Raw genomic sequence first — 56,397 nt, 5'->3', positions numbered from 1 at the left:
CGTCGAACTCCTCGCCAAGGTGCGCGACAGCGAGATGCAGCCCACCGAGGGCTCGGCCGGCGAACTGCGCGCCCTCAACCGCTCGGCCCGCGGCGGCGGCCTCGTCGAGCGGCTCGAGGAACTCGGCATCAACGCCACCCGGTTCGCCTGGGCCGCCGCCATCCTCGGCGCCGGCATCTCCGTCGACCTGGTCGCCCGGCTCGCCACCATGGGCCGCGAGGAGGCCGTCGGCTGCGCCGAACTCCTGCGCCGCGCCCGCATCCTGACCACGCCCGACCCGGCGACCTCCCGCCGCGGCGACGGCGACCTGGAGTTCGTCCACCCGCTGATCGCCACCGCCGTCTACAACTCCATCCCCGAGGCGCTGCGCACCGCCATGCACGGCATCGCCGCCCAGATCGTCGCCGACTCCGGATTCGGCGCGGCGGCGGCCTCCCGCCATCTGCTCAAGGTCCACCCCGACGACGACGCCGACGTCGTCGACCAACTGCGCGAGGCCGCCCGCGAACACCTCGCCGTCGGCGCGCCGGACGCCGCCCGGCGCTGCCTGGAGCGCGCCCTGGAGGAGCCGCCGCGTGCGGAGGTCCGCGCGCGTGTGCTCTACGAACTGGGCTGCGCCACCCTGCTGACCGCGCCCGCCACGACCATCGAGCACCTGCGCAGCGCGCTCGCCGTGCCGGGCCTCGACGGCCACGCCCGCGTCGACGCCGTCTTCCGCCTGTCCCAGGCCCTGGTCCACAACAACCAGCTGGACCAGGCCGTGCGCACGGTCGAGGCCGAGGCCGCGCGGCTGGAGGAGGGGCCCGACCGGCTGCGGCTGCGGGCCGTTCAGTACATGTGGGAGGGGATCCACGCCGGCGAGTGCGCCACCCCGGCCCGCTCCGAGCGGCTCGCCGCGCTCGCCGCCACCTGCACCGGCCGGGACAACTCCGAGCGCGCCCTGCTCATCCTGCGCGGCTTCGACGCCATGACCCACGGCGAGAACGCGGAAGAGGTCGCCCAGGTCTGCGACCGCGCCCTGGTCAACGGCCGGCTGGCGCCCGGGCTCGGCTGGACCGACACCGAGTGGGGCGTGGAACTGCTGATGATGCTCGGCAGTTGCTATGCCTACGCCGACCGGCTCGACCGCGCCGAGAACCTCTTCGCCGAGGCCCTGCGCGTCTACACCACCGCCGGCTGGAGCGGCGGCCACCTCGCGCTGGCCAACGCCTTCCTCGGCCTCGCCTTCCGCCGCCAGGGCCGGCTGAAGGACGCGGAGAGCGTGCTGCGCGAGTCGGTGCGGCTCGCCGAACGCGTCGGGCGGGGACTGCCGTTGTACTGGTCGGCGACGTGCGGGCTGGTCGACGTGCTGCTGGCCCGCGGGCGCGTCCAGGAGGCGTGGGAGACCGCCGAGACCTACGGTTTCGCCCCGCCCTACCCGTCCACGATCGTGCTGCCCGACACCCACTGCGTGCGCGGCAGGCTGCTGCTCGCCGTGGGCCGCACCGAGGACGGGATCAACGAACTGGAGGCGGCGGAGAAGGCGGCGACGGCCCGCGGCGGCCACAATCCGGTCCTGGCGCCCTGGGCCGTCGACCTCGCGCTCGCCCTCGCCGGGCAGGACCCGGCCCGCGCGGCCGGCCTCGCGGCCGACGCCCGCCGCCAGGCCGAGCGGTTCGGCACCGACACCGCGATAGGCGAGGCCCTGCGCTGCGCCGCCGCCCTGGAGACCGGCCCGCGCAAGGTGCGCCTGGCCGCCCAGGCGGTCACCTACCTGGAGGCCTCGCCCTGCCAGTACGAGCACGCCGCCGCCCGCATCGAGTACGGCCTGGCCGCCCGCTCCGGCGCCGAACTCAACCGCGGCCTCACCCTGGCCCGTTCGTGCGGGGCGGACGGCCTGGTCACCCGGGCCCGCGAGGGACTGGCCGAGCTGGAGGGCGTCCCCGGCCTCGTCTGACCGCGCTCACGGCCGGCCGTCGTCCTCCTGGGCCAGCACCCGCTGGGCCGCCGCGAACGCCGAGTTGGCCGCGGGCACCCCGCAGTACACGGCCGTCTGCAGCAGCACCGCGCCGATCTCCTCGGGGGTCAGCCCATTGCGGCGCGCCGCCCTGACGTGCATGGCCAGCTCCTCGTCGTGGCCGTGCGCCACCAGCGCGGTCAGCGTGATCATGCTGCGCTCGCGGCGGCTGAGCGTCGGGTCGGTCCAGATCTCGCCCCAGGCGTAGCGGGAGACGAAGTCCTGGAAACGGGCGGTGAAGGGCGTCTGCCGCGCCTGGACCCGATCCACGTGGGCGTCGCCGAGCACCTGCCGCCGTACCTCCATGCCCCGCCCCGCGGCCGGGCCGAAGTGGGCCCGCAGCGCGGCCAGCACGGCCTCCGGGCACTCTTCCTCGCCCCGCTCTCGGTGCCGGAGCAGGCCCAGTTCCTCCAGCTGCTGCGCCGGGTCGCGGACGCGGCCGAGGGGCTCCGCAACCCGGCCGAGCCCTTCGCCGTGCGGGGCTGACCGGCCCGGGGCGGACCGATCGGGGTGGCCGGCCACGGCGAACCCGCCCGAGGACGACCGTCCGGGGCCGTCCCGGCCGCCTCACCCGGCGTCGGCGAACACCACCCACACCTGCCCGTGGGCGAAGTCCAGCGGCGAGCCGTCCGGCGCCGTGAACCGCGTGCCGCCGTCCGCATCCGGTCGCTGCCAGCGGGCCTCGTACGTCCGCCCGTCCCGCAGCACCTCGGCCCTGCCCTCGCCCACCGTCTCCAGATACGGCGTGCGGTTGCCGAGCGAGTCGTGGTACTCCGACTCCCGCATCCGCACGTACTGCACGACGACCGTCCCCGCCGCCACCGGACCGGCGTCGGTGGTCTCCGCGTCCGTGCCGTCCATCGCGACCCGGTAGCGCCCGTGGTCCGGCGACCAGGTGAAGGTGAAGCGGGCCGCCGGATAGCGCACCGTCCGCTCCGGCTCGGGCCTGCCGCCCGCGGGCGGGGGACCGAAGGTGAAGCCGGTGGTCAGCGCGGCCGGTCCGGGCACGGCGGGCAGCAGCCGGTCGGGGCGCACGTAGAGGTTGTGCGGCGAGGGCCGTTCGGCGGACCGCTCGAAGGCGCCGGACGTGCGGCCGGGCGGCTCGGCGCGCAGCGGCGCCCCGTCGATCAGCGGCAGCAGCTTGCGCTGCGCGCCCGAGAAGGCGAGGGTCGGCCGGTGGAACTGGCGCAGCAGCTCCAGGTCGGTCTCCCGGGCGCTGCGCACCGGTCCGACCGCGCCCGGCAGCCGGGTGCCGTACACCGCCATGAGCCGGCTCAGCCCGCCCTCGACCTGCTCGACGTAGACGAGGTCCGCTGCGTTCAGGCCGGTGTGCGGGCGGGCCCGGCGGACGTTGTCCAGCTTCACGGCGAGCACGGAGTGCGCGGTCCGCGCGGTCTCCCGCCGCTGGGCGTCGGGGGCCCGGCCGTCGTCGGCGGAGCCGCCGCCCGGGGTGCAGCCCGCCGTCAGGACGGCCGTCGTCGCGACGGCCAGCAGCGCCGCCGTCCTGGCGGCGCGCCGCACGCGCGCTCCTCGTCCCATGCCCACCGTCGCCACCCGTCCCGTCCGTGTCATCGATTGTGCGCTGATCACTTCATCGGTGGCCATACCCGAACAAAAAGGATTTCTCGCTTCGGGTGGGCCGATCGGCTCATCGGCGGTTCACGGAAAGCGGCCCGGGTACCCGGGCCGCACCGCCGACACGACCGGTACCCGACGGAGGGAGCACGGGACGATGAGGGCAGTGACGTGGCAGGGCAAGCGGGACGTGCGGGTGGAGAACGTGCCCGATCCACGGATCGAGGAACCCACCGACGCCGTCATCCGCGTCACCTCGACCGGGCTGTGCGGCTCCGACCTGCATCTGTACGAGGTGCTCACCCCGTTCATGACGCCGGGCGACATCCTCGGCCACGAACCCATGGGCATCGTCGAGGAGGTCGGCGCGGGCGTGCCCGACCTCCAGGCCGGCGACCGGGTCGTGGTGCCGTTCCAGATCGCGTGCGGCAACTGCTGGATGTGCCTCAACTCGCTGCCGACGCAGTGCGAGACGACGCAGGTCACCGGCGAGGGCATGGGGGCCGCCCTGTTCGGCTACACCCGGCTGTACGGCGCGGTGCCCGGCGGCCAGGCCGAGTACCTGCGGGTGCCGCAGGCCCAGTACGGGCCGATCAAGCTCCCCGAGGGCCCGCCGGACGACCGCTTCCTCTACCTCTCCGACGTGCTGCCGACCGCCTGGCAGGCGGTCGCCTACGCCGACGTCCCGCAGGGCGGCAGCGTCGCCGTGCTCGGCCTCGGCCCGATCGGCGACATGGCCTGCCGGGTCGCCCAGGTGCGCGGCGCCGGCCGGGTGTTCGGCGTCGACCTGGTGCCGGAGCGGCTGCAGCGGGCGCGGGCGCGCGGAGTGGAGACCTTCGACCTGCGGTCCTTCGACAGCGAGAAGGAGCTGATCGCCGCCATCCGCGACCAGACCGACGGGCGCGGCCCCGACGCCGTGATCGACGCGGTGGGCACCGAGGCGCACGGCAGCGTCGCCGCCAAGTTCACCCAGCAGGCCGCCTCGATGCTGCCCCGCAAGCTGAGCGGCCCGCTCGCCGAGCGCTTCAGCGTCGACCGGCTCGCCGCCCTCTACACGGCCATCGAGCTGGTGCGGCGCGGCGGCACACTGTCCCTCGTCGGGGTGTACGGCGGCATGGCCGACCCGCTGCCGATGCTCACCATGTTCGACAAGCAGCTGCAGATCCGCATGGGCCAGGCCAACGTCCGCCGCTGGAGCGACGAGATCATCCCCTACCTCACCGACGAGGACCCGCTCGGCGTCGACGACTTCGCCACCCACCGGGTGCCGCTCGACGAGGCCCCGCGCGCGTACGAGATGTTCCAGCGCAAGCAGGACGGCGCGGTCAAGGTGATCATGCGGCCGTGAGCCGGGCGGACCCCGAGCCGGCCGGCCACGGGACGATACGGGGCCGGGTGCGCGGTCGGGGCCGGGCGTCCGGCCGGACGCGCCGAGGCGCCCCGCGGACCAGGGCCTGCCTTGGGAACGGGGGCGTCACCGCGGCGGGGCGAGGATCTCCGCCAGGTCGTAGCGCACCGGCTCCTGCAGCTGGGCGTACGTGCAGCTCTCCGGCGCACGGTCCGGCCGCCAGCGGCGGAAGCGGGCCGTGTGCCGGAACCGCGCCCCGTTCTCCATGTGGTCGTACGCCACCTCCGCGACCCGCTCCGGCCGCAGCGGCACCCACGACAGGTCCTTCTTGCCCGACCAGCGGCTCGGCGCGCCCGGCAGCCGCGCCGACTCGTGCGCCGCCTCCTCGGCCCACGCCGCCCACGGATGCCCCGCCACGTCCTCCATCCGCAGCGGCTCCAGTTCCTCCACCAGCTCCGCCCGCCGCTTCATCGGGAACGCGGCGGACACCCCGACGTGCTGCAGCCTGCCGCCCTCGTCGAACAGCCCGAGCAGCAGCGAGCCGACGACGGGGCCGCTCTTGTGCAGCCGGTACCCGGCGACCACGACGTCCGCCGTCCGCTCGTGCTTGACTTTGAACATGGCCCGTTCGTCCTGCCGGTAGCGCAGGTCGAGCGGCTTGGCGACCACCCCGTCGAGGCCGGCCCCCTCGTACTGCTCGAACCACCGCCGCGCCACCTCGACGTCGGTCGTCGCGGGCGCCACGTGCACCGGCGCCGTCACCCCCGCCAGCGCCCGCTCCAGCAGCGCCCGCCGGTCGGTGAGCGGCACGTCCAGCAGCGGCTCGTCGTACAGCGCCAGCAGGTCGAAGGCGACGAAGGACGACGGCGTCCGCCCGGCCAGCGTCCGCACCCGGGACTCGGCCGGGTGGATCCGCTCGGTCAGCGCGTCGAAGTCCAGCCGTCCCTCCCGGGCGATCACGATCTCCCCGTCCAGCACGCACCGCTCGGGCACCCGCTCCTTCAGCGCCGTCACCAGCTCGGGAAAATACCTGGTCAGCGGCTTCGTGGTGCGGCTGCCCAGCTCGACCTCGTCCCCGTCCCGGAACACGATCGCCCGGAACCCGTCCCACTTGGCCTCGTAGTGCATGCCCGGCGGGATCTTCGCCACGGACTTGGCGAGCATCGGCTTGACGGGCGGCATCACCGGCAGATCCATGGCTCGATTCTGCGCCCGGTCCGTCCGCTTCGCCCGGTGTGCGAGGTGTGCTCGCCGCGCCTACCGTGGCTCGCATGGGTGACGCGGTGGAACTCGACGTGGGCGGGCGGACGGTACGGCTGTCCAGCCCGGACAAGGTGTTCTTCCCGGAACGCGGATTCACCAAGCTGGACCTCGCGCTCTACTACCGGGCCGTCGGCCCCGGCATCCTGCGCTCCCTGCGCGACCGGCCCACGACGCTGGAGCGCTACCCGGACGGCGTCACCGGCGAGTCCTTCTTCCAGAAGCGCGCCCCGAAGAACATGCCCGACTGGATCCCCACGGCGCACATCACCTTCCCCAGCGGACGCACCGCCGACGAGATGTGCCCGACCGAGGAGGGCGCCGTGGTGTGGGCCGCCCAGTACGGCACGCTGACCTTCCATCCGTGGCCGGTCCGCCGCGGCGACGTCGACAGCCCCGACGAACTGCGCATCGACCTCGACCCGCAGCCCGGCACCGATTACGACGACGCCGCCCGTGCCGCGCACGAACTGCGCGCCGTGCTGGAGGAGTTCGGCGGACTGCGCGGCTGGCCCAAGACCTCCGGCGGGCGCGGACTGCACGTCTTCGTGCCCATCGAGCCGCGCTGGACCTTCACCCAGGTCCGGCGCGCCGCCATCGCCGTGGGCCGCGAGATGGAGCGCCGGATGCCGGACATGGTCACCATCAAGTGGTGGAAGGAGGAACGCGGTCGGAAGATCTTCCTGGACTACAACCAGACGGCCCGCGACCGGACCATCGCCTCCGCCTACTCCGTACGGCCCCGCCCGCACGCCCCCGTCTCCGCGCCGCTGCGCTGGGACGAGGTCGGCGTCGCCCACCCGCAGGACTTCGACCTGGCGACGATGCCGGGGCGCTTCGCCGAACTCGGCGACGTGCACGCCGACATGGACGACCACGCCTTCTCCCTCGACGCCCTGCTGGAGCTGGCCCGGCGCGACGAGCACGACCACGGCCTCGGGGATCTGCCGTATCCGCCCGAGTACCCGAAGATGCCGGGCGAGCCGACCCGGGTCCAGCCGAGCCGGGCCCGCAAGGGCGGGGCGCCCACCGAGGGGTCCTGAACGCCGGCTCCCCCCACCGCTCCTCCCGCCCGCGGCTATCCTGATCCGCAGCCGCCGATGAGGAGTCCCGAAGTGACCGAGGCAGTGTCGCGTCCCACGCTGGAGGCCGTGGCCGAGCGCGCGGGAGTGTCCCGGGCCACCGCGTCCCGGGTCGTCAACGGCGGGGACGGGGTGCGCGAGCCGCTGGCCCAGCGGGTGCGGCGCGCGGTCGAGGAACTCGGGTACGTCCCCAACCAGGCGGCGCGCAGTCTGGTCACCAGGCGGCACGACGCGGTCGCCGTGGTCATCGCCGAACCGGAGTCCAGGGTCTTCGCCGACCCGTTCTTCGGGCTCCAGCTGCGCGGCATCAGCAAGGAACTGACCGCCCACGACAACCAGTTGGTGCTGCTGCTGACCGAGGGCCGCGACGACCACGCCCGCGTCGGCCGCTACCTGGCCGGCGGGCACGTCGACGGGGTGCTGGTGTTCTCCCTGCACCTGGACGACGCACTGCCTGGACTGATCCGGGGCGCGGGACTGCCGACCGTGTTCGGCGGGCGGCCTGGCTGGGGCGACGGCCCCGGCGACGCGGTGTACGTCGACAGCGACAACCGGGGCGGGGCGCGCGCGGCGGTGCGCCATCTGGCGGGCCTCGGCCGCACCCGGATCGCGCACATCGCCGGGACCCTCGACCAGACCTCGGCGGTGGACCGGCTCGACGGCTACCGCGACGTCGTGGGCGACGCCGACCCGCAGCTGGTCGCCGAGGGCGACTTCACGCCCGCCGGCGGCGAGCGGGCGATGCGCGAACTGCTGCGGCGCCGCCCCGATCTCGACGCCGTCTTCGCGGCCAACGACCTGATGGCCTCGGGCGCGCTGCGGGTGCTGCGCGAGCACGGCCGCCGGGTGCCCGGCGACGTCGCCGTGATCGGCTTCGACGACATGGTCACCGTCGCCGAGCAGACCGACCCCCCGCTCACCACGGTCCGCCAGGACATCGAGGAGATGGGCCGGCTGATGGCCCGCCTGCTCCTGCGCCGCCTGGCCCGCCAGAGCCCCGCCGAGCCTCCTGAGCCCGCCGGGACGGGCGTGGTCCTGCCCACCACCCTGGTGCAGCGCTCCTCGGCGTAGGCCTGCCGGCGTCCCTCAGCCCTGCCCGGGTTCGCTGCGGATCACCGCGAAGCGGGCGCCGGACGGGTCGGCGAGGCGGGCGATGCGGCCCACGTCCGGGATGTCGGTCGGGGGCAGGTGGACCGTGCCGTGCAGCTCCCGTGCCAGAGCAACCGTCGCGTCCGGGTTCAGCACCTCGAAGTACGGCAGCCAGTGCGGTCCGGCCTCGGCCCCGGCGGGGTCGTCCGCGAACGGGACCAGGCCGCCGAACATGGCGTCCTCGCCGGCGCCGGCCGGATTGACGGTGGTGTAGGTGCCGCCGGGGAACGTCACGGCCGCCGTCTCCAGGCCCAGCGCCGCCTGGTAGAAGGCGGCCGCCGCCGCGACGTCCGGCGTGTACAGCTCGACCCAGCACAGCGCGCCCGGCTCCCGCAGCACGTCCAGGCCCTCCAGCCGGCCCGGCTGCCAGACCCCGAAGGCCGCACCGGCCGGGTCGGCCAGGACCGCCATACGGCCCCGGTCCAGCACGTCCACCGGCTCGACCGGGACACTGCCGTGCGCCCGCCGCACCGCCTCGGCCGTCCCCTGCGCGTCGGGGCTGCGGAAGTACACCGTCCAGGACGGCGAGCCCTGGTCCGGCGGCAGCCCCATGCCGCCCGCGGCCGTCCTGCCGTCCAGGTCGAAGAAGCCGTACCCGCCCGCCTGCGGCCCCGCCGACCGGAACCGCCAGCCGAACAGGGCGCCGTAGAAGGCGGTGGCGGCGTCGAGGTCGGAGGTGCCCAGGTCGATCCAGTTCGGGGCGCCGTCGGCGAAACGGGTGGTGAGCATCGTCGCCCTCCTCGGAAGCGGGCCGGTCTGCCTGCACTGCCGAGTCTCGCACCGCCCGCGGTCCCGCACACTTCCGCGCGCCGCCGTGCGCCGCACCGCACCGCCCGGGCATGATCGAGCGGCCGGGGGTCATCGACGGGCGTTGATCCCGCGTTGAGCGAACGTTTTTCGCCGCCCGGCACGATGTCGGACATGCACTTCGACACCCTCACCCCGGCCGACGCCGCCTGGCGGGCCCAGGCCCTGTGCGCCCAGACGGGGGCCGACTTCTTCTTCCCCGAGCCGGGCAGCTCCGTACGCGAGGCGAAGCGCATCTGCGCCCTGTGCGAGATGCGCCCCGCCTGCCTGGAGTACGCCCTGGAGAACGACGAGCGCTTCGGTGTCTGGGGCGGCCTGTCCGAGAAGGAACGCCTCCAGCTGCGCCGCGCCTCCCGCTGAGGTCACCGGGCCGCGGCCCCGCGACCCGGGGTCACAGCGCGGCGCGCGCCGCCATCCGCGCCTTGCGCGCGGCGAGCTTCTCGTCGAACTTCCGGGCCTCCGCGTCCAGGCCGCCCATGTACAGCCCCAGCTCCTCCTGGGCCTGCAGGCCCTCCGGGCCGAGACCGTCGATCTCCAGGACCTTCAGGTGGCGCAGGACCGGCTGGAGCACGTCGTCGTGGTGGATGCGCAGGTTGTAGACCTCGCCGATGGCCATCTGCGCGGCGGCCCGCTCGAAGCCGGGAATGCCGTGGCCGGGCATCCGGAAGTTGACCACCACGTCCCGCACCGCCTGCATCGTCAGGTCCGGCGCCAGCTCGAACGCCGCCTTGAGCAGGTTGCGGTAGAACACCATGTGCAGGTTCTCGTCGGTGGCGATGCGCGCCAGCATCCGGTCGCATACCGGGTCGCCCGACTGGTGGCCGGTGTTGCGGTGCGAGATGCGGGTGGCGAGCTCCTGGAAGGCGACGTAGGCGACCGAGTGCAGCATCGAGTGGCGGTTGTCCGACTCGAAGCCCTCGCTCATGTGGGACATCCGGAACTGCTCCAGCTTGTCCGGGTCCACCGCGCGCGAGGTGAGCAGGTAGTCGCGCATCACGATGCCGTGCCGGCCCTCCTCCGCGGTCCAGCGGTGCACCCAGGTGCCCCAGGCGCCGTCGCGGCCGAAGAGGCTGGCGATCTCGTGGTGGTAGCTGGGCAGGTTGTCCTCGGTGAGGAGATTGACCACGAGCGCGATGCGGCCGATCTCGGTGACCTTGGACTGCTCCTTCTCCCAGGCCTCGCCGTCCTCGAAGAAACCGGGGAAGTTGCGGCCGTCGGTCCAGGGAACGTACTCGTGCGGCATCCAGTCCTTGGCGACCTTCAGATGCCGGTTGAGTTCGTTCTCGACCACTTCCTCCAGGGCGTACAGCAGCCGCGCGTCGGTCCAGGCGGAAGAGCTGCCGAGGTGAGGAGAGGTGATCGTCACAGATACTCCAGTGGGACGTGGGACTACGTCGAACAGTCCGGCGGGAGGCGCCGGGAACCTACGGGATCGTAGGCTACGAACCCGTAGGTTACGTTGCCGTAGGTTAAGTGCGCTGTAAAGGACCTTGCCCGAGTCGCCGACCGGGTTTCCCCCACGCGCGCGGGTATGCCGAAAATCCCCGGGGCACGCAGGTCCCGGGGCTTCGACGCATCGGTTTCACCCGGTCAGGCGTACAGCTCCCGCAGCCGCACCGAGAGACATGTCACACAGCCTTCCAGCTTCTCGAACTCGCTGATGTCGACGACGACCGGCTCGTAGCCGAGGTCGGCGAACAGTTCCGCCGTCTTCGGCGCGCTCGCCGCCATCAGCAGCTTGTCGCCGCCGAGCAGCACCACATGGGCCCCGGACTCCTCCGGCACCGGCAGGAAACGACCGAAGAGCGACGGCGTGTCCGTCAGCGGGACGTGCCCGATCACCGTCCCGTCGGGCAGCGCCGTGACCGCCGACTTCAGATGCAGCACCCTGCTCACCGGCACGGCCACCACCCGCGCCCCGAGCGGTTCGAAGGCCGCCCGCACCTGCTGCACGCCGGCCGCGTTGGTGCGCCCGCCGCGGCCGACGTACACCGTGTCGCCGACCTTCAGCACGTCGCCGCCGTCGAGGGTGCCCGGCTCCCAGATCCAGTTGACCGAGCAGCCGAGGGACGCCACCGCCTCCTCCACGCCCGCCGTCTCCGCGCGCCGCGCCTCGGCGCCCGGGCGGGCGATCAGCGCGACGTTGCGGTACACGACCACCGTGTCCTCCACGAACACGGCGTCCGGGCAGTCGTCGGCCGGCTCGACCTCGACGGTCTGCCAGCCGTGGTCGGCCAGGGCCCCGACGTACGCCTCCCACTGCTCCCGCGCGAGGCCGGCGTCCACCTCCGTCCGCTCGACGTGGGTGACGAGTCCTTCGGCCAGTCGGGGGCCGGGACGGCGGACCAGGGCCTTCTTGCTGGGCACGAGTGGGTCTCCGTATCGCATCGGTCGTCGGGCGGGTCCTACGCGGGACCATTCTCGGACAGAATCGCTCCTTCCGCTTCGGTCAGGCGCCCGTCCTCCAGCAGCAGCCACCGGGTGATGCCGATCGACTCCAGGAACGGCAGGTCGTGGCCGGCCACGATCAGCGCCCCCTCGTACGACTCCAGGGCCGTGGTGAGCTGCCGGACGCTCGCCATGTCGAGATTGTTCGTCGGCTCGTCCAGCATCAGCAGCTGCGGGGCGGGCTCGGCCAGCATCAGCGCGGCCAGCGCCGCCCGGAACCGCTCGCCGCCCGACAGCGTCGCCGCCCTCTGGTCGGCCCGCGCGCCCCGGAACAGGAAGCGGGCCAGCCGCGCCCGGATCCGGTTGTCGGTGGCTCCCGGCGCGAACCGGGCGACGTTCTCGGCGACCGTGAGCCCGTCGTCCAGCACGTCGAGGCGCTGCGGCAGGAACCGCAGCGGCACATGCGCCGTCGCCTCGCCCGCCACCGGCGCCAGCTCACCGGCCACGGTGCGCAGCAGCGTCGTCTTGCCGGCGCCGTTGCGCCCGATCAGCGCGATCCGCTCGGGCCCGTGCACATCGAGACCGCCCTCCACGCGTGCCCCGTGGGCCAGTTCGAGGTCGCGCAGGGTGAGCACGGTCCGGCCCGCGGGGACGGCGGTGTGCGGCAGGTCGACGCGGATCTCGTCGTCGTCCCGTACGGCCTGCGCCGCCTCGTCGAGCCGCTCGCGGGCCTCGGCGAGCTTCTCCTCGTGCAGGATGCGGTGCTTGCCCGCGGACTCCTGGGCCGCGCGTTTGCGGGCGCCCATGACGATCTTCGGCTCCCGTTTCTGGTCCCACATCTTCTGGCCGTACCGCCTGCGGCGGGCCAGTTTGACCTGGGCCTCGGTCAACTCGCGCTTCTGCTTGCGCAGATCGCCCTCGGCGGCGCGCACCATGCGTTCCGCCGCCTCCTGTTCGACGGCCAGGGCCTCCTCGTACGCCGAGAAGTTGCCGCCGTACCAGGCGATCGAGCCGGAGCGCAGTTCGGCGATCTGGTCGACCCGCTCCAGGAGTTCACGGTCGTGGCTGACCACGATCAGCACGCCGGGCCAGGACTCCACGGCCGCGTACAGCCGCCGGCGGGCGTACAGGTCGAGGTTGTTGGTGGGCTCGTCCAGCAGCAGCACGTCCGGGCGGGCGAGCAGCAGCGCCGCGAGCCGCAGCAGCACCGACTCGCCGCCCGACACCTCGCCGACCGTGCGGTCCAGCGTGACGTGGCCGAGGCCGAGTTCGCCGAGGGTGGCCAGGGCGCGCTCCTCCACGTCCCAGTCGTCGCCGACGGTCTCGAAGTGCTCCACGGACGCGTCGCCCGCCTCGATGGCGTGCAGCGCCGCCCGCCGGCCCGCGATGCCGAGCGCCTCGTCGACCCGCAGGGCGGTGTCCTGGGTGACGTTCTGCGGGAGGTAACCGATCTCGCCGGTGACGCGCACGGCGCCGTCGGCCGGGACGAGTTCCCCGGCGATCAGCTTCAACAGGGTCGACTTCCCGCTGCCGTTGACGCCGACGAGGCCCGTCCGGCCGGGGCCGAACGAGGTGTCGAGGTCCTCGAAGACGGGGGTGCCGTCGGACCAAGCGAAGGAGAGGGAGGTGCAGGTGACAAAGGTATGCATACGGGCCTCGCGGTTGCGTGATGCGGTCAGGGGCAACGCGTGTCGAGACACCGAGGGGCGGCGACCGGGCGGGGGAGGCGTCGTCCGCTCACGGGAGGCGGCTGCTCACCGGGGACAGCCGGTCATCACGGAGGACGGCTGCTCACGGAGGACGGCGAACGCCGAGGTCGCACGCGACGTCCGCACCGGGGCCCGGACGAGGGCGGTGGCGGTGGGACGCGGTGTCTCAGGACCTCAGACGAGCAACGTCCTTCTCCAATCGACGGCAGCAGAAGCCCTTACACCGTAGGAGGACGCGTTCGCGGGCGTCAAAGCATTTACGAGCCCCGGGGGCGCTGGCCGGATCTACGCGTCCCGCATCAGTTCGGCCAGGTCGCGGTCCAGGTCGAGGTGGGCGTGCTCCAGGCCGTCCGGCACCAGGTCCCGGGTCGCCGCGAGGAACCGGCGCAGCTCGCCCGAGCGGACGTGCACGACGGCGGTGCCCTCGGGGGCGTGGAACTCCAGGACGGTGCGGTCGTAGCCGTACGGCCGCACCCGGACGTCGCCGTGCCCCTCGGCCTCGTGCAGGCCGGCCGCGAGCAGCTCGCGGGAGAAGGTCCAGCAGACCTCCTCGTCCTCCAGCGTCGCCTGGGCGGGGAAGGTCATGCGGATGGCGAAGGGGTCGCTCAGGTCGTAGCGCAGGGTGGCCGGGATGGTCTGCATCCGCGGTGCGGCGGCGACGAGTCGTGCCTCGACGGGCTGCTCGATGACGGTGGACAACCTTGGCTCCCTCGTTGACGGCTGGGACGGACTTCGTACGGGACGCGGCCGGGCACTGGGAGAGACGACGGAACCGGCCCCTTCGTGCACCTCCGCAGCGGGTGACCTACGTCACCGCGCCTCACACACCCCGGCAGCGGATCCCCGCGCGGCCCGACGGACCGGCCGGCCGCGCCCGGTGTGCCGTGACGGCGCACGATGGGGGTACCCGTTCACGGAACGTGAGAGGAAGTGACCGGAGATGCCACGCGGTTCCAGCCCCAAGCGGGAACGCCAGTACGAGCACATCAAGGAGAGCGCCGAGGACCGGGGCGAGAGCCCGGGGCGCGCCAAGGAGATCGCGGCGCGCACGGTGAACAAGGAACGCGCCCGGTCGGGTGAGGCGAAGACCTCGAGCCGCACCTCGACCAAGGACGAGTCGTCCGGCGAGCGGGGCGGCCGGCGCTCGGGCCGGGGCTCCCAGGGGCCCACCTACGACCAGCTCTACGAAGAGGCCAAACGGCGTGGCGTCCACGGCCGTTCGGACATGAACAAGGCACAGCTGCAGCGCGCGCTGGACAAGTGACCGCAGGGCCGGGCGCGGGCGGCCGTTCCGCACCCGGCCGAGCGGCGGCCCGGGGGCGCGTCCTACGCTCGTCCCCACCATGACGACCGAACGCACTACCGCGGGCCCGCCGCCCGCGACCGAGGAACAGGCCCGCGCCGTGCAGGACGAGCTGCGCAAGCGGGTGGTGCTCGACGAACCCGGCCCGCCGCCCGGCAGCGGCCGGGTGACCGGCGTCGACGTCGCCTATGACGACGAACGGGACGTGGTGGCCGCCGCGGCCGTGGTCCTGGACGCGACGACCCTCGACGTCGTCGCCGAGGCCACCGCCGTCGGGCGGGTCGCCTTCCCCTACGTCCCCGGCCTGCTGGCGTTCCGCGAGATCCCCACGGTGCTCGACGCCCTCGACGCCCTGCCGGTCCCGCCCGGCCTGGTCGTCTGCGACGGCTACGGCCTCGCCCACCCGCGCCGCTTCGGCCTCGCCAGCCACCTCGGCGTCCTCACCGGCCTGCCCACCATCGGCGTCGCCAAGAACCCCTTCGTCTTCTCGTACGACGACCCGGACGTCCCGCGCGGCTCGTGCTCCCCCCTGCTGGACGGCACGGAGGAGGTCGGCCGCGCCCTGCGCACCCGAGAGGGCGTCAAACCGGTGTTCGTCTCCGTCGGCCACCGCATCACGCTCGACACGGCGTGCGCCCACGTCCTGCGCCTCACCCCGCGCTTCCGCCTCCCGGAGACGACCCGCCGCGCCGACGCCCTGTGCCGCGGCGCGCTGCGGGAGCACACGGGGCGATGAGCGGGCGGGCCGGGCACGCGCGTCGTCGCCGGAGGTCCTGGTCCGGGCGGCGCCGCACAGCCGGCCACCGGCCCGTGCCGCGGTCGCCCGGGGCGAGCCGCTGCCGCGGCCGCGCGGGGCGGGTGCGCCGGCCGCGCGCAGCCGAGGGCGTCGTCGGTCGCGCGGTGCGGCCATCGCCCGGGGCGGCGAGCCCGTACCCCGTTCGCCCCGGCCCGGTCCGACGGCCGGCCGTCGGGGAAGCGCCCCCCGGGCACGCGCGCCCCGGCGTTCTGAGTACGTCACCTGAGTAGCCGCACGGATGCCGGCGCCCCGCCCCGGTCGGCAGGCTGGGCGCATGACGACGCGCCGCGCACCCGAGTCCCTCGCCCCGCCGAACCGGCCCGTGGAGCGCGCCGTCGTCCTGGGGCTGGCGCTGGCCGCCCTGGCGGCGCTGGGCTGGATCGGCGGGATGGTCTACACACTGGCCGACTGGTCGATGTGAGCCTCCTGGCGGGCCCGTGCGCTCAGCGGGTGGCCGCCACCCGGAACACGATGCCCGCCCGGCGCAGCCGCCCGGTGAGCGCGTCGCCCATGGCCTGCGCCGTGGTGACCTGGCCGGCGATCGGCGGGAGGTCGTCGAAGGCCAGCGACAGCGCCGACTCGGCGAACATCTTCGCCGTCTCGCCGTACCCCGGATCGCCGCCCGCCACCTCCGTGTACACCCGGCGCCCGCCGCCCTCGCCGACGAACCGCACCCGGAACCAGCTGCGCGCCCGCTTCTCCTCGCCCGGGCCCTCGCCTGGCTTCAGCCGCGCCGACAACCAGCCGCGCACCGGCGGCAGTTGCGCCGCCGCGATCAGCGCGCCGACGCCCGCGGCCCCGCCGATCGCCACCGGCAGCCGGCGTACGGCCGCGTAGTGCCGGTAGCGGAAGTCGGGGCCGTAGCGCTGCAGCGCCCGCGCCGAGCGGCGCACGATCTGCGGGTCGACGGTCGGCAGCGGCAGCGCCCACGCGCCGACCTCCGGGGCGAACCGCGGCGTCCCGGCCGGCGTCGTCGCCCGGCGCCCCACCAGCCGCGGTTCGTGCCGCCGCCGCTCGCGCGCGGCGGACGCCAGGTGCGGCACGCGCGCGAACTGGTTGAGCGCGGAGGCGAGCGTCCCGCCCGACAGCGCCCCCTCGGCCGTCACGAACCCGTCCACCCGCAGCGGCACCCCCTCCGGCAGCTGCCGCACCGTGAAGTGCACGCCCAGGTCGTGCGGCACCGAGTCGAAGCCGCAGGCGTGCACCAGCCGGGCGCCGGTCTCCCGCGCGCGGGCGTCGTGACGCACGTACGTCAGGTCCACGAACTCCGGCTCGCCCGTCAGGTCGAGATAGTCCGTCCCCGCGTCCGCGCAGGCGGCCACCAGTTCCTCGCCGTACGTCACATAGGGGCCGACCGTCGTCGCCACCACGCGCGCCCGCTCGGCGAGCCGGCGCAGTGAGGCCGGGTCGCCGACGTCGGCGCGCAGCACGCCGATCTCCGTGCCGCCGGGCGTCCCCTCCCGCAGCCGCTCGCGCAGCCGCGCCAGTTTCAGCTCGCTGCGGCCGGCCAGCGCCCAGCGCAGGTCCCTCGGCGCGTGGGCGGCGAGATACTCCGCGGTCAGTGTGCCGACGAAGCCCGTGGCCCCGAAGAGCACGATGTCGTACGGACGCTCCGCCCGTTTCAGCCTGCTCATGACATTCCTCGCTCCCGCAGCCCGCGCGGCTGTCGGTGGCCGAGGCTAGCGTGAGGAGGGCGGAGCCCGAAGACGAGCCCGGAGGTGAACGGTGGCGGCACCGAGGAACGCCCTGCGGAAATGGGAGAGGGTGAGGGCCTTCGCCCTGGGGCTGCCGGGCACGCGGGAGGAGTTCCCCTGGGGCGAGTCGGTCGCCAAGGTGAACGGGAAGGTCTTCGTGTTCCTCGGAGCGACCGACGGCAGCCATCCCCTCGGCGTCACCGTCAAGCTCACGGACGGCGACAGCCACGCCCACGCGCTCACCGCACCGGGCGCCGAGCCCGCCGGGTACGGGCTGGGCCGGGCCGGCTGGGTGGCCGTCCCGCTGGAGGGGAAGGGCGCGCCCCCGGCGGAGCTGTTCTGCGACTGGGTCGAGGACAGCTACCGCACGATCGCGCCGAAACGGCTGACGGCGGAACTGGACGCGCGAGTGGCACACTGAAACCGGCTAAGCGCTTGCTCGTCCGGGCCTTGTGCCGACTGGAACGTGTTCTTACCATCACTGGTGTTACATCGGTTGTGTCACAGCAAGGGGGCTGCGATGACCACGGCGACTTCGCCGCCGCACGGACCGCTCACCGGCGTGCGCGTGGTGGAGCTGGCCGGCATCGGACCGGGCCCCTTCGCCGCCATGCTCCTGGCCGACCTCGGCGCCGACGTCGTCCGCGTGGACCGCCCCGGCGGCCCCGGCCTCGGCATCGACCCGGCCGTCGACGTGACCAACCGCAACAAGCGCTCGGTCCTCGTCGACCTCAAGGCGCCCGACGGCCCCGCCCGCGTCCTCGACCTGGCAGCCCGCGCCGACATCCTGATCGAGGGCTACCGCCCCGGCGTCGCCGAACGCCTCGGCGTCGGCCCCGGCGCCTGCCACGCCCGCAACCCGCGCCTCGTCTACGGCCGGATGACCGGCTGGGGCCAGGACGGCCCCCTCGCCCCGCGCGCCGGCCACGACATCGGCTACCTCGCCGTCACCGGCGCCCTCGGCATGATCGGCCGCGACGGCGAGCCCCCGGCCGTCCCCGCCAACCTCCTCGGCGACTACGCGGGCGGCTCCCTCTACCTGGTCACCGGCGTTCTCGCCGCCCTGCACCACGTCCGCGCGACCGGCGCCGGGCAGGTCGTGGACGCGGCCATCGTGGACGGCGCCGCCCACCTGTCGGCGATGATCCACGGCATGCTCGCCGCCGGCGCCTGGCAGGACCGGCGCGGCGCCAACCTGCTCGACGGCGGTTGCCCGTTCTACGGGACCTACGAGACGGCGGACGGTCGGTACATGGCGGTGGGCGCGCTGGAGGAGCGGTTCTACGACGAGTTCGTCCGGCTGCTCGGCGTCGCGGACCAGGTCCCGGACCGGGCCGACGTCACGCGCTGGCCGGAGCTGCGGGAGACGGTCGCCGCCCGTTTCCGGACCCGTACCCGCGACGAGTGGACGGCCCTGTTCGAGGACTCCGACGCCTGCGTGGCCCCCGTCCTGTCACTGCGCGAGGCCCCCCACCACCCCCACCTCGCCGCCCGCGGCACCTTCGCCGACCACGCCGGCGTCACCCAGCCGGTCCCGGCCCCCCGCTTCTCCGCCACGCCCACCGCCGTCCGGCGCGGCCCCGCCCGGCCGGGCGCCGACACCTCCGACGTCGCCCGCGACTGGGACGTGCCGGCGCTCACGCGCCCTGCCCCCGCATGAGCCCTCGAAACCGCCCTCGTCGAAAGGCCTCCCCGTGACCACCGAAGCGTATGTGTACGACGCGATCCGCACCCCGCGCGGACGCGGCAAGGCGAACGGCGCCCTGCACGGCACCAAGCCCGTCGACCTCGTCGTCGGACTCATCCACGAGATCCGCGCCCGCTTCCCCGGCCTCGACCCGGCCGCCGTCGACGACATCGTGCTCGGCGTCGTCGGCCCCGTCGGCGACCAGGGCTCCGACATCGCCCGGATCGCCGCCGTCGCCGCCGGGCTGCCGGACACGGTCGCCGGCGTACAGGAGAACCGCTTCTGCGCCTCCGGTCTGGAGGCCGTCAACATGGCCGCCGCCAAGGTCCGTTCCGGCTGGGAGGACCTCGTCCTCGCGGGCGGCGTCGAGTCGATGTCCCGGGTGCCGATGGCCTCCGACGGCGGCGCCTGGTTCAACGACCCGATGACCAACCTCGCCACCAACTTCGTCCCCCAGGGCATCGGCGCCGACCTGATCGCCACCATCGAGGGCTTCTCCCGCCGGGACGTGGACGAATACGCCGCGCTCTCCCAGGAACGCGCCGCCACCGCCTGGAAGGACGGCCGCTTCGACCGCTCCGTCGTCCCCGTGCGGGACCGCAACGGGCTGGTCGTCCTCGACCGCGACGAGCACATGCGCCCCGGCACCACCGCCGACTCCCTCGCCGGGCTCAAGCCGTCGTTCGCGGACATCGGCGACCTCGGCGGCTTCGACGCCGTCGCGCTGCAGAAGTACCACTGGGTGGAGCGGATCGACCACGTCCACCACGCGGGCAACTCCTCCGGCATCGTCGACGGCGCCGCCCTCGTCGCCATCGGCTCCAGGGAGGCCGGCGAGCGGGCCGGGCTCACCCCCCGCGCGCGGATCGTCTCCGCCGCCGTCTCCGGCTCCGAGCCCACCATCATGCTCACCGGCCCCGCCCCGGCCACCCGCAAGGCACTCGCCAAGGCCGGGCTGACCATCGACGACATCGACCTCGTGGAGATCAACGAGGCCTTCGCCGCCGTCGTGCTGCGCTTCGTCAAGGACATGGGCCTGTCCCTGGACAAGGTCAACGTCAACGGCGGCGCCATCGCCCTTGGCCACCCGCTCGGCGCGACCGGCGCGATGATCCTCGGCACCCTCGTGGACGAACTCGAACGCCAGGACAAGCGCTACGGCCTGGCCACGCTGTGCGTCGGCGGCGGCATGGGCATCGCGACGATCGTCGAGCGCATCTGACCCCCTCCCAGCGACCGCCCGCGACTTCTACGACGGAGACCCACTCATGACCGAGAGCACCGCCATCCGCTGGGAGCAGGACGACACCGGCGTCGTCACCCTCGTCCTGGACGACCCCGCCCAGTCCGCGAACACCATGAACCAGGCGTTCCGCGCCTCCCTCTCCGTGATCGCCGACCGCCTGGAGGCCGAGAAGGACTCGGTGCGCGGCGTCATCGTCACCTCCGCCAAGAAGACCTTCTTCGCCGGCGGCGACCTGCGCGACCTCATCCGCGTCACCCCCGACACCGCCCGGGAACTCTTCGACGGCGGCCTCGCCCTCAAGCGCGACCTGCGCCGCATCGAGACCCTCGGCAAGCCGGTCGTCGCCGCGATCAACGGCGCGGCCCTCGGCGGCGGTTACGAGATCGCCCTCGCCTGCCACCACCGGATCGCCCTCGACGCGCCCGGCTCCAGGATCGGCTGCCCCGAGGTCACCCTCGGCCTGCTCCCCGGGGGCGGCGGCGTGGTGCGCACCGTCCGGCTGCTCGGCATCACCGACGCCCTGCTGAAGGTCCTCCTCCAGGGCACCCAGTACAACCCGCGCCGCGCCCTGGAGAACGGCCTGGTCGACGAGGTCGCCGAGACCCGCGAGGAACTGCTCGCCAAGGCGCGCGCCTTCATCGACGCCCACCCCGAGTCCGCCCAGCCCTGGGACCGGCCCGGCTACCGCATCCCCGGCGGCACCCCGGCCCACCCCAAGTTCGCCGCCAACCTGCCCGCCTTCCCGGCCAACCTGCGCAAGCAGACGGGCGGCGCGCCCTACCCCGCGCCGCGCAACATCCTCGCCGCCGCCGTCGAGGGAGCGCAGGTCGACTTCGAGACCGCCCAGGTCATCGAGGCCCGCTACTTCGTGGAGCTGGCGGCCGGCCAGACCGCGAAGAACATGATCCAGGCGTTCTTCTTCGACCTTCAGGCCGTCAACTCGGGTGCGAGCCGGCCGAAGGGCGTCGAGCCGCGCACGGTCCGCAGGGTCGCCGTCCTCGGCGCCGGGATGATGGGAGCCGGCATCGCCTACTCCTGCGCCCGCGCCGGGATCGAGGTCGTGCTCAAGGACGTGTCCCTGGAAGCGGCGGTCAAGGGCAAGGGGTACTCCGAGAAGCTGTGCGCCAAGGCCGTCTCGCGGGGCCGTACGACGCGGGAGAAGGCCGACGCGCTGCTCGCCCGGATCACGCCCACCGCCGAGGCGGGCGACCTCGCGGGCTGCGACGCCGTCATCGAGGCCGTGTTCGAGGACACCGCGCTCAAGCACAAGGTGTTCCAGGAGATCGAGCAGATCGTCGCGCCCGACGCGCTGCTGTGCTCCAACACCTCCACCCTGCCCATCACCGCGCTGGCCGAGGGCGTCGAGCGGCAGCCGGACTTCATCGGGCTGCACTTCTTCTCGCCGGTCGACAAGATGCCGCTGGTCGAGATCATCAAGGGCGAGCGGACCGGAGAGGCGGCGCTGGCCCGCGCCTTCGACCTGGTCCGGCAGATCAACAAGACGCCGATCGTCGTCAACGACTCGCGCGGCTTCTTCACCTCACGGGTGATCGGCCAGTTCATCAACGAGGGCGTGGCCATGGTCGGCGAGGGCATCGAGCCCGCGTCCGTCGAACAGGCGGCGGCGCAGGCGGGCTACCCGGCCAAGGTGCTGTCCCTGATGGACGAGCTGACGCTCACCCTGCCGCGCAGGATCCGCCAGGAGACCCGCCGCGCGGTCGAGGAGGCGGGCGGCGAGTGGACCCCGCACCCGGCGGAGGCCGTCATCGACCGCATGGTGGAGGAGTTCGGCCGCACCGGCCGCAGCGGCGGCGCCGGCTTCTACGACTACGACGAGTCCGGCGAGCGCGCCGGCCTGTGGCCCGGCCTGCGCGAGCACTTCACCCGGCCGGGACACGAGATCCCGTTCCGCGACATGCAGGAGCGGATGCTGTTCGCCGAGGCGCTGGACACCGTCCGACTGCTGGAGGAGGGCGTGCTGACCTCGGTCGCCGACGCCAACATCGGCTCCGTCCTCGGCATCGGCTTCCCCGGCTGGACCGGCGGCGTCCTCCAGTACATCAACGGCTACGACGGCGGCCTGCCCGGCTTCGTGGCCCGCGCACGGGAACTCGTCGAGCGCTACGGCGACCGGTTCACGCCCCCGGCGCTGCTTCTGGAGAAGGCCGAGAAGGGCGAGACCTTCACCGACGCCCGCTGACCCACGGCGACGGAGGCGGACGTCCCCTCACCGGACGCCGTCCGCCTCCGTCGCCCACGCCCGCACCTCTTCCCGCAACGACCGCTGAAACGCCGTCAGCAGCGCCTGCACCACGATGGGCTGCATGTGCGCCGACAGCGACCGCACTTCGGACGGGCCGCGTTCGGCCACCTCCCCGCGCAGCAGCCGCGACAGCTCGCGCGCCGCCGCCCGGGCGTGCTCCACCAGCACGGTCCGCGCCGCGAGGATCGCCTCCTGGGACAGCGGCACGTCCAGCAGTCCGACGCCGAGCCGCAGCAGCCCGGCGTCGACGCGGAAGCGGTCCTCGCCGTCCCGCTCCACCACGTCCATCGCGACCAGCCGCTCCAGCTCCTCGTCGCCGAGCGCCCGCCCCGCCCGCCGCTCCAGCTCCCGGCGCGTCACCGTCTCCACCGACTCCGGCGCCCAGGAGGCCACCACGGCCCGGTGGATGGCGAGATCGTGCGGGCTCAGCCCTTCGGGCAGCTGCCGCAGGTACCGCTCGATCGCCGCCAGCGTCATGCCCTGCCGCTGCAACTCCTCGATCAGCCCCAGCCGCGCGAGATGCTCCGCCCCGTAGTGCCCGACCCGACGCGCCCCGATCACCGGCGGCGGCAGCAGCCCCCTGGTCCCGTAGAACCGTACGGTCCGCACGGTGACCCCGGCCCGCGCGGCCAACTCGTCCACGGTGAGCCACGGCTCCTCGGCGTCGGTCGTCATGCGCAGCAGTATCGCCGCCGCACCCGCCCCGCGAAACTCACCGGGCCCATCGCCCACCGCCCGTCACGCCACGTCCCGCCGCGCGAGCGCCTCGGCGACGGACGAGCCGCCGCGCCGCGCGTACGCCGACCGCGCCCGCACTTCGCGCAGGGTCCTGGGCCGGTGGCCGGGCCCGCCGCAGCAGCTCTTGTGGAAGCCGACGCCGGCGTTCAGCAGCACGGTGAACGTCCGCCACGCCGCGACGTCCGCCGCCGAGGCGCCGCGAACGCCGACCCGGCGTGGATCATCGGCTGCGTGCAGCGCGGACAGTTCCGCTGCCGCGCCGGGTCGTGGGGCTGCTTGTAGGAGACCCTGCAACCGAGGCAGACGCCGGAGGTCTTCCCGTTGGCCATGGGCCCAGCGTAGGGATCGCCCCGCACGCGGCCCACCGGATTTCCGGCGCTCGGGCGACGCTCCGCGCGCCGGTCCCTCACCGGGGACGACGAGCCCGCGAGCCCTTCCTCCCGGGCCGTTAGGATCGGCGGTCTGATGACTGCCACCCTCGTCGCCAAGAACCTCGCCGCCGGGCACGGCGACCGTGCCCTGTTCAGCGGGCTCGACCTCGTCGTCGCGCCCGGAGACGTGATCGGGCTGGTCGGCGCCAACGGTGCCGGGAAGTCCACGCTGCTGCGCCTGCTGGCCGGCCTCGACGCCCCCGAGCAGGGCGATCTGCGCCTGTCCCCGCCGACGGCCACCGTCGGGCATCTGCCGCAGGAACCCGAGCGCCGGCCCGGCGAGACCGTCGGGCAGTTCCTGGCCCGCCGCACCGGCGTCGCCGAGGCCCAGCGGGCCATGGACGAGGCCACCCAGGCCCTGGTCGACGGCGCCCCGGGCGCGGACGACGCCTACGCCACGAGCCTGGAGCGCTGGCTCGCCCTCGGCGGCGCCGACCTGGAGGAGCGCGCCGAGGAGGTCGCCGACGCGCTGGGTCTCGCCGTCGGCCTCGACCAGGCCATGACCTCGCTGTCCGGCGGCCAGGCCGCCCGCGCGGGCCTCGCCTCCCTCCTGCTCTCCCGCTACGACGTCTTCCTGCTCGACGAGCCGACCAACGACCTCGACCTGGACGGCCTGGAGCGCCTCGAACGCTTCGTGAGCGGCCTGCGCGCCGGCACGGTCGTCGTCAGCCACGACCGCGAGTTCCTCGCCCGCACGGTCACCAAGGTCCTCGAACTCGACCCGGTCCAGCAGCGGATCACCCTCTTCGGCGGCGGCTACGAGGCCTACCTGGAGGAACGCGAGGTGGCCCGTCGGCACGCCCGCGAGGAGTACGAGGAGTTCGCCGACAAGAAGGCCGCCCTCCACGACCGCGCCCAGATGCAGCGGTCCTGGATGGACAAGGGCGTGAAGAACGCCCGGCGCAAGGCGGGCAACGACAACGACAAGATCGGCCGCAAGTTCCGCAGCGAGGCCAGCGAGAAGCAGGCCGCGAAGGCCCGCCAGACCCAGCGCATGATCGAGCGGCTCGAGGTGGTCGAGGAGCCGCGCAAGGAGTGGGAGCTGCGGATGGAGATCGCCGCCGCCCCCCGATCGGGCGCGGTCGTGGCGAGCCTGCGCGACGCCGAAGTGCGCCGCGGCGGCTTCGTCCTCGGCCCGGTCACCCTCCAGATCGACTGGGCGGACCGGGTCGCGGTCACCGGCCCCAACGGCGCCGGCAAGTCCACCCTGCTCGGCGCCCTGCTCGGCCGGGTCCCCGTGGACGCCGGCCACGCCGCTCTCGGCTCGGGCGTCCTGGTCGGCGAGGTCGACCAGGCCCGTCGGCTGTTCCACGGTCCCGAGTCGCTGCTCGACGCCTTCCAGGCCGCCGTACCCGACACCGAACCGGTCGACGTGCGCACCCTGCTGGCCAAGTTCGCGCTGAAGTCGGACCACGTCCTGCGCCCCGCCGCCACCCTCTCGCCGGGCGAGCGCACCCGCGCCGCCCTCGCCCTCCTCCAGGGCCGGGGCGTCAACCTGCTGGTCCTGGACGAGCCGACCAACCACCTCGACCTGCCCGCCATCGAGCAGCTGGAGTCGGCCCTGGACGCCTACACCGGCACCCTGCTCCTGGTGACGCACGACCGGCGGATGCTGGACGCGGTCCACGTGACCCGCCGTCTGGAGGTCGCCGGCGGCAAGGTGACCGAGCGCTGAGGCCCGGGCGCCGACGGCAAGGTGACCGAGCGCTGAGGCCCGGGCGCCGGCGGGACGGCACGGCCCCGCCGCCCCGCCGGCGCGTGCCTCAGCCCCGTCCGCCCTTCTTCGGGTCCAGCAGACCGGCCCGGCGCAGGGCGTCGGCCATCGCGCCGCCCGCCGGGGCCGGAGCCGCCGCCTGACGGCCGCCGCCCGACCGTCCGCCCTGCCGCTGCTGCGGCGGACGCCCCCCGCCCCGCTGCGGCCGGCGCTCGCCGGGGGCGCGGTCCTGCGCCGCGGCCTCGTCGTCCAGGCGCAGCGTCAGCGAGATCCGCTTGCGCGGGATGTCGACGTCGAGGACCTTCACCTTCACGATGTCGCCCGGCTTGACCACGTCCCGCGGGTCCTTGACGAACGTCTTCGACATCGCGGAGACGTGCACCAGACCGTCCTGGTGGACGCCGACGTCCACGAACGCGCCGAACGCGGCGACGTTGGTGACGACCCCCTCCAGGACCATCCCCGCCTCCAGGTCGGAGATCTTCTCCACGCCCTCCTTGAAAGCGGCGGTCCTGAAGGCCGGGCGAGGGTCGCGCCCCGGCTTCTCCAGTTCCTTGAGGATGTCGGTCACGGTCGGCAGACCGAACGTCTCGTCGACGAAGTCCTGCGGACGCAGCGAGCGCAGCACGCCGGTGTTGCCGATGAGCGAGGCCACCTCCTGCCCGGTGGTCTTCACCATCCGCCGCACCACCGGGTAGGCCTCCGGGTGCACGCTGGACGCGTCCAGCGGGTCGTCGCCGCCGCGGATGCGCAGGAAGCCCGCGCACTGCTCGTACGCCTTCGGGCCCAGCCGGGCCACCTTCTTCAGCTCCGCGCGGGACCGGAACGGGCCGTTGGCGTCCCGGTGCGTGACGATGTTCTCCGCGAGCCCCGAGGAGATGCCCGACACCCGGGCGAGGAGCGGCGCGGACGCGGTGTTGACGTCGACGCCGACGCCGTTCACACAGTCCTCCACCACCGCGTCCAGCGAGCGCGACAGCTTCACCTCGGACAGGTCGTGCTGGTACTGCCCGACGCCGATCGACTTCGGGTCGATCTTCACCAGCTCGGCGAGCGGGTCCTGCAGGCGGCGCGCGATCGACACCGCGCCGCGCAGCGACACGTCCATGTCGGGCAGTTCCTGCGAGGCGAACGCGGAGGCCGAGTACACCGAGGCGCCCGCCTCCGACACCATCACCTTGGTGAGGTTCAGCTCCGGGTGCCTCGCGATGAGTTCACCGGCCAGCTTGTCCGTCTCGCGCGACGCCGTGCCGTTGCCGATGGCGATCAGCTCGACCGCGTGCTCCTCGGCGAGCCGGGCCAGCCGGGCGATCGCCTCGTCCCAACGGTTGGCGGGGACGTGCGGGTGGATCACGTCCGTGGCGACGACCTTGCCGGTGGCGTCCACGACGGCCACCTTCACGCCCGTGCGGAAGCCGGGGTCCAGGCCGAGCGTCGCCCGGGTGCCGGCCGGGGCCGCGAGCAGCAGGTCGCGCAGGTTCGCCGCGAACACCCGCACCGCCTCGTCCTCGGCGGCGGTGCGCAGCCGCAGCCGCAGGTCGATGCCGAGGTGGACCAGGACGCGGGTGCGCCAGGCCCAGCGGACGGTGTCCGTCAGCCACTTGTCGGCGGGCCGCCCGCGGTCGGCGATCCCGAACCTCGCCGCGATGATCCCCTCGTACGACGACGGGCCCTCGACCGGCTCCTCCGGCTCCAGGACGAGGTCGAGGACCTCTTCCTTCTCGCCGCGCAGCATCGCCAGCACCCGGTGCGAGGGAAGCTCCGTGAACGGCTCGGCGAAGTCGAAGTAGTCCGCGAACTTCGCGCCCGACTCCTCCTTGCCCTCACGGACCTTGGCCACCAGTCGCCCGCGCACCCACATGCGCTCGCGCAGCTCGCCGATCAGGTCGGCGTCCTCCGAGAACCGCTCGGTCAGGATCGCCCGGGCGCCGTCGAGCGCGGCCTGCGGATCGGCCACGCCCTTGTCCGCGTCCACGAAGGCCGCGGCGGCGGCCGGGGGGTCGACGGACGGATCGGCGAGCAGCCCCTCGGCCAGCGGCTCCAGGCCCGCCTCACGGGCGATCTGCGCCTTGGTGCGCCGCTTGGGCTTGAACGGCAGGTAGATGTCCTCCAGCCGCGCCTTGGTCTCGGCGCCGCGGATCCGCGCCTCCAGTTCGTCGGTGAGCTTGCCCTGCTCGCGCACCGACTCCAGGATCGCCGTACGACGCTCCTCCAGCTCCCGCAGATAACGCAGCCGCTCCTCGATCGTGCGCAGCTGCGCGTCGTCGAGCATCTCGGTCGCTTCCTTGCGGTAGCGGGCGATGAAGGGCACCGTCGAACCGCCGTCGAGCAGCTCCACGGCAGCCTTCACCTGCCGCTCCCGTACGCCGAGCTCCTCGGCGATCCTGCCTTCGATGGACCCTGTGAGGGGTGTCGTCACGATCCCGTACCGCCTTCTCCACTTCGGGTTGCGCGGCAATTGTGGCAGGTGGCGCCGACACCCGGGGCGCAGGGCGCGATCCGCGCGCGCCGCCGCCGGTTCAAGCGCGGCGCGCACCCCGTCGGCCCGCGCCGGAGGCTCCGCCCAGGAGCCGGGCCACGGCCCGGAACGGCAGCGTCACGACCGTGGCGACGGCGCCGCCGATCTGCCGCAGGACATCCGCGATGGCACGGAACACGTCGATTCCCCTTTCGGTTCGCCGGTGTCGCCTTTCGAGCACCGGACGACCGCCGGGTACCGCGTGCGGCCCCCGCTAACCGGACGCGGTCCAGGTGAAGCGGGGCTGCCTGCGCTCCAGGAAGGCGGCGACGCCCTCCGCGGTGTCGCCGCCGGCGCGGGCCTGCGCGGCCCAGTGGGCGTCCCGGTCGGTGCGGCCGTTCGCGAACTCCTTCGCCGCGGCCTGCGTCAACTGGGAGCGGGACGCCAGCACCCGCGCGAAGGCGGCGACCCGCTCGTCCAGTTCCCCGCCGGGCAGCACCTCGTCGACCAGGCCGGTGCGCAGTGCCCGCTCGGCGTCGATCAAGTCACCGGAGAACAGCAGGTACTTGGCGGTCGCCGGGCCCACCAGCGCCACCAGCCGCCGGGTGGCGGAGGCCGGGTAGACGATGCCGAGCCGGGCCGGCGTCACCCCGAACAGCGCGCCCCCGTCCGCGAACCGCAGGTCGCAGGCCGCCGCGAGCTGCGCCCCGCCGCCCACGCAGTGCCCGCGCACCGCGGCCAGCGTCGGCTTCGGGAACGCGGCGAGCGCCTCCTCGGCGGCCACGGCCAGACCCTGCGCCTCCTCGGGCGACTCGCGCAGCGTGGAGATGTCCGCCCCGGCGCAGAAGGTGCCGCCCTCGCCGGTCAGCACCAGGACCCGTACTCCCGGATCGGCGGCGAGCCGGTCGAGCAGCGGCGGCAGCGCCCGCCACATCGCGGCCGTCATGGCGTTGCGCTTGGCCGGGTGGGCGATCACGACGGTGGCGACCGAGTCCGCGACCCGGTGCAGCAGCTGGGGCTCCATGCGCGGGATGCTAACCGCACCCCCGAGGGCCGCCTCCCGCCCCCCGGCGGCGCTGCCGGGAGCCCGGGAACGATCGGCGACAAACCCGTACAACCCGAATAGTTCGCAAAGTCGGCGCAGGTCGGACAGGAGTAGTCCTGACAGCCGCCCGCGTCATACGCAGGCGGTCAGAAGTGTTCGATACCCGCTGACTTGTGTTCAGCTCTCGAGCCCGGAGCGGCTCGTTATCAACACTCGACGTGTGGTGACAATCGAGTTCAAGGGTGGCGACCGGACGATGGAGAACCACGGGCGCGGGCCCGCCGCACGCCCCGCAGGCGGCGCGGACGCAGCCGTCGAGGACAGAACGCGCGAACCGCTGCCGTTCGAGGGCGTCTGGCGGTTCACCGCCCCCGCCGTCGACGCCTCGGTCCCGCAGGCCCGGCACGCGGTCCGCGACCTGCTGCGGCGCCAGGGCGTGCCGGTCTCGGACGACCTGCTCCAGGGCCTGCTGGTGATCGTCTCGGAGCTGGTCACGAACGCCGTACGGCACGCCGCGCTGCTCTCGCCGATGCTGGCCGTGGAGGTCGCCGTCGGCGCGGAGTGGCTGCGGCTGTCCGTCGAGGACAACCACCCCTACCGCCCGACCGCCCTGGAGGCGGACCACGGCCGGACGGGCGGGCGGGGGCTGCTGCTGGTGCGGGAGATCACCCGCGAGGCGGGCGGGGTGTGCGACGTCGAGCACACGGCGGGCGGCGGCAAGGTGATCTGGACCGCCCTGCCGCTCGGCACGGCGCGCCGGCCGTGAGGATCACCAGCCGGCCGACGGTCCGGTCAGTTCCCTGATCGCCGGACGGGCGGCGTCGAGCACCGTCATGAACCAGGCGGAGAACGGGTCGCGCGCGTGCCGCTCGGCCAGCTCCGCGGCGGTCACGAACGCCGTGTCGTGCACCTCCTGCGGGTCGGGCCCGGGAGCGGTCTGCACCAGGCCGACGAAGAGGTGGTTGTACTCCTGCTCCACCAGGCCCGAGGCCGGGTCCGGGTGGTTGTAGCGGACGGTGCCGGCCTCGGCGAGCAGCGCCGGCGAGACTCCCAGCTCCTCGTGCGTGCGCCGGGCCGCCGCCGCGAACGGGGCCTCGCCCGGGTAGGGGTGGCCGCAGCAGGTGTTGGACCACACACCGGGGGAGTGGTACTTGCCCAGCGCCCGCTGCTGGAGCAGCAGCCGGCCGTGGTGGTCGAAGAGGAAGACCGAGAACGCGCGGTGCAGCCGCCCCGGAGCCCGGTGCGCGGAGAGTTTCTCCGCGGTGCCGATCGTCCTGCCGTCCTCGTCGACGAGTTCCAGCAAGATCGCTTCCGCGGCGCCGCTCGACGAACCGTCCGTCGTGGTGGCAGGTGTGATCGGCATACCCATCCTTCGCCTCGTTCCTCGCCCCAGTCTGCCGTACCCGTACGGTCCTGCGGGCGCTTGCGGGGTGCCCGCATGTCCCGCGCCGCGCGCGGGCGGGGCCAGTGGGTGATCATGCCCGGCCGTGCCGGGCGGAACCGCCCGCTCCCGGTTCAGTGGCACAGATGCGCCTCGTGCTCGGCGTGGCCGCCGGGCTCCAGCTGGAAGGTGCAGTGCTCCACGTCGAAGTGGCCGCCCAGACAGCCCTGGAGTTCGTGCAGCATCTTCTCGTGCCCTATGGCGTTCAGGACGTCGGAGCTGACGACGACGTGCGCGGACAGCACCGGCAGGCCCGAGGTGATCGTCCAGGCGTGCAGGTCGTGGACGTCCTCGACGCCGTCCAGAGCGAGGATGTGCGCCCGGACCTCGGCCATGTCGACGCCCTTGGGGGCGGCCTCCAGCAGGACGTCGAGGGTCTCGCGCAACAGCTTCAGCGTGCGCGGCACGATCATCAGACCGATCACCAGCGAGGCGATCGGATCGGCCGCCTGCCAGCCCGTGGTGACGATCACCACCGCCGCGATCAGCACCGCGACCGAGCCCAGGGCGTCGGCCGCGACCTCCAGGAACGCGCCGCGCACATTGAGGCTCTCCCGCTGGCCGCGCATCAGCAGTGTGAGGGAGATCATGTTCGCGGCCAGACCGATCAGCGCGAACACGGCGGTGAGCCCGCCCTCGGTCCCCGCCGGCGTCATGAACCGCTGGACCGCCTCGAACAGGACGTAACCGCCGACGCCGAGCAGCAGAAGGCAGTTGGCCAGCGCGGCGAGGATCTCGGCGCGGGCGTAGCCGAAGGTGCGGTTGGCGCTCGCGGGCAGGTTGGCGAAGTGGATCGCCAGCAGCGCCATGCCGAGCCCCAGCGCGTCCGTCGCCATGTGCGCGGCGTCCGCGATCAGCGCGAGGGAGTCCGCGAGGACGCCGCCGACGATCTCGACCACCATCACCGTGAGCGTGATGGCGAGAGCGACCCGCAGCCGGCCGCGGTACGCCCCGGCGGCCGTGCCGGTGACCGGCGCGCCGTGCGCGTGCCCGTGTCCGTGACCATGCGCATGACCGTGCCCGTGGCCGTGCCCAGCCCCCATGAGAGCCGTCCTTCCCGATCGGTCCGGCTCACAGTGAACTACGGGCGGGCGGCGGCGGGCAACGCGGCACTGAACACCGTTGTCATATGCGCTGACCTGCGGAAACGAACCGCAGGTCAGCGGCGGGCGGCCCTTACCCGGCGTGGTGCAGCCGCCACCCGGCCCACGCCGACTCCACCATCTCCCGCACCCCCCGGCGGGCCGTCCAGCCCAGCTCCTCGGCGGCCCGCGCGGCGGAGGCGACGGCACGCGGTGCGTCCCCGGGGCGGCGCCCCTCCACCACGGCCGCCCGCCGGTCCCCGGTCACCTCGCCGATCAGCGAGACCAGCTCCCGTACGGAGACGCCCTCGCCGCGTCCGATGTTCACCGTGAGGTCGTCCGCCCCGCCGGGGCCGCAGAGCCGTCGGGCCGCCGCGAGATGGGCCTCGGCGAGGTCGGCGACATGGATGTAGTCGCGCACGCAGGTGCCGTCCGGCGTCGGATAGTCGTCGCCGAAGATCCGCGGGGCCTCGCCCCGGGTGAGCCGGTCGAAGACCATCGGCACGATGTTGAAGACACCGGTGTCCGCGAGCTGCGGCGCCGCCGCCCCCGCCACGTTGAAGTAGCGCAGGCACGCCGTGCGGATGCCGTGCGCCCGGCCCGCCGCCCGGACCAGCCACTCGCCGGCGAGCTTGGTCTCGCCGTACGGGTTCACCGGGGCGCAGGGGGTGTCCTCGGTGATGAGGTCCACATCGGGGTTGCCGTAGACGGCGGCGGAGGAGGAGAACAGGAACCGCCCGATCCCGGCCTCGGCCACGGCCTCCAGCAGCGTCGCGAGGCCGCCCACGTTCTCCCGGTAGTACAGCTCCGGCCGCGCCACGGACTGCGCCACCTGCTTGCGGGCGGCCAGGTGCACCACGCCGGTCACGTCGTACTCGGCGAACACCCGCCGCAGCAGCCCCGCGTCCGCGGAGGAGCCCCGCACGAGCGGCACGCCCTCGGGCAGCCGCCCGGCCACACCGGCCGACAGATCGTCCAGCGCGACGACCCGCTCCCCGGCATCGCCCATGACCCGCGCCACATGCGCCCCGATGTACCCGGCCCCACCAGTGATCACCCACGTCATGGCAGCCCACCCTAAGCGGTTCACGGAGCCCGGCCCGCCGCCCCCGACGCCCCCGCCCCCCGGCAACGCCACGCGCAAGCCCCACCGACCACTCCATGAACGGCCGGTGAACGCAAGGGTCCCGTCATCCGATAACCTCTGCCGACATGCCGCCCGCCGGGTGCGGTCGAGTGCCGGTCGTGCACGGGCCCTGCCGCAGCCGAGGGCGCCCCCACCATGTACACGACCGGCGTGCACGCGTCGGCCTCCAGGGAGTGAGTTCGGTTGCCGACCGCCATCCTCACCGGAACGCCGGTGCCCGGATCGCCGCTCGAGGGCGATCTGCGCTCCCTCGGCTTCGAGGTGCGCACCGCCGTCGACGCCGCCGAGACGGAGACCCTCCTCGCCGGGACGCCCGGCGAGGAACGGGTCGCGGTGGTGGACGCCGGTTTCGTCGGTCACCCGCACGCCCTGCGCCTCGGCCTCACCGACCCCCGCTTCCCGCTCGCCGCGATCCCCGGCGCCGTCACCGCCCAGCCGGCCGGCCGCGGGGCCCTGACCCGTGCCATGGCCCGCGAGAACTCTGCCGACGAGCACTCCGGCGCCCCACTCGCCGACCGTGTCGCCGCCGCGCTCGACGCCGACGGCGCCGCCGTGCACCGCCCCGACCTCGGCAGCCTCGTCGCCGTCGTGCCCGCCGATCCGCAGGCCCGCAACGAGGCGCGCCAGGCCGTCGCCGCCGTCGACGACGAGGCCGTACGCCTGAAGTCGGCCGTCAAGGCCCGCGACGGCTTCTTCACCACCTTCTGCGTCAGCCCGTACTCCCGCCACCTCGCCCGCTGGTGCGCCCGCCGCGGACTGACCCCCAACCAGGTCACCACCGCCTCGCTGCTCACCGCCCTGATCGCGGCGGCCTGCGCGGCCACCGGCACCCGCGGCGGCTTCGTCGCGGCCGGCGTGCTGCTCATCGCCTCCTTCGTGCTGGACTGCACCGACGGCCAGCTCGCCCGCTACTCCCTGCAGTACTCCACCCTCGGCGCCTGGCTCGACGCCACCTTCGACCGGGCCAAGGAGTACGCCTACTACGCCGGCCTCGCCCTCGGCGCCGCCCGCGGCGGCGACGACGTCTGGGCGCTGGCGCTCGGCGCGATGGTGCTCCAGACCTGCCGGCACGTCGTGGACTTCTCCTTCAACGAGGCGAACCACGACGCCGTGGCCAACACCAGCCCCACCGCCGCCCTCTCCGGCCGCCTCGACGGCGTCGGCTGGACGGTGTGGGCGCGGCGCATGATCGTGCTGCCGATCGGCGAGCGCTGGGCGATGATCGCCGTCCTCACCGCCGCCACCACGCCCCGCGTCACCTTCTACGCCCTGCTCATCGGCTGCGCCTTCGCCGCGACGTACACCACGGCGGGCCGTGTGCTGCGCTCGGTGACGCGCCGGGCGAGCAGGACCGACCGCGCCGCGCGGGCGCTCGCCGACCTCGCGGACGGCGGCCCGCTCGCGCAGGGCTTCGCGGCGGCGTTCCGCGGCCCCGCGCGCCGCCTCCCCGGCTTCACCGCCCCCGCCGTCGCGTTCCTCGGCGGCGCCGTGATGATCCTCACTGCCGCGCTCACCGGCTTCGGCGGCCCCTGGCCGGTCGCCGCCGCCCTCTTCTACGCCGTGACCTCGGGCCTCGCGGTCGCCCGCCCGCTCAAGGGCGGCCTCGACTGGCTCGTCCCGCCGCTGCTGCGTGCCGCCGAGTACGGCACCGTTCTGACCCTCGGAATCAAAGCGGGGGTGAACGGAGTGCTTCCGGCGGCTTTCGGCCTGGTGGCCGCCGTCGCCTACCATCACTACGACACGGTTTATCGCATCCGCGGCGACGCGGGTGCTCCCCCGCAGTGGCTGGTGCGGACGATCGGCGGCCAGGAGGGCCGGACGCTCGCGGTCGCCGCGCTCGCCGTCCTGCCGACCGCCGCGCAGTTCGAGGCCGCGCTCACGGTGCTCGCCGTGGCCGTCGCCGTGGTGGTGCTCGCCGAGAGCATCCGCTTCTGGGTCCTGGCCCACCGGGCCGGAGCACCCGCCGTACACGACGAAGGAGAACCCGCATGATCGGCCTCGTGCTGGCGGCCGGCGCCGGACGGCGTCTGCGCCCCTACACCGACACCCTGCCCAAGGCGCTGGTGCCGGTGGGGCCCGCGGGCACCGAGGACGGCCCCACGGTTCTCGACCTCACCCTCGGCAACTTCGCCGAGATCGGCCTGACCGAGGCCGCGATCATCGTCGGCTACCGCAAGGAGGCCGTGTACGCGCGCAAGGAGGCCCTGGAGAAGACGTACGGCCTCAAGCTCACCCTGATCGACAACGACCGGGCCGAGGAGTGGAACAACGCCTACTCCCTGTGGTGCGGCCGGGACGCCCTCAAGGACGGCGTGATCCTCGCCAACGGCGACACCGTCCACCCGGTCTCCGTCGAGCGGACCCTCCTCGCCGCCCGCGGCGACGGCAAGAAGATCATCCTCGCCCTGGACACCGTGAAGTCCCTGGCCGACGAGGAGATGAAGGTCGTCGTCGGCGCCGAGGGCGGCGTCGAGAGGATCACCAAGCTGATGGACCCGGCCGAGGCCACCGGCGAGTACATCGGCGTCACGCTCATCGAGGGCGACGCCGCCCCGGACCTCGCCGACGCGCTGAAGACGGTCTGGGAGACCGACCCGCAGCAGTTCTACGAGCACGGCTACCAGGAACTGGTCCACCGGGGCTTCCGCATCGACGTCGCGCCCATCGGCGAGGTCGACTGGGTGGAGATCGACAACCACGAGGATCTCGCCCGGGGACGGGAGATCGCGTGCCGGTACTGACCAGGCTCATACCCTCCCCGGTCGTCGTCGACATCCGCCCCGGCGCCCTCGACGACCTGGCCGGCGTGCTCGCCGACGAGCGGATCTCGCACTCCGGCAAGCTCGCCGTGGCCGTCAGCGGCGGCTCCGGCGCCCGGCTGCGCGACCGCGTCGGCCCCCAGCTGCCCGGCGCCACCTGGTACGAGGTCGGCGGCGGCACCCTCGACGACGCCGTCCGGCTCGCCACCGACATACGGGCGGGCCACTTCGACGCCCTCGTCGGACTCGGCGGCGGCAAGATCATCGACTGCGCCAAGTTCGCCGCCGCCCGCGTCGGCCTGCCGCTGGTCGCCGTGCCGACCAACCTCGCGCACGACGGCCTGTGCTCGCCCGTCGCCACCCTCGACAACGACGCCGGCCGCGGCTCGTACGGCGTCCCGAACCCCATCGGCGTCGTCATCGACCTCGACGTCGTCCGCGAGGCCCCGGTCCGCTACGTCCGGGCCGGCATCGGCGACGCCGTCTCCAACGTCTCCGCGATCCGCGACTGGGAGCTGGCCCACCGGGTCAAGGGCGAGAAGATCGACGGCCTGGCCGCCGCCATGGCCCGCCAGGCCGGCGAGGCCGTGCTGCGCCACCCCGGCGGCGTCGGCGACAACGACTTCCTCCAGGTGCTCGCCGAGGCCCTGGTCCTCAGCGGCATCGCCATGTCCGTCTCGGGCGACTCCCGCCCCTCCTCCGGCGCCTGCCACGAGATCAACCACGCCTTCGACCTGCTGTACCCGAAGCGCGCCGCCGCCCACGGCGAGCAGTGCGGCCTCGGCGCGGCCTTCGCCATGTACCTGCGCGGGGCCCACGAGGAGTCGGCGTACATGGCCGAGGTGCTGCGCCGGCACGGGCTGCCGGTGCTGCCGGAGGAGATCGGCTTCACCCCGGACGAGTTCGTCCGCGTCGTGGAGTTCGCCCCGCGGACCCGGCCCGGCCGCTACACGATCCTCGAACACCTCGACCTGCAAACCCACCAGATCAAGGACGTCTACGCCGACTATGTCAAGGCCATCGGTAGCTGAACTCCGCCCGGTCGTCCACCCCGCGGGGGTCAAGGACCGGCGCAGCGGTGAGCACTGGATGGGACGCCTCTACATGCGCGAGGTGTCCCTGCGGGTGGACCGCTACCTGGTGAACACCAGGGTGACGCCGAACCAGCTCACGTACCTGATGACCGTCTGCGGCGTACTCGCCGCCCCGGCCCTGCTGGTGCCGGGGATCTGGGGCGCCGTGCTCGGCGTCGTCATGGTCCAGCTGTACCTGCTGCTCGACTGCGTCGACGGCGAGATCGCCCGCTGGAAGAAGCAGTACTCGCTCGGCGGCGTCTACCTGGACCGGGTCGGCGCCTACCTCACCGACGCCGCCGTGCTCACCGGCTTCGGGCTGCGCGCCGCCGACCTGTGGGGGAGCGGGCGGATCGACTGGCTGTGGGCCTTCCTCGGCACCCTCGCCGCCCTCGGCGCGATCCTGATCAAGGCCGAGACCGACCTGGTCGGCGTCGCCCGGCACCAGGGCGGGCTGCCGCCGGTGCAGGAGTCGGCGTCCGAGCCCCGCTCGTCCGGCATGGCGCTGGCCCGCCGCGCCGCCGCCGCGCTGAAGTTCCACCGGCTGATCCTCGGCATCGAGGCGTCCCTGCTGATCCTGGTCCTCGCGCTCGCCGACGCCGCCCGCGGCGACCTGTTCTTCTCCCGGCTCGGCGTCGCGGTGCTGGCCGGCATCGCCCTGCTCCAGACGGTGCTGCACCTGGTGTCCGTCCTCGTCTCCAGCCGGCTGCGGTGAGCGCCGTGACCGCTTCCCCGCTGAAGGTCGGCGCGGTGATCATCACCATGGGCAACCGCCCCGACGAACTGCGCGCCCTGCTGGAGTCGGTGGCCAAGCAGGACGGCGACCCGATATCCGTGGTCGTCGTCGGCAACGGCTCGCCCGTGCCCGAGGTCCCCGAGGGCGTGCGCACCGTGGAGCTGCCCGAGAACCTCGGCATACCCGGTGGCCGCAACGTCGGCATCGAGGCCTTCGGCCCCAGCGGCCGGGACGTGGACATCCTGCTCTTCCTGGACGACGACGGACTGCTCGCCCGCACCGACACCGCCGAGCTGTGCCGCGAGGCCTTCGCCGCCGACCCGAGGCTCGGCATCATCAGCTTCCGCATCGCCGACCCGGACACCGGCCTCACCCAGCGCCGCCACGTCCCGAGGCTGCGCGCCTCCGACCCGATGCGCTCCTCGCGGGTCACCACCTTCCTCGGCGGCGCCAACGCCGTGCGCACCCGGGTCTTCGCCGAGGTCGGCGGCCTGCCGGACGCGTTCTTCTACGCCCACGAGGAGACCGACCTGGCCTGGCGGGCCCTGGACGCGGGCTGGCTGATCGACTACCGGTCGGACATGGTGCTGTACCACCCGACGACCGCGCCCTCCCGGCACGCGGTCTACCACCGCATGGTCGCCCGCAACCGGGTCTGGCTGGCCCGCCGCAACCTGCCCGCCGCCCTGGTCCCGGCCTACCTCGGCTGCTGGCTGCTGCTCACCCTGGCCCGCCGGCCCTCGCGGCCGGCGCTGCGGGCGTGGTTCGGCGGCTTCCGGGAAGGCTGGACGACACCGTGCGGTCCGCGCCGCCCCATGAAGTGGCGTACGGTGTGGCGGCTGACCCGACTGGGACGCCCTCCTGTCATCTGACAAGCTCGGTCCTGAGAGCATGCGGGCGTAACGCTCGGCTCGGCGCCTGGCCGGCCCGCGCCGGCCGCGCATCCCGAAGACGAAAGTTTCCGCTTGTGAGTGAGACAACGCACGACGACGGCACGGTCGCGGTGACCGCGGCCCCGTCACCCGACGAGGGGCTGACCGCGGCGGAGCTGGCCGCCAAGTACGGCCTGACCGTGAGCGGCGCCCGGCCCTCCGTCGTCGAGTACGTCCGCCGGCTCTGGGGCCGCCGGCACTTCATCATCGCCTTCTCCCGGGCGAAGCTGACCGCCCAGTACAGCCAGGCCAAGCTGGGCCAGCTGTGGCAGGTGGTCACGCCGCTGCTGAACGCCGCCGTCTACTTCTTCGTCTTCGGCGTCATCCTGGAGGCGGACCGCGGGATGCCCCGCGAGGTGTACATCCCCTTCCTCGTCACCGGCGTGTTCGTGTTCACCTTCACGCAGAGCTCGGTGATGGCGGGCGTGCGCGCGATCTCCGGCAACCTCGGCCTGGTCCGCGCGCTGCACTTCCCGCGTGCCTCGCTGCCGATCTCCTTCGCGCTCCAGCAGCTCCAGCAACTGCTGTTCTCGATGATCGTGCTGTTCGCCGTGACCTGGGGCTTCGGCAGCTACCCCGATCTGTCCTGGGCCTTGATCGTGCCGGTGCTGGCGCTGCAGTTCCTGTTCAACACCGGGCTGGCCCTGATCATGGCCCGCGCGGGCGCCAAGACCCCGGACCTCGCGCAGCTGATGCCGTTCGTGATGCGCACCTGGATGTACGCCTCCGGCGTGATGTACTCCATCCCGATCATGCTGGCCGACAAGCCGGCCTGGATCGGGAACATCCTCCAGTGGAACCCGGCGGCGATCTACATGGACCTGATGCGCTTCGCCCTGATCGACGGGTACGGCTCCAAGAACCTCCCGGACCACGTCTGGGCCATCGCCGCCGGCTGGGCCGTGCTCTTCGCGGTCGGCGGCTTCGTCTACTTCTGGAAGGCCGAGGAGAGGTACGGCCGTGGCTGACACGACCCCCGGGGCCCCGATCCCCACCGTCATCGCCGACGACCTGCACATCGTCTACCGCGTCAACGGCACCCGCACCGGCAAGGGCAGCGCCACCGCCGCCCTCAGCCGCATCCTGCGGCGCGGTGAGGAACGCGGGGTGCGCCAGGTGCACGCCGTGCGCGGCGTGTCGTTCGTCGCCCACCGCGGCGAGGCCATCGGGCTCATCGGCTCCAACGGCTCCGGCAAGTCGACCCTGCTGCGGGCCATCGCGGGCCTGCTCCCGGCCGAGCGGGGCAAGGTCTACACCAACGGCCAGCCCTCGCTGCTCGGCGTCAACGCCGCCCTGATGAACGACCTGACCGGGGAGCGCAACGTCATATTGGGCGGCCTCGCCATGGGCATGTCCCGCGAGCAGATCAAGGAGCGCTACCAGGAGATCGTCGACTTCTCGGGCATCAACGAGAAGGGCGACTTCATCACCCTGCCGATGCGCACCTACTCCTCCGGCATGGCGGCCCGGCTGCGGTTCTCCATCGCCGCCGCCAAGGACCACGACGTCCTCATGATCGACGAGGCGCTCGCCACCGGCGACCGCAAGTTCCAGAAGCGCTCCGAAGAACGCATCCGCGAGCTGCGCAAGCAGGCGGGCACGGTGTTCCTGGTCAGCCACAACAACAAGTCCATCCGCGACACCTGCGACCGCGTCCTGTGGCTGGAGCGCGGCGAACTGCGCCTGGACGGCCCCACCGACGAGGTCCTCAAGGAGTACGAGAAGTTCACGAGCCGTTAGGGCCCCTTCCCGCCGGAACTCCCGCAGGGCCGTCGCGCCCGCGAAGAGAATGTCAACTGCGGTCGCCCGCAGGACTCTTCACGCCAATCGGTGCTTTCTTGTGATGCCCCGGACACCCCCACGGTCCGGGGCGCGCTGCACAACGTAAGCTGTACCGGTGCCGAATCACGGCAAGTGGGGCGATAACGCGCGACACCCTTCACCGGAGCCGCTGTGGGGAGCGCGGGCGGCGTGTCCGAAATAGTGCGTTTTGAGTCAACAGTGTAGAACGGGAGACATGACGGCTATGGCTACGGAAACTCCCCGGCTCCGAGAGGCATGCGCCGTCCCCGCCCCGGGCAGCAAACGGTGACGCGAACCGCCCAGGCGCGCCCCGGCGACCCGGAGCGCGCCACGCTCGACAAGGCCGCCGCCGAGAACTTCCCGGTGGCCCCGTTCTTCCTGCCCAGGGCCTGGCGCGACGACCTCATGGCCGTCTACGGCTTCGCCCGCCTGGTCGACGACATCGGCGACGGCGACCTGGCCCCCGGCGGCGCCGACGCGCGGCTGCTCGGCGTGTCGCCCGCGGACGCCGAGGACCGGCTGGTCCTGCTGGACGCCTTCGAGGCGGACCTGCGCCGCGTCTTCGACTCCACCCCGCGCCACCCCCTGCTGCGCCGCCTCCAGCCCACGGTCCGCCGCCGCGCGCTGACCCCCGAGCCGTTCCTCGGCCTGATCGCCGCCAACCGCCGCGACCAGCTCGTCGGCCGCTACGAGACCTACGACGACCTCCTCGCGTACTGCGAACTGTCGGCCAACCCGGTCGGCAGGCTCGTCCTCGGCGTCACCGGCACCAGCACCCCCGAGCGGGTCCGCCGCTCGGACGCGGTCTGCACCGCCCTGCAGATCGTGGAGCACCTCCAGGACGTGGCCGAGGACCTCGCCCGCGACCGCGTGTATCTGCCCGCCGAGGACATGAAACGCTTTCACGTGACCGAGGCCGACCTCGCCCGGCCCACCGCCGGCGCGTCGGTGCGCGCGCTCATCGCCTTCGAGGCCCGGCGCGCCCGTGGCCTGCTGGCCGAGGGCGCGCCGCTGGTGGCGAGCGTGAGCGGCCGGCTGCGGCTGCTGCTCGCCGGGTTCGTGGGGGGCGGGCGCGCGGCGCTCGACGCCGTAGCCGCCGCCGGTTTCGACGTGCTGCCCGGCCCGCCCCGGCCCGGCAGGCTCCGGTTGCTGCGCCAGGTGGGCGTGACCCTGCGAGGAGAAAGGTGATCGGGACCGTGGACTTCGCGCCCCAGCCGTCCGCGCCGGTGATCGCCGCCTACGGCTACTGCGAGACCGTCACCGGACAGCAGGCGCGCAACTTCGCCTACGGCATCCGGCTGCTGCCCACGCCCAAGCGGCGCGCGATGTCGGCCCTGTACGCCTTCTCCCGGCGCGTCGACGACATCGGCGACGGCGCGCTCGGCCCGGACGTGAAGACCGCCCGGCTGGAGGAGACCCGCGCCCTGCTCGCCCGGGTCCGCGAGGACGCCGTCGCCGAGGACGACACCGACCCGGTCGGGGTGGCCCTCGCCGACGCCGCCCGGCGCTTCCCCATCCCGCTCGACGGCCTGGACGAGCTGATCGACGGCGTCCTGATGGACGTACGCGGCAAGACCTACGAGACCTGGGACGACCTGAAGGCGTACTGCCGCTGTGTGGCCGGCGCCATCGGCCGGCTCTCGCTCGGCGTGTTCGGCACCGCACCGGGGGCGCGCGGCGTCGAGCGAGCGCCGGAGTACGCCGACACGCTCGGCCTCGCGCTCCAGCTGACCAACATCCTGCGGGACGTCCGCGAGGACGCCGAGGGCGGGCGCGTGTACCTGCCCGCCGACGACCTCGCCAAGTTCGGCTGCTCGGCCGGGTTCGACGGTCCCCACCCGCCGGAGGGCGCCGACTTCGCCGGCCTCGTCCACTTCGAGGTCCGCCGCGCCCGCGCCCTGTTCGCCGAGGGTTACCAGCTCCTGCCCCTGCTCGACCGGCGCAGCGGCGCCTGCGTGGCCGCCATGGCCGGCATCTACCGCCGGCTGCTGGACCGCATCGAGCGCGACCCGCACGCCGTGCTGCGCGGCCGGGTCTCGCTGCCCGGACACGAGAAGGCCTACGTCGCCGTGCGCGGCCTGTCCGGTCTGGACGCCCGGAACCTGAGCCGACGGAGCATCAGGGGGCGCACCTGATGGGCATGATGCTTGCGGGCGCCGTCACCGGAGGGGAGCGCCGGGGGGCCGCGCACCGGACCGTGACGGCCCACCGCGGCCGGCGCCCGGGGGAAGGGGCACGATGAGCGACGCGACACCGTCCGCACGGCCGCCCGCCGGCGGACCCGCGCGTTCCGGGGCGGCCCGCGACGCCGTCGTGGTCGGCGGCGGCCTCGCCGGCGTCACCGCGGCGCTCGCCCTCGCCGACGCCGGGGTGCGTGTCACCCTCCTCGAAGGCCGCCCGCGCCTGGGCGGACTGGCCTTCTCCTTCCGCCGCGGCGAGCTGACCGTCGACAACGGACAGCACGTGTACCTGCGCTGCTGCACCGCCTACCGCTGGTTCCTCGACCGGATCGGCGGCACGGACCTGGCCCCGCTGCAGCGCCGCCTCGACGTGCCCGTCGTCGACGTCACCCGGCCCGAGGGACGGCGGCTCGGCCGGCTGCGGCGCGACCCGCTGCCGGTCCCGCTCCACCTCGGGCGCAGCCTGGCGGCGTACCCGCACCTCTCCCTCGCCGACCGCGCCCGCGTCGGCCGGGCCGCGCTCGCCCTCAAGGGCCTCGACCTCGCCGACCCCGCCCTGGACGAGCGGGACTTCGGCGGCTGGCTGGCCGCGCACGGCCAGTCGCCGCGCGCCGTCGCGGCCCTGTGGGACCTGGTCGGCGTGGCCACGCTGAACGCCGTCGCGGGCGACGCCTCGCTGGCGCTCGCCGCGATGGTGTTCAAGACCGGTCTGCTGTCCGAGCCGGGCGCCGCCGACATCGGCTGGGCGAGCGTCCCGCTGGGCGAACTGCACGACGCCCTCGCCCGCCGGGCGCTCGACGCCGCAGGTGTGTGCGTGCGCACCCGCGCCCGTGTCACCTCCGTCTCCCGCGCCGACGACGGCCGCTGGGACGTGCGGACCACCGGCGAGAGCGTCGAGGCGGACGCGGTCGTCCTCGCCGTACCGCAGCGCGAGACGCACGACCTGCTGCCCGACGGCGCCCTCGACCACCCCGGCCGGCTCCTGGAGATCGGGGTCGCGCCGATCCTCAACGTCCACGTCGTCTACGACCGCAAGGTCCTCGCCACGCCCTTCCTCGCCGCGCTCGGCACCCCGGTGCAGTGGGTCTTCGACCGCACCGAGGCCTCCGGACTGCGGGCCGGCCAGTACCTGGCGCTGTCGCAGTCCGCCGCCCACGACGAGATCGACGCGCCCGTGGCCGCGCTGCGCGCACGCTACCTGCCCGAACTGCGGCGTCTGCTCCCGCTCACCCGCGGCGCCGAGGTGAAGGACTTCTTCGTGACCAGGGAGCGGACGGCCACGTTCGCCCCCGCCCCCGGCGTCGGACGGCTCAGGCCCGGCGCCCGCACCAAGGCCCCCGGCCTGTACCTGGCCGGAGCGTGGACCGCCACAGGGTGGCCCGCGACCATGGAAAGTGCGGTCCGCAGCGGTATCGGAGCGGCTGACGCCGCGCTGCGTGCCCTCGGCCGGCCCCGCCCGCGGCACCTCTTCGACGTCGAGGAGGCCGCCTGATGTCCCACCCCCACGGCACGGCGGCGGGCGCCCGCACTTCCGGTACCGCAACAAGAGGAGAGACTGTGCCCACTGTGCCCCCGGCCCCGGAGGCCGCTCGACGGACCACGGTGGACGTGACCGCGCTTCTGGAGCGCGGCCGGACCCTGGCCACCCCGGTGCTCCGGGCGGCCGTCGACCGCCTGGCGCCCCCCATGGACACGGTCGCCGCCTACCACCTGGGCTGGATCGACGCCCTGGGCAACCCCGCCGACGGCGACGGCGGCAAGGCCGTGCGCCCGGCCCTCGCGGTGCTCTCCGCCGAGGTCGCCGGCGCCCCGCCGGAGACCGGCGTGCCCGGCGCGGTCGCCGTAGAGCTGGTGCACAACTTCTCCCTTCTGCACGACGACCTGATGGACGGCGACGAACAGCGCCGCCACCGCGACACCGTCTGGAAGGTGCACGGCCCCGCCCAGGCGATCCTGGTCGGCGACGCCATGTTCGCCCTGGCCAACGAGCTGCTGCTGGAGCTGGGCACCATCGACGCCGGCCGCGCCACCCGCCGGCTCGCCACCGCCACCCGCGCCCTGATCGACGGCCAGGCCCAGGACATCTCCTACGAGCACCGCGACCGCGTCAGCGTCGAGGAGTGCCTGGAGATGGAGGGCAACAAGACCGGCGCCCTGCTGGCCTGCGCCAGCTCCATCGGCGCCGTGCTCGGCGGCGCGGACGACCGCACCGCCGACGCCCTGGAGAAGTACGGCTATCACCTCGGCCTCGCCTTCCAGGCCGTCGACGACCTGCTCGGCATCTGGGGCGACCCGGCGGCCACCGGCAAGCGGACCTGGAGCGACCTGCGCCAGCGCAAGAAGTCCCTGCCGGTCGTCGCCGCGCTCGCCGCGGGCGGCCCCGCCTCCGAGCGGCTCGCCGACCTGCTCGCCGCCGACGCCAAGAGCAGCGAGTTCGAGAACTTCTCCGAGGAGGAGTTCGCCGCCCGCGCCGCCCTCATCGAGGAGGCCGGCGGCCGCGACTGGACCGCCGAGGAAGCACGACGCCAGCACACCATCGCCATCGAAGCCCTCGACGCCGTGGACATGCCCGCCCCGGTCCGGGACCGGTTCGCGGCGCTCGCGGACTTCGTCGTCGTACGAAAGAGATGATCACTATCGGTCGAATAACCCTCGCGTAGTCGCCGGCCGGCGCAGCGCACCCGTGCGCGGCGCCGGCCGACGGCGGACCCACAGCAGACGCAAGCCTTGCAGGACTGCACGAAGGGGAAGCCATGACAGCGACGACCGACGGAAGCACCGGGGCCACCCTCCCGCCCCGCGCAGCCGCGGCCAGCGAAACCGACGACACCGACATCACCGCCCCCGTCCCCACCGGGGCCGACGAAGCGGCGCGCCGCGCGGTCCGGCGCGCCACCGACCACCTGCTGGCCCGGCAGGACGCCGAGGGCTGGTGGAAGGGCAACCTCGAGACCAACGTCACCATGGACGCAGAGGACCTGCTGCTGCGCGAGTTCCTCGGCATCCGCGACGAGACCGTCACCCGGGCCGCCGCCCTCTTCATCCGAGGCGAACAACGCGACGACGGCACCTGGGCCACCTTCTACGGCGGGCCCGGTGACCTGTCCGCCACCATCGAGGCGTACGTCGCCCTCCGGCTCGCCGGCGACGAGCCCGACGCCCCCCACATGGCGAAGGCGGCGCGGTGGGTCCGGGCGCAGGGCGGGATCGCCGCCGCCCGTGTCTTCACCCGCATCTGGCTCGCCCTGTTCGGCTGGTGGAAGTGGGAGGACCTGCCCGAACTCCCGCCGGAACTCGTCTACCTGCCCACCTGGCTCCCGCTCAACATCTACGACTTCGGCTGCTGGGCCCGGCAGACCATCGTCCCGCTGACTATCGTCTCCGCCAAACGCCCCGTGCGCCCCGCGCCCTTCCCGCTCGACGAACTGCACGCCGACCCCGCCCGCCCCAACCCGCCCGGGCCGCTCGCCCCGGCGACCACGTGGGACGGCGCCTTCCAGCGGCTGGACCGGGCCCTGCACGGCCTGCGCCGGGTCGTGCCCCGGCGGCTGCGCCGCGCCGCGATGAACACCGCGGCCCGCTGGATCATCGAGCGCCAGGAGAACGACGGCTGCTGGGGCGGCATCCAGCCGCCCGCCGTCTACTCGCTCATCGCTTTGTATCTGCTCGGCTACGACCTCGGGCACCCGGTGATGCGGGCGGGCCTCGCGTCGCTCGACCGGTACGCCGTCTGGCGCGAGGACGGCGCCCGGATGATCGAGGCCTGCCAGTCCCCGGTGTGGGACACCTGCCTGGCCACCATCGCCCTCGCCGACGCCGGGCTGCCCGCCGATCACCCGGCGCTGGTCAGGGCGGCCGACTGGATGCTGGGCGAGCAGGTCGTGCGGCCCGGCGACTGGTCGGTGCGCCGACCCGGACTGCCGCCGGGCGGCTGGGCGTTCGAGTTCCACAACGACAACTACCCCGACATCGACGACACCGCCGAGGTCGTCCTCGCGCTGCGCCGCGTCCGCCACCACGACCCGGAGCGGGTCGAGAGGGCGATCGGCCGCGGGGTGCGCTGGAACCTCGGCATGCAGTCGAGGAACGGCGCCTGGGGCGCCTTCGACGCCGACAACACCAGCCCCTTCCCCAACCGGCTGCCGTTCTGCGACTTCGGCGAAGTGATCGACCCGCCGTCCGCCGACGTCACCGCGCACGTGGTGGAGATGCTCGCCCACGAGGGCCTCGCCCACGACCCGCGCACCCGGCGCGGCGTTCAGTGGCTGCTCGCCGAACAGGAGCCGGACGGACCGTGGTTCGGCCGCTGGGGCGTCAACTACCTCTACGGCACCGGGTCGGTGGTGCCCGCGCTCACCGCCGCCGGGCTGCCCGCCTCGCACCCGGCGATCCGCCGCGCGGTCTCCTGGCTCCGGCGCGTGCAGAACGACGACGGCGGCTGGGGCGAGGACCTGCGCTCCTACCGCGACCCCCGTCAATGGCGGGGCCGGGGCGCCTCCACCGCCTCGCAGACCGCGTGGGCTCTGCTGGCGCTCCTCTCCGCCGGCGAACGGCACTCCGAGGCCGTCGAACGCGGCGTCGCCTGGCTCGCCGCCACCCAGCGGGAGGACGGCTCCTGGGACGAGCCGTACTTCACCGGCACCGGCTTCCCCTGGGACTTCTCCATCAACTACCACCTCTACCGGCAGGTCTTCCCGCTCACCGCGCTCGGCCGGTACCTGCACGGCGAGCCCCTCGCCCACCGGGCGCAGTCCCGCGAGCAGCCGGCGCGGGCCGAGCGGGGAGCGGTCCTCGCCGAACAGCGCCCGGCCGGCGCGTAGGTGCGGGCGATGAGCACACCGCCCGCCCCGGCGCCGCCGCTGCTGATCGCCTGCGCGCTCGGCATCGAGCGGCTGGCCCTGCGCCTGGGCGAACGCGACGGCACCGGCGGCCCGGTCACCGTGCTGCGCACCGGCATGGGGCCGGAGGCCGCCGAGCGCTCCGTCGCCCGGGCGCTGGCCGGCCCGGCCCTCGCCGGCGTCGCCGTCCTCGCCACCGGCTTCTGCGCCGGGCTCGCGCCCGGCATGCACCCCGGCGACCTCGTGGTCGCCGAGGAGACCAGGGATCCGCGCGGATCCGTGCCGTGCGAGGGAACCGACCTGCTCGTCGAGGAACTCGCCCGTGCCGTGCCCGGCCACGCCGTGCACACCGGCCCGCTCACCGGAACCGACCACGTCGTACGGGGCCCCGAGCGGGCCCGGCTTCGGGACGCCGGCGCCATCGCCGCCGACATGGAGTCGGCGGCGACCCTGCTCACCGCCGCCCGCGCGGGCACGCGCCCGGTTGCCGCCGTCCGGGTGGTGGTCGACGCCCCGGAACACGAACTGGTCCGGATCGGCACCGTGCGCGGTGGAATATCGGCTTTCCGCGTTCTCCGCTCCATTCTTCCCGCATTCCGTGAATGGCACCGTAATGTGCTGCTCCCCAGGAGGTGAGCCAGATGGCCATGCCGCTGCGCCAGTCCGTCAAGGTCGCCGCATACTTGGCTGAACAGAAGCTGCGCCGGCGCGACAAGTTCCCGCTCATCGTGGAGCTGGAGCCGCTCTTCGCCTGCAACCTCAAGTGCGAGGGCTGCGGGAAGATCCAGCATCCGGCCGGGGTGCTCAAGCAGCGCATGCCGGTCGCCCAGGCAGTGGGGGCGGTCCTCGAATCCGGCGCCCCGATGGTGTCCATCGCCGGCGGCGAGCCGCTGATGCACCCTCAGATCGACGAGATCGTGCGCCAGTTGGTGGCCAGACGCAAGTACGTCTTCCTGTGCACCAACGCCATGCTGCTGCGCAAGAAGATGGACGAGTTCACTCCCTCGCCCTATTTCGCGTTCGCCGTGCACATCGACGGGCTGCGCGAACGGCACGACGAGTCGGTCGCCAAGGAGGGCGTCTTCGACGAGGCGGTGGCCGCCATCAAGGAGGCCAAGCGGCGCGGCTTCCGGGTCACCACCAACTCCACCTTCTTCAACACCGACACCCCGCAGACCGTCGTCGAGGTGCTCGACTTCCTCAACGACGACCTCCAGGTCGACGAGATGATGATCTCGCCCGCCTACGCCTACGAGAAGGCCCCCGACCAGGAGCACTTCCTGGGCGTGGAGCAGACCCGGGAACTGTTCCGCAAGGCCTTCTCCGGCGGCAACCGGCGCCGCTGGCGGCTCAACCACTCCCCGCTCTTCCTGGACTTCCTCGAGGGCCGCGTCGACTTCCCGTGCACCGCCTGGGCGATCCCGAACTACTCCCTGTTCGGCTGGCAGCGGCCCTGCTATCTGATGAGCGACGGCTACGTGCCGACGTACCGGGAACTGATCGAGGAGACCGACTGGGACAAGTACGGCCGCGGCAAGGACCCGCGCTGCGCCAACTGCATGGCGCACTGCGGCTACGAGCCCACCGCCGTCCTCGCCACCATGGGCTCCCTGAAGGAGTCGCTGCGCGCCCTGCGCGAGACGGTGTCCGGAAACCGGGAGTGACGTCATGACGGCCCGCGCCCCGGGCGCGGGCCGTCGCCGTGAGAGCACCGCGAGAGGAAGACCGGAGAGGACAGGGGGCCCGGGCGTGACGATGCCGGCTCGCCGTCCGGGCGCAGCCGGCCCGGGCCGCGGCCCCGACGACACGGCGTCCAAGGAGACCCACGCATGACGACCGCCGAATCCGCGCCCCAGCCCGCCGAGCCGGCGCCCGGCGCGGAGTTCGACCTCGGCGCGCTGCTCGCCGAGCGCGCCGCCGAACGCTACGAACTGCACGCCCGGCACCTCAACCACCAACTGCCGCGCATGTTGCGCACGATCGGCTTCGACAAGGTCTACGAGCGTGCCGAGGGCGCCTACTTCTGGGACGCCGAGGGCAACGAATACCTCGACATGCTCGCCGGGTTCGGGGTGATGGGCCTCGGCCGTCACCACCCGGTCGTGCGCAGGGCGCTGCACGACGTCCTCGACGCACACCTCGCCGACCTCACCCGCTTCGACTGCCCGCCGCTGCCCGGACTGCTCGCCGAGCGCCTCCTCGCCCACAGCCCCCACCTGGACCGGGTGTTCTTCGGCAACAGCGGCACCGAGGCCGTCGAGACCGCCCTGAAGTTCGCCCGGTACGCCACCGGCCGACCGAGGGTCCTGTACTGCGAGCACGCCTTCCACGGCCTGACCACGGGCTCGCTCTCCGTCAACGGCGAGTCCGGCTTCCGCGACGGCTTCGCCCCGCTGCTGCCCGACACGGCCGTGCCGCTCGGCGACCTCGACGCCCTCGCCCGGGAGCTGAAGCGGGGCGACGTGGCCGCCCTGATCGTGGAGCCGATCCAGGGCAAGGGCGTGCACGAGGCTCCGCCCGGCTATCTGCGGGCCGCCCAGGACCTGCTGCGCCGGCACAAGGCGCTGCTCATCGCCGACGAGGTGCAGACCGGCCTCGGCCGGACCGGCGACTTCTACGCCTACCAGCACGAGGACGGCGTCGAACCGGACCTGGTGTGCGTGGCCAAGGCCCTCTCCGGCGGCTATGTGCCGGTCGGCGCCACGCTCGGCCGGGACTGGATCTTCAAGAAGGTGTACTCGTCCATGGACCGGGTGCTGGTGCACTCGGCCAGCTTCGGCGGGAACGCCCAGGCCATGGCGGCGGGCCTGGCGGTGCTGTCGGTCATGGAGAGCCGGCAGACCGTCGCGGGCGTCCGCGCCACGGGCGAGCTGCTGAAGTCACGGCTGACGGCGCTGATCGACGAGTACGAGCTGCTCGCCGACGTGCGCGGCCGAGGGCTGATGATCGGCATCGAGTTCGGCCGGCCCCGGTCGCTCGCCCTGCGCAGCCGCTGGACGATGCTCCAGGCGGCGCGCAAGGGGCTGTTCGCGCAGATGGTGGTCGTGCCGCTGCTCCAGCGCCACCGCATCCTCACACAGGTCTCCGGCGACCACCTGGAGGTGATCAAGCTCATCCCGCCGCTGATCATCGGGGAGCGAGAGGTGGACCGGTTCGTGGACGCCTTCACAGAGGTGATGGACGACGCGCACAACGGCAGCGGTCTGATGTGGGAGTTCGGGAAGACGCTGGTGAAGCAGGCGGTCGCCCATCGGTAGACGGGGCTTTTGCCTGGCGGGCAAGAAAATTGCCCCGAGGGCAAAGGTGGGGCTCAATGGGGGCATGAGCCTTCCCGTCCCCGAGCCGGCCGCCGAGGGCCTGGCCGCCGTGGCCCCGCAGCTGCGGGCGCTGCGCCGCCAGGCCTCCCTCACCCTGGAGAGCGCGGCCCGCGCCGCCGGGCTGTCGCCCGCCCATCTCTCCCGGCTGGAGACCGGCCACCGCCAGCCGTCGCTGCCGATGCTGCTGGCGCTCGCCCGCGTCTACGGTACGACGGTCTCCGAGCTGCTCGGCGAGACGGTCGCCGGCCGGGACGCCGTCCTGCGCGGCGCGGACATGGAACCGACGGCGGCGGGCGGCTGGACCTACCGGCAGGCGGGAGCGCCGGGCCGCGGGATGCAGGCACTGCGCGTCCACGTGCCGCACGGGTCCCAGGGCGACATCGTGCGCGTGCACCCCGGCGAGGAGTGGCTGTACGTCCTCCAGGGACGGCTCGGGCTGCGCCTCGGGGACGCCGCGCACCGGCTCGGCCCCGGGGACAGCGCCCACTTCGACTCGCTGACCCCGCACCGCATCACCGCCCTGGACGACGACGGAGTCGACCTCCTGTTCGTCCACACCCTGCTCCAGAGCCCCACGGCCGCGCTGTGCCTCGGCCCCACGACGGGAGAGACCCCATGAGCGACTCCGAGCAGAGGATCCCGAAGGCCATCTGGGTCCGGCTGTTCATCTACATCGTCGCGGGGCACGTGTTCGCCGCGTTCCTCTATCTGCTCTTCGAGGTCGGGGCGAAGTAGCGCCGGGCGGCCGGGCCCGGGTGGCGCCGCCCCGGTCTCAGTCGAGGAGCCGGTCGCGCAGCCGCTCGCGGGTCCGGGGAGCCAGCCCGAGGCCCCGCTCCAGATAGGCGTCGACGCCGCCCCAGGTGTCGTCGATGGTCTCCAGCGCCGCCGTCAGGTATTCGGCGCGCGCCTCGAACAGCGGGTCGAGCAGCTCCATGACCTCCGGCGCGTAGGCGGAGGCGGAGCTGCTACTGCGGCGCACCCTGTAGCGCCGGTGCTTGGCGTTGGACTCCAGGTAGTCGGCGAGGATCGCATCGCGCTCCACCCCCAGGGCGAGCAGCGTCACCGCGATCGACAGCCCGGCGCGGTCCTTGCCGGCGGCGCAGTGCATCAGGGCCGGGACGCTGTCCTCGGCGAGCGCGTGCAGCACCCGTGAGTGCTCGGCCGTCCGGTCCTTGATGATCATGCGGTAGGAGGCGATCATCCGGTTCGCCGCCTTGCCGTCCGCCAGGATCTCCCGCAGCTGCTCCAGATCGCCCTCGCGGACCATTCTCCAGAACTCCGCGCCGTCCGCCGGGTCGCTCAGCGGCAGGTTGACATTGCGCACGCCCGGCAGCTCGACGTCGGGCCCTTCGAGCTTCTGGTCGGCGGCGTTGCGGAAGTCGAAGATCGTGTGCAGCCCCAGCGAGGCGAGGAACGCGGCGTCCTCGGCGGTGGCGTGGGCGAGGTGGCCGCTGCGGAACAGCACGCCGTGCCGCACCCGGCGCCCGTCCACCGTCGGCAGGCCGCCCACGTCACGGAAGTTGCGCACTGCGGCCAGCTCGGGCTCGGTCGACGGCACCTGCTGCGTCACGGGGGCTCCCTCCCATCGCCCCGCCGGCGCGGCTCGTCGACGGGCACGCCTTGACGATACGACATGCGTTTTCCGGGCCGACCGGTTGTCCACAGGCGGTCACCGTTCGTCGCCGGGGTTTTCCACAGGCGTTGCCGGGAGGGGGCGCGGCGCTCGATGATGTTGGGACGTGAGCGGGACTGTCCGAGTCCGTGGGGGAGCGGGATGACGCACATCGACATCGCCGACGACGGCCGCACCTGGCTGCTGTCGGGACCGGCGAGCAGCTACGCCCTGCACCTCACGGACGCCGGCGAGCTGCTGCATCTGCACTGGGGGCCGACCATCGCCCTCGCCGACGCCGAGGCCCTCGCCGCCCGTCCGCTGCCCGACGACTGGCCCTTCGAGTCCCGCCTCGACGGACGCGAGGAGTACCCCGTCGAGGGCGGCGCCCGCTTCGTCCGGCCCGCCCTGTCCGTGCGCACCGACGAGCGGCGCGGGACCGAGTGGAGCTTCGAGGCCTACGAGATCGGCGGCGCCGGGGGCGAGGAGGAGCTGCGGCTCCGGTTCCGGGACGGCGGGCTGGCGGTCACCCTGCACCACCGGATGCGCGGGGACGTCGTGGAGCGCTGGGTCACCCTGGACAACGACGGGCCGGCCGTGGAGCTGCTGCGCGCCGACTCCGCGACCTGGACCCTGCCCGAGCGCGGGGCCTGGCGGCTGAGTCAGCTGCACGGCCGCTGGGCCGCCGAGTCCCGGCTGACGTCCGCGCCCCTGACCTACGGCGAGAAGGTGATCGGCAGCCGCCGCGGGCACACCGGGCACCAGCATCTGCCGTGGGTCGCGCTGGACACCGACGCGACCGAGGAGCGCGGTGAGGTGTACGCGTGCGCCCTCGGCTGGTCGGGGTCCTGGCGGATCGCGGTGGCGCAACTGCCGGACGGGCGGGTGCAGATCACCGGCGGCGCCGGGTACGACGACTCGGGGCTGCTGCGGCTGGCGGCGGGGGAGTCCTTCACGACGCCCGTCTTCGCGGGGCTGTGGTCCGACGGCGGCTTCGGCGGGGCCAGCCGCGCCTGGCACGCCTATCAGCGGGCGCATGTCGTCCCGGACGCCGGGCGGGACCGGCCGGTGCTGTTCAACTCCTGGGAGGCGACGGGCTTCGACATCTCCGAGGAGCAGCAGCGGGCCCTCGCGCGCCGGGCGGCGGGGATCGGCGTCGAGCTGTTCGTCGTGGACGACGGCTGGTTCGGGGCGCGCACCGGCGATCACGCCGGGCTCGGCGACTGGACTCCCAACCGGGACCGCTTCCCGGCCGGACTGAAGCCCCTCGCGGACGAGGTGCACGCCCTCGGGATGCAGTTCGGGATCTGGGTCGAGCCCGAGATGGTCAACCCGGACAGCGAGCTGTACCGCGCCCACCCGGACTGGGTGCAGTTCCAACCCGGACGAAACAGGACGGAGTTCCGCAATCAGCTGGTGCTCAACCTTGCGCGCGAGGATGTGCGGGAGTACCTCTGGGAGCAGCTCGACGCGCTGCTGTCCGGCGCCCCCGTCGACTACGTGAAGTGGGACTTCAACCGCTGCTTCACCGACGCGGGCTGGCCCGGCGATCCCTACCCGCAGCGACTGTGGGTGGACCACGTGCGCGCTCTGTACGCGCTGGTGGACCGGCTGCGGGCGGCCCACCCCGGCGTCGCCTTCGAGTCCTGCTCGGGCGGCGGCGGCCGGATCGACCTCGGCATCCTCGCCCGCACCGACCAGGTGTGGACCTCCGACAACACCGACCCGCTCGACCGGCTCGCCATCCAGCACGGCTTCAGCCAGCTCCACCCCGCGCGGGTCATGGCCGCCTGGGTCACCGACAGCCCCAACGCCATGCTCAACGGCCGGGTCAGCTCGCTGCGCTTCCGCTTCGTGAGCGCCATGGCCGGGGTGCTCGGCGTGGGCGGCGACCTCACCTGCTGGAGCGAGGAGGAACTGTCCGAGGCGCGGGAGTGGGTGGCGCTCTACAAGGAGATACGCCCGCTGGTGCAGCGCGGCGACCTGTACCGGCTGCGCCCGCCGGACGGAGGGCTCAGCGCCGTGCAGTACGTGCTCGGCGACGAGACCGTCGTCCTGGCCTGGCTCCAGGCGCAGCGGTTCGGCGAGCCCGTGCCGGCGCTGCGGCTGCGCGGGCTGGATCCGACAGCGTCGTACGAATGCCGCGAAACGGGCGAAATCCATCGCGGTGCCGTGCTGCTGCATCACGGAATGCAGTCGGGGTTGCGGGGAGATTTCGACGCGGCAGTTCTCCGACTCCGTCGCATATGAGCCTTCTGCCCGAATTGGCCTCTTCATTCCAACTCGCTGCGGAATGAGGGGGGCTGGTGAAACGGCGGGTGAGCAGGGTCATAGTGGTGACCGTGCGTCGCCCGTCATGTTCACGTAATCCTCACGTGTCACAAGGGAGTTTGCGGGTAACGGCCGCCCGGCGGTGTACGGAGGGTGACCGGGAAATCCGGCAACCGATCAAGATGGGGGTCTTGATCCGGAACCTCTTGCTTGTCCGTTTGCGTCGCGGTCGCTTACGTTCCAGACCGATCCGGGCGGACGCCTAATCCTGCCGCCGCCCGGTGCCCGCGCAAACCCACCCGTGTACGGCAGGAGCGGGGGACCCACAGGTACGAATGCCTGTTCCGGTCTCCGGAACGGCTTGGGGTTTAGCCGCGTTTCGGCGCGGCCGGACATCTCCAGTCCGCACCCGACAGCTCACCTCGCAGGCGCCGGAGAGGAAATCACCATGCCCGCAAAGGGTAAGCACCGCCGTCCCAAGGCCCAGCGTTTCGCCCGCTCCATAGCCGTCGCCGGCACCGGTGGCGCCGCACTCGCCCTGCCGCTCATGGGGGCCGCCGGCGCCCATGCCGCGACCCCGCAGTCCGCGCCGGACAAGACCGTCCAGTCCGTCACGGCGGAGAAGACGGCCACCGGCAAGAAGGCCGCCGAGAAGAAGTCCGCCGCGAAGAAGTCCGGGGCGACGACGTATTCGGTGAAGGTCGGCGACTACCTGTCGAAGATCGCCGAGGAGCAGAACGTCAGCGGTGGCTGGCAGCGGCTCTACGAGGACAACCGCGAGGCCGTCGGCGACGACCCGTCGCTGATCCACCCGGGCCTCAAGCTCAGCATCGGCAAGAAGGCCGCTACGGCCCAGAAGTCGTCGGCCCCGGCGCCCTCTTCGGCCTCCGCCGAGAAGTCGTCGGCCACCGCCGAGCCGTCGCAGCCGTCCGAGCCGTCGCAGCCGTCCGAGGCGCCCCAGCAGGAGTCCTCCCCGGCGGAGTCGGCCCCGGACGAGTCCTCGGCCCAGGCGTCCACCGGCTCCCAGGCCGCCGACACCGCCCCCGCTTCCGGCGGCTACACCGCCCCGGTGTCCGGCGCGGGCGTCGGCACCGCCTACAGGGTCGCGGGCAGCATGTGGTCCAGCGGCTACCACACCGGCGCCGACTTCGTCGTCCCGACCGGCACCTCCCTGAAGGCCGTGGGCCCGGGCACCGTCGTCTCCGCGGGCTGGGCCGGCGCGTACGGCAACCAGGTCGTCCTCAAGCTCGCCGACGGCTACTACGCCCAGTACGCCCACCTGTCCTCCCTCTCCGTCTCGGCCGGCCAGACCGTGACGGCGGGCCAGCAGGTCGGGCTCTCCGGCTCGACCGGCAACTCCACCGGACCGCACCTGCACTTCGAGATCCGCACCACGCCGAACTACGGCTCCGACGTGGACCCGGTCGCCTACCTGCGGTCGCACGGCGTCTCCATCTGAACCCCCGCTCCCTGACGCACAGCCGCCGAAGGCCGGACCCCGATCACGAGATCCCGGGTCCGGCCTTCGGCGTGCCCGCCCCGACGGGCCGCGGCCCATTCCGCAGTTGACCATTCCTTGGCCAGTGGCTTATCTCACCGTCCGTCAACCCATGCCTACGGTCGCGTAAGTCACATTCCACGAGGAATCATGGTGCGCTGTGGCAGACGATTCGAAGAATGACAGCAGATCAGTGATCGGGTCGTACGTGGCGGTGGGGGACAGCTTCACCGAGGGCGTGGGCGACCCCGGCCCCGACGGGGCGTTCGTCGGCTGGGCCGACCGGTTCGCCGTACTTCTTGCGGACCGCCGGGCCGAGGGCGACTTCGCCTACACCAACCTTGCCGTCCGGGGGAAACTCCTCGACCAGATCGTGGCCGACCAGGTCCCCCGGGCCATGGAACTCGCCCCCGACCTGGTCTCGTTCTGCGCCGGAGGCAACGACATCCTGCGCCCCGGCACCGACCCCGACGAAGTGGCCGAGCGCTTCGAGCGGGCGGTGGCGCGGCTGACCGCCGCCGCGGGCACCGTGATGGTGACGACCGGCTTCGACACCCGGGGCGTGCCCGTGCTCCGGCACCTGCGCGGCAAGATCGCCACCTACAACGGGCATGTCCGGGCCATCGCCGACCGGTACGGCTGCCCGGTGCTCGACCTGTGGTCCCTCAGGTCCATCCAGGACCGCCGGGCCTGGGACCACGACCGGCTGCACCTCTCCTCCGAGGGGCACACCCGGGTGGCGCTGCGTGCCGGACAGGTCCTGGGCCTGCCCGTGCCGGCCGACCCGGAGCAGCCGTGGCCGCCGCTGCCGCCCCGGGGCACGCTGGAGGTCCGGCGCGACGACGTCGACTGGGCGCGCCGATACCTGGTGCCGTGGATCGGGCGCCGGCTGCGCGGGGAGTCCTCCGGCGACCACGTCACCGCCAAGGGCGCCCTGTCCCCGGACGACATCAGGACGCGGATCACGGCCGTGGCGTGAGTCCCGCCGGACGGCCGCGGCCGAGGGTGGCGCCCTGTGG

Annotated in this window: 50 protein-coding genes, 3 pseudogenes and 1 riboswitch (1 of these 54 only partly in view); of the genes and pseudogenes, 35 read left to right on the top strand and 18 right to left on the bottom strand. The window is 73.5% G+C overall.

Annotated elements, in window-relative coordinates:
• Window positions 1–1,936 carry the 3' portion of an AAA family ATPase gene (locus tag ABZY13_RS24460; protein WP_356634197.1) on the top strand. 755 nt of this gene lie to the left of the window's left edge, so the window shows 1,936 of its 2,691 coding nt (coding positions 756–2,691); its start codon lies beyond the left edge, outside the window; its stop codon occupies window positions 1,934–1,936.
• A gap of 6 nt (window positions 1,937–1,942) precedes the next feature.
• On the opposite strand, the pseudogene pcaC reads toward ABZY13_RS24460, so the two are convergent.
• Window positions 1,943–2,365 (bottom strand): annotated as a pseudogene (gene pcaC, locus ABZY13_RS24455) (4-carboxymuconolactone decarboxylase); the annotation flags it as partial.
• On the opposite strand from pcaC, the pseudogene ABZY13_RS24450 reads away from it, so the two are divergent.
• Window positions 2,363–2,482: pseudogene (locus ABZY13_RS24450) on the top strand (MarR family transcriptional regulator); the annotation flags it as partial. The pseudogenes pcaC and ABZY13_RS24450 sit on opposite strands and share 3 nt — an antisense overlap.
• Before the next feature lie 81 nt (window positions 2,483–2,563).
• On the opposite strand, the gene ABZY13_RS24445 reads toward ABZY13_RS24450, so the two are convergent.
• Window positions 2,564–3,535: a DUF3048 domain-containing protein gene (locus tag ABZY13_RS24445; RefSeq protein WP_356634195.1), complete on the bottom strand. Its 972-nt coding sequence runs from the start codon at window positions 3,533–3,535 to the stop codon at window positions 2,564–2,566.
• Between the two features lie 193 nt (window positions 3,536–3,728).
• Here ABZY13_RS24445 and ABZY13_RS24440 point away from each other — a divergent pair, with 193 nt between their 5' ends.
• Window positions 3,729–4,919 carry a zinc-dependent alcohol dehydrogenase gene (locus ABZY13_RS24440; RefSeq protein ID WP_356634193.1) on the top strand — a complete coding sequence of 397 codons (1,191 nt, stop codon included), beginning with the start codon at window positions 3,729–3,731 and terminating at the stop codon, window positions 4,917–4,919.
• 126 nt (window positions 4,920–5,045) lie between these two features.
• On the opposite strand, the gene ABZY13_RS24435 is transcribed toward ABZY13_RS24440, so the two are convergent.
• On the bottom strand, window positions 5,046–6,116 hold the full coding sequence (locus tag ABZY13_RS24435; protein ID WP_356634191.1) for an ATP-dependent DNA ligase: 1,071 nt from the start codon (window positions 6,114–6,116) through the stop codon (window positions 5,046–5,048).
• 74 nt (window positions 6,117–6,190) lie between these two features.
• Here ABZY13_RS24435 and ligD point away from each other — a divergent pair, with 74 nt between their 5' ends.
• Complete coding sequence (ligD, locus tag ABZY13_RS24430; protein WP_356634189.1) at window positions 6,191–7,222, top strand: non-homologous end-joining DNA ligase; 1,032 nt, start codon at window positions 6,191–6,193, stop codon at window positions 7,220–7,222.
• A gap of 72 nt (window positions 7,223–7,294) precedes the next feature.
• On the top strand, window positions 7,295–8,332 hold the full coding sequence (locus ABZY13_RS24425; RefSeq protein WP_356634187.1) for a LacI family DNA-binding transcriptional regulator: 1,038 nt from the start codon (window positions 7,295–7,297) through the stop codon (window positions 8,330–8,332).
• A gap of 15 nt (window positions 8,333–8,347) precedes the next feature.
• On the opposite strand, the gene ABZY13_RS24420 is transcribed toward ABZY13_RS24425, so the two are convergent.
• Window positions 8,348–9,139, bottom strand: coding sequence for a VOC family protein (locus tag ABZY13_RS24420; RefSeq protein WP_356634185.1), 792 nt, complete (start codon window positions 9,137–9,139; stop codon window positions 8,348–8,350).
• Between the two features lie 192 nt (window positions 9,140–9,331).
• On the opposite strand from ABZY13_RS24420, the gene ABZY13_RS24415 reads away from it, so the two are divergent.
• A complete protein-coding gene (locus tag ABZY13_RS24415) occupies window positions 9,332–9,577 on the top strand; it encodes a WhiB family transcriptional regulator (protein WP_356634183.1) in 246 nt (81 codons plus the stop codon).
• Window positions 9,578–9,608: 31 nt separating this feature from the next.
• On the opposite strand, the gene ABZY13_RS24410 is transcribed toward ABZY13_RS24415, so the two are convergent.
• From ABZY13_RS24410 to ABZY13_RS24395, 4 genes are all read right to left on the bottom strand, one after another.
• Complete coding sequence (locus ABZY13_RS24410) at window positions 9,609–10,583, bottom strand: acyl-ACP desaturase (RefSeq protein ID WP_356634181.1); 975 nt, start codon at window positions 10,581–10,583, stop codon at window positions 9,609–9,611.
• Between the two features lie 224 nt (window positions 10,584–10,807).
• On the bottom strand, window positions 10,808–11,584 hold the full coding sequence (ddaH, locus tag ABZY13_RS24405) for a dimethylargininase (protein ID WP_356634179.1): 777 nt from the start codon (window positions 11,582–11,584) through the stop codon (window positions 10,808–10,810).
• A gap of 38 nt (window positions 11,585–11,622) precedes the next feature.
• Window positions 11,623–13,254, bottom strand: coding sequence for an ATP-binding cassette domain-containing protein (locus ABZY13_RS24400; protein WP_356634177.1), 1,632 nt, complete (start codon window positions 13,252–13,254; stop codon window positions 11,623–11,625).
• 345 nt (window positions 13,255–13,599) lie between these two features.
• Window positions 13,600–14,013 (bottom strand): SsgA family sporulation/cell division regulator, encoded by a 414-nt coding sequence (locus ABZY13_RS24395; protein WP_356634175.1) that lies wholly within the window; start codon window positions 14,011–14,013, stop codon window positions 13,600–13,602.
• A gap of 241 nt (window positions 14,014–14,254) precedes the next feature.
• Here ABZY13_RS24395 and ABZY13_RS24390 point away from each other — a divergent pair, with 241 nt between their 5' ends.
• The 3 genes from ABZY13_RS24390 to ABZY13_RS24380 all read left to right on the top strand — a co-directional run bounded on the left by ABZY13_RS24390 (window position 14,255) and on the right by ABZY13_RS24380 (window position 15,834).
• Window positions 14,255–14,578 carry a plasmid stabilization protein gene (locus tag ABZY13_RS24390; RefSeq protein ID WP_356634173.1) on the top strand — a complete coding sequence of 108 codons (324 nt, stop codon included), beginning with the start codon at window positions 14,255–14,257 and terminating at the stop codon, window positions 14,576–14,578.
• Between the two features lie 79 nt (window positions 14,579–14,657).
• Window positions 14,658–15,353, top strand: coding sequence for an endonuclease V (locus ABZY13_RS24385; protein WP_356634171.1), 696 nt, complete (start codon window positions 14,658–14,660; stop codon window positions 15,351–15,353).
• Window positions 15,354–15,687: 334 nt separating this feature from the next.
• Window positions 15,688–15,834, top strand: coding sequence for a hypothetical protein (locus ABZY13_RS24380; protein WP_356634169.1), 147 nt, complete (start codon window positions 15,688–15,690; stop codon window positions 15,832–15,834).
• 22 nt (window positions 15,835–15,856) lie between these two features.
• On the opposite strand, the gene ABZY13_RS24375 is transcribed toward ABZY13_RS24380, so the two are convergent.
• A complete protein-coding gene (locus tag ABZY13_RS24375) occupies window positions 15,857–17,047 on the bottom strand; it encodes a saccharopine dehydrogenase NADP-binding domain-containing protein (RefSeq protein WP_356634167.1) in 1,191 nt (396 codons plus the stop codon).
• A gap of 91 nt (window positions 17,048–17,138) precedes the next feature.
• Here ABZY13_RS24375 and ABZY13_RS24370 point away from each other — a divergent pair, with 91 nt between their 5' ends.
• From ABZY13_RS24370 to ABZY13_RS24355, 4 genes are all read left to right on the top strand, one after another.
• The gene (locus ABZY13_RS24370) at window positions 17,139–17,528 is read left to right on the top strand and encodes an MmcQ/YjbR family DNA-binding protein (protein ID WP_356634165.1); all 390 of its coding nucleotides are present in this window, start codon (window positions 17,139–17,141) and stop codon (window positions 17,526–17,528) included.
• A 99-nt stretch (window positions 17,529–17,627) separates the two neighbouring features.
• Window positions 17,628–18,767 carry a CaiB/BaiF CoA-transferase family protein gene (locus tag ABZY13_RS24365; RefSeq protein ID WP_356634163.1) on the top strand — a complete coding sequence of 380 codons (1,140 nt, stop codon included), beginning with the start codon at window positions 17,628–17,630 and terminating at the stop codon, window positions 18,765–18,767.
• A 34-nt stretch (window positions 18,768–18,801) separates the two neighbouring features.
• Window positions 18,802–20,016, top strand: coding sequence for an acetyl-CoA C-acetyltransferase (locus ABZY13_RS24360; RefSeq protein WP_356634161.1), 1,215 nt, complete (start codon window positions 18,802–18,804; stop codon window positions 20,014–20,016).
• Window positions 20,017–20,062: 46 nt separating this feature from the next.
• Window positions 20,063–22,240, top strand: coding sequence for a 3-hydroxyacyl-CoA dehydrogenase NAD-binding domain-containing protein (locus ABZY13_RS24355; protein WP_356634159.1), 2,178 nt, complete (start codon window positions 20,063–20,065; stop codon window positions 22,238–22,240).
• Between the two features lie 27 nt (window positions 22,241–22,267).
• On the opposite strand, the gene ABZY13_RS24350 is transcribed toward ABZY13_RS24355, so the two are convergent.
• Both ABZY13_RS24350 and ABZY13_RS24345 read right to left on the bottom strand, forming a co-directional pair.
• Window positions 22,268–22,978: a MerR family transcriptional regulator gene (locus tag ABZY13_RS24350; RefSeq protein WP_356634157.1), complete on the bottom strand. Its 711-nt coding sequence runs from the start codon at window positions 22,976–22,978 to the stop codon at window positions 22,268–22,270.
• Between the two features lie 63 nt (window positions 22,979–23,041).
• Window positions 23,042–23,370 (bottom strand): annotated as a pseudogene (locus ABZY13_RS24345) (deoxyxylulose-5-phosphate synthase).
• A 136-nt stretch (window positions 23,371–23,506) separates the two neighbouring features.
• Here ABZY13_RS24345 and ABZY13_RS24340 point away from each other — a divergent pair.
• Window positions 23,507–25,147, top strand: coding sequence for an ABC-F family ATP-binding cassette domain-containing protein (locus tag ABZY13_RS24340; RefSeq protein WP_356634155.1), 1,641 nt, complete (start codon window positions 23,507–23,509; stop codon window positions 25,145–25,147).
• A gap of 88 nt (window positions 25,148–25,235) precedes the next feature.
• Here ABZY13_RS24340 and ABZY13_RS24335 read toward each other — a convergent pair whose 3' ends face one another.
• The 3 genes from ABZY13_RS24335 to ABZY13_RS24325 all read right to left on the bottom strand — a co-directional run bounded on the left by ABZY13_RS24335 (window position 25,236) and on the right by ABZY13_RS24325 (window position 28,668).
• Window positions 25,236–27,605, bottom strand: coding sequence for a Tex family protein (locus ABZY13_RS24335; protein ID WP_356634153.1), 2,370 nt, complete (start codon window positions 27,603–27,605; stop codon window positions 25,236–25,238).
• 100 nt (window positions 27,606–27,705) lie between these two features.
• Window positions 27,706–27,843 carry an LPFR motif small protein gene (locus ABZY13_RS24330; RefSeq protein WP_189698035.1) on the bottom strand — a complete coding sequence of 46 codons (138 nt, stop codon included), beginning with the start codon at window positions 27,841–27,843 and terminating at the stop codon, window positions 27,706–27,708.
• Window positions 27,844–27,918: 75 nt separating this feature from the next.
• The gene (locus tag ABZY13_RS24325) at window positions 27,919–28,668 is read right to left on the bottom strand and encodes an enoyl-CoA hydratase/isomerase family protein (RefSeq protein WP_356634148.1); all 750 of its coding nucleotides are present in this window, start codon (window positions 28,666–28,668) and stop codon (window positions 27,919–27,921) included.
• Between the two features lie 277 nt (window positions 28,669–28,945).
• Between ABZY13_RS24325 and ABZY13_RS24320 the strand changes: the two genes are divergently transcribed.
• Window positions 28,946–29,455, top strand: a complete 510-nt coding sequence (locus ABZY13_RS24320; protein WP_356634253.1) for an ATP-binding protein — start codon at window positions 28,946–28,948, stop codon at window positions 29,453–29,455.
• Between the two features lie 3 nt (window positions 29,456–29,458).
• Here the strand turns inward: ABZY13_RS24320 and idi are convergent, their stop codons facing one another.
• The 3 genes from idi to galE form a co-directional block, all read right to left on the bottom strand.
• On the bottom strand, window positions 29,459–30,052 hold the full coding sequence (gene idi / locus ABZY13_RS24315; RefSeq protein WP_356634146.1) for an isopentenyl-diphosphate Delta-isomerase: 594 nt from the start codon (window positions 30,050–30,052) through the stop codon (window positions 29,459–29,461).
• 152 nt (window positions 30,053–30,204) lie between these two features.
• Complete coding sequence (locus ABZY13_RS24310; RefSeq protein ID WP_356634144.1) at window positions 30,205–31,173, bottom strand: cation diffusion facilitator family transporter; 969 nt, start codon at window positions 31,171–31,173, stop codon at window positions 30,205–30,207.
• A gap of 133 nt (window positions 31,174–31,306) precedes the next feature.
• On the bottom strand, window positions 31,307–32,278 hold the full coding sequence (gene galE, locus ABZY13_RS24305; protein WP_356634142.1) for a UDP-glucose 4-epimerase GalE: 972 nt from the start codon (window positions 32,276–32,278) through the stop codon (window positions 31,307–31,309).
• Window positions 32,279–32,542: 264 nt separating this feature from the next.
• Between galE and ABZY13_RS24300 the strand changes: the two genes are divergently transcribed.
• The 17 genes from ABZY13_RS24300 (at window position 32,543) to ABZY13_RS24220 (ending at window position 50,732) form a co-directional block, all read left to right on the top strand.
• Window positions 32,543–34,351: a DUF5941 domain-containing protein gene (locus ABZY13_RS24300; protein WP_356634140.1), complete on the top strand. Its 1,809-nt coding sequence runs from the start codon at window positions 32,543–32,545 to the stop codon at window positions 34,349–34,351.
• The gene (locus tag ABZY13_RS24295; protein ID WP_356634138.1) at window positions 34,348–35,100 is read left to right on the top strand and encodes a phosphocholine cytidylyltransferase family protein; all 753 of its coding nucleotides are present in this window, start codon (window positions 34,348–34,350) and stop codon (window positions 35,098–35,100) included. Before ABZY13_RS24300 ends, ABZY13_RS24295 begins: the two co-directional genes overlap by 4 nt.
• The gene (locus ABZY13_RS24290) at window positions 35,088–36,149 is read left to right on the top strand and encodes an iron-containing alcohol dehydrogenase family protein (RefSeq protein WP_356634136.1); all 1,062 of its coding nucleotides are present in this window, start codon (window positions 35,088–35,090) and stop codon (window positions 36,147–36,149) included. Before ABZY13_RS24295 ends, ABZY13_RS24290 begins: the two co-directional genes overlap by 13 nt.
• The gene (locus ABZY13_RS24285; RefSeq protein ID WP_356634134.1) at window positions 36,127–36,906 is read left to right on the top strand and encodes a CDP-alcohol phosphatidyltransferase family protein; all 780 of its coding nucleotides are present in this window, start codon (window positions 36,127–36,129) and stop codon (window positions 36,904–36,906) included. Before ABZY13_RS24290 ends, ABZY13_RS24285 begins: the two co-directional genes overlap by 23 nt.
• 20 nt (window positions 36,907–36,926) lie before the next feature.
• Window positions 36,927–37,799 (top strand): glycosyltransferase, encoded by an 873-nt coding sequence (locus ABZY13_RS24280; RefSeq protein WP_356634251.1) that lies wholly within the window; start codon window positions 36,927–36,929, stop codon window positions 37,797–37,799.
• 95 nt (window positions 37,800–37,894) lie between these two features.
• On the top strand, window positions 37,895–38,827 hold the full coding sequence (locus tag ABZY13_RS24275) for an ABC transporter permease (protein ID WP_356634132.1): 933 nt from the start codon (window positions 37,895–37,897) through the stop codon (window positions 38,825–38,827).
• Window positions 38,820–39,599, top strand: a complete 780-nt coding sequence (locus ABZY13_RS24270) for an ABC transporter ATP-binding protein (RefSeq protein ID WP_356634130.1) — start codon at window positions 38,820–38,822, stop codon at window positions 39,597–39,599. Before ABZY13_RS24275 ends, ABZY13_RS24270 begins: the two co-directional genes overlap by 8 nt.
• Before the next feature lie 348 nt (window positions 39,600–39,947).
• The gene (hpnC, locus tag ABZY13_RS24265) at window positions 39,948–40,850 is read left to right on the top strand and encodes a squalene synthase HpnC (protein ID WP_356634128.1); all 903 of its coding nucleotides are present in this window, start codon (window positions 39,948–39,950) and stop codon (window positions 40,848–40,850) included.
• Window positions 40,847–41,797, top strand: a complete 951-nt coding sequence (gene hpnD / locus ABZY13_RS24260; RefSeq protein ID WP_356634126.1) for a presqualene diphosphate synthase HpnD — start codon at window positions 40,847–40,849, stop codon at window positions 41,795–41,797. Before hpnC ends, hpnD begins: the two co-directional genes overlap by 4 nt.
• Before the next feature lie 103 nt (window positions 41,798–41,900).
• On the top strand, window positions 41,901–43,334 hold the full coding sequence (gene hpnE, locus ABZY13_RS24255) for a hydroxysqualene dehydroxylase HpnE (protein WP_356634124.1): 1,434 nt from the start codon (window positions 41,901–41,903) through the stop codon (window positions 43,332–43,334).
• Between the two features lie 74 nt (window positions 43,335–43,408).
• Window positions 43,409–44,473 (top strand): polyprenyl synthetase family protein, encoded by a 1,065-nt coding sequence (locus tag ABZY13_RS24250; protein WP_356634249.1) that lies wholly within the window; start codon window positions 43,409–43,411, stop codon window positions 44,471–44,473.
• Window positions 44,474–44,595: 122 nt separating this feature from the next.
• Window positions 44,596–46,662, top strand: a complete 2,067-nt coding sequence (gene shc / locus ABZY13_RS24245; RefSeq protein WP_356634122.1) for a squalene--hopene cyclase — start codon at window positions 44,596–44,598, stop codon at window positions 46,660–46,662.
• A gap of 9 nt (window positions 46,663–46,671) precedes the next feature.
• Entirely contained in the window at window positions 46,672–47,316 is a 645-nt protein-coding gene (locus ABZY13_RS24240; RefSeq protein ID WP_356634120.1) for a 1-hydroxy-2-methyl-2-butenyl 4-diphosphate reductase, read from the top strand.
• Between the two features lie 5 nt (window positions 47,317–47,321).
• Entirely contained in the window at window positions 47,322–48,344 is a 1,023-nt protein-coding gene (gene hpnH, locus ABZY13_RS24235; RefSeq protein WP_356634118.1) for an adenosyl-hopene transferase HpnH, read from the top strand.
• A gap of 165 nt (window positions 48,345–48,509) precedes the next feature.
• Window positions 48,510–49,937, top strand: coding sequence for an aspartate aminotransferase family protein (locus ABZY13_RS24230; RefSeq protein ID WP_356634116.1), 1,428 nt, complete (start codon window positions 48,510–48,512; stop codon window positions 49,935–49,937).
• Between the two features lie 64 nt (window positions 49,938–50,001).
• Window positions 50,002–50,616 carry an XRE family transcriptional regulator gene (locus ABZY13_RS24225; protein WP_356634114.1) on the top strand — a complete coding sequence of 205 codons (615 nt, stop codon included), beginning with the start codon at window positions 50,002–50,004 and terminating at the stop codon, window positions 50,614–50,616.
• On the top strand, window positions 50,613–50,732 hold the full coding sequence (locus tag ABZY13_RS24220) for a DUF6126 family protein (RefSeq protein ID WP_356634112.1): 120 nt from the start codon (window positions 50,613–50,615) through the stop codon (window positions 50,730–50,732). The genes ABZY13_RS24225 and ABZY13_RS24220 overlap by 4 nt, the downstream gene beginning before the upstream one ends.
• 37 nt (window positions 50,733–50,769) lie before the next feature.
• On the opposite strand, the gene ABZY13_RS24215 is transcribed toward ABZY13_RS24220, so the two are convergent.
• Window positions 50,770–51,567 carry a tyrosine-protein phosphatase gene (locus ABZY13_RS24215; RefSeq protein WP_356634110.1) on the bottom strand — a complete coding sequence of 266 codons (798 nt, stop codon included), beginning with the start codon at window positions 51,565–51,567 and terminating at the stop codon, window positions 50,770–50,772.
• Between the two features lie 204 nt (window positions 51,568–51,771).
• On the opposite strand from ABZY13_RS24215, the gene ABZY13_RS24210 reads away from it, so the two are divergent.
• From ABZY13_RS24210 to ABZY13_RS24200, 3 genes are all read left to right on the top strand, one after another.
• Entirely contained in the window at window positions 51,772–53,859 is a 2,088-nt protein-coding gene (locus ABZY13_RS24210) for an alpha-galactosidase (RefSeq protein ID WP_356634108.1), read from the top strand.
• Between the two features lie 297 nt (window positions 53,860–54,156).
• Window positions 54,157–54,326: riboswitch (cyclic di-AMP (ydaO/yuaA leader) on the top strand.
• 2 nt (window positions 54,327–54,328) lie between these two features.
• On the top strand, window positions 54,329–55,339 hold the full coding sequence (locus ABZY13_RS24205) for a peptidoglycan DD-metalloendopeptidase family protein (protein WP_356634106.1): 1,011 nt from the start codon (window positions 54,329–54,331) through the stop codon (window positions 55,337–55,339).
• A 232-nt stretch (window positions 55,340–55,571) separates the two neighbouring features.
• Window positions 55,572–56,357 (top strand): SGNH/GDSL hydrolase family protein, encoded by a 786-nt coding sequence (locus tag ABZY13_RS24200; RefSeq protein ID WP_356634247.1) that lies wholly within the window; start codon window positions 55,572–55,574, stop codon window positions 56,355–56,357.
• Window positions 56,358–56,397 lie beyond the last annotated feature (40 nt).

The sequence above is a fragment of the Streptomyces sp. NPDC006610 genome (assembly GCF_040611575.1).
Classification (GTDB): Bacteria; Actinomycetota; Actinomycetes; order Streptomycetales; family Streptomycetaceae; genus Streptomyces.
This window is presented reverse-complemented; position numbering and strand designations above follow the sequence as displayed.

Bases quoted from the DNA above. Each gene is read 5' to 3' on its own strand.
- ABZY13_RS24420 (WP_356634185.1), bottom strand. From the start codon at position 9,139: ATGCTCACCACCCGTTTCGCCGACGGCGCCCCGAACTGGATCGACCTG.
- ABZY13_RS24310 (WP_356634144.1), bottom strand. From the start codon at position 31,173: ATGGGGGCTGGGCACGGCCACGGGCACGGTCATGCGCATGGTCACGGA.
- ABZY13_RS24210 (WP_356634108.1), top strand. From the start codon at position 51,772: ATGACGCACATCGACATCGCCGACGACGGCCGCACCTGGCTGCTGTCG.
- ABZY13_RS24435 (WP_356634191.1), bottom strand. From the start codon at position 6,116: ATGGATCTGCCGGTGATGCCGCCCGTCAAGCCGATGCTCGCCAAGTCC.
- ABZY13_RS24225 (WP_356634114.1), top strand. From the start codon at position 50,002: ATGAGCCTTCCCGTCCCCGAGCCGGCCGCCGAGGGCCTGGCCGCCGTG.
- ABZY13_RS24285 (WP_356634134.1), top strand. From the start codon at position 36,127: ATGTCAAGGCCATCGGTAGCTGAACTCCGCCCGGTCGTCCACCCCGCG.
- ABZY13_RS24295 (WP_356634138.1), top strand. From the start codon at position 34,348: ATGATCGGCCTCGTGCTGGCGGCCGGCGCCGGACGGCGTCTGCGCCCC.
- ABZY13_RS24390 (WP_356634173.1), top strand. From the start codon at position 14,255: ATGCCACGCGGTTCCAGCCCCAAGCGGGAACGCCAGTACGAGCACATC.
- galE (WP_356634142.1), bottom strand. From the start codon at position 32,278: ATGACGTGGGTGATCACTGGTGGGGCCGGGTACATCGGGGCGCATGTG.
- ABZY13_RS24445 (WP_356634195.1), bottom strand. From the start codon at position 3,535: ATGGGACGAGGAGCGCGCGTGCGGCGCGCCGCCAGGACGGCGGCGCTG.
- ABZY13_RS24415 (WP_356634183.1), top strand. From the start codon at position 9,332: ATGCACTTCGACACCCTCACCCCGGCCGACGCCGCCTGGCGGGCCCAG.
- ABZY13_RS24340 (WP_356634155.1), top strand. From the start codon at position 23,507: ATGACTGCCACCCTCGTCGCCAAGAACCTCGCCGCCGGGCACGGCGAC.
- ABZY13_RS24365 (WP_356634163.1), top strand. From the start codon at position 17,628: ATGACCACGGCGACTTCGCCGCCGCACGGACCGCTCACCGGCGTGCGC.
- ABZY13_RS24325 (WP_356634148.1), bottom strand. From the start codon at position 28,668: ATGGAGCCCCAGCTGCTGCACCGGGTCGCGGACTCGGTCGCCACCGTC.
- ABZY13_RS24320 (WP_356634253.1), top strand. From the start codon at position 28,946: ATGGAGAACCACGGGCGCGGGCCCGCCGCACGCCCCGCAGGCGGCGCG.
- ABZY13_RS24220 (WP_356634112.1), top strand. From the start codon at position 50,613: ATGAGCGACTCCGAGCAGAGGATCCCGAAGGCCATCTGGGTCCGGCTG.
- ABZY13_RS24380 (WP_356634169.1), top strand. From the start codon at position 15,688: ATGACGACGCGCCGCGCACCCGAGTCCCTCGCCCCGCCGAACCGGCCC.
- ABZY13_RS24355 (WP_356634159.1), top strand. From the start codon at position 20,063: ATGACCGAGAGCACCGCCATCCGCTGGGAGCAGGACGACACCGGCGTC.
- ABZY13_RS24375 (WP_356634167.1), bottom strand. From the start codon at position 17,047: ATGAGCAGGCTGAAACGGGCGGAGCGTCCGTACGACATCGTGCTCTTC.
- hpnH (WP_356634118.1), top strand. From the start codon at position 47,322: ATGGCCATGCCGCTGCGCCAGTCCGTCAAGGTCGCCGCATACTTGGCT.
- ABZY13_RS24230 (WP_356634116.1), top strand. From the start codon at position 48,510: ATGACGACCGCCGAATCCGCGCCCCAGCCCGCCGAGCCGGCGCCCGGC.
- shc (WP_356634122.1), top strand. From the start codon at position 44,596: ATGACAGCGACGACCGACGGAAGCACCGGGGCCACCCTCCCGCCCCGC.
- ABZY13_RS24350 (WP_356634157.1), bottom strand. From the start codon at position 22,978: ATGACGACCGACGCCGAGGAGCCGTGGCTCACCGTGGACGAGTTGGCC.
- hpnE (WP_356634124.1), top strand. From the start codon at position 41,901: ATGAGCGACGCGACACCGTCCGCACGGCCGCCCGCCGGCGGACCCGCG.
- ABZY13_RS24440 (WP_356634193.1), top strand. From the start codon at position 3,729: ATGAGGGCAGTGACGTGGCAGGGCAAGCGGGACGTGCGGGTGGAGAAC.
- ABZY13_RS24400 (WP_356634177.1), bottom strand. From the start codon at position 13,254: ATGCATACCTTTGTCACCTGCACCTCCCTCTCCTTCGCTTGGTCCGAC.
- ligD (WP_356634189.1), top strand. From the start codon at position 6,191: ATGGGTGACGCGGTGGAACTCGACGTGGGCGGGCGGACGGTACGGCTG.
- ABZY13_RS24385 (WP_356634171.1), top strand. From the start codon at position 14,658: ATGACGACCGAACGCACTACCGCGGGCCCGCCGCCCGCGACCGAGGAA.
- ABZY13_RS24205 (WP_356634106.1), top strand. From the start codon at position 54,329: ATGCCCGCAAAGGGTAAGCACCGCCGTCCCAAGGCCCAGCGTTTCGCC.
- ABZY13_RS24240 (WP_356634120.1), top strand. From the start codon at position 46,672: ATGAGCACACCGCCCGCCCCGGCGCCGCCGCTGCTGATCGCCTGCGCG.
- idi (WP_356634146.1), bottom strand. From the start codon at position 30,052: ATGCCGATCACACCTGCCACCACGACGGACGGTTCGTCGAGCGGCGCC.